The organism is Phormidium sp. FACHB-592, assembly GCF_014695795.1.
Lineage (GTDB): Bacteria > Cyanobacteriota > Cyanobacteriia > Leptolyngbyales > Leptolyngbyaceae > Stenomitos.
This window is the reverse complement of sequence record NZ_JACJOZ010000023.1, coordinates 57,672-114,427: the sequence shown is the minus strand read 5'-3', so window position 1 is coordinate 114,427 and position 56,756 is coordinate 57,672. Positions and strand designations below refer to the sequence as shown.

Genomic DNA, 56,756 nt, shown 5'->3' with positions numbered 1-56,756 from the left:
TCGTCATCAAGCGCGGTATGAGCAACGGCTTTGCCGGAGTTGAAAATGAACTGTTCTACAAGGACAAAACCATGATGCTGTTCGGCAGCGCTAAAGACATGGTGACGCAGCTTGTGTCCTCAGTAAAAGAGCTGTAGAACGATCGTTCAAACAATTGCCTGAATCTACGTGAGGTGCGGAGAGTCTTTAACAAGCCTCCTGCACCTTACGGTTTTTAGGGACTGGCGGCGATGCGTTCAGTTAAGACGCTTCATTCAGTTAAAGCAGGCTTGGATCAAAGGCAAAACCCAAAATTTGGCAGGCTTTGTGCGTTGCAAAGCTCTGTCCACAATCTAAAATCGAGACTTTAGTGGTCGTGCGTCGTTAGTTGTGTAAAGAGGAAGCACTGACATGAAGTTGCGAGAGTTGCTGGCAAGCATTCCAAATATGGCGCCGTTGTCAGAGCGTCCGGCACTAGAGGCAGACGTTAAGGGCTTGTCAACCAATTCCCATACATGTCAGCCAGGAGACGTGTTCATTGGCATGCCAGGAACGCGCGTTGATGGTGGAGACTTTTGGGCAAGCGCGATCGCGGCAGGGGCGATCGCTGCGGTTGTTTCACCTCAAGCAGCAGCGAAGGCGAGGCAAGAGCAAGGTGCTGCCATGCCTTACATTATTGCTGCGAACGATATGGTGCAGGTTTCAGCCCAATTGGCAGCAGCGTTTTATGGCAATCCAGCACAGCAGCTTAAGTTAGTCGGTGTGACCGGAACCAACGGCAAAACGACGACCACTCATCTCATTGAGTTTCTACTACAACAGGCGCATAAGCCTACAGCCCTCTTAGGGACGCTTTATACGCGCTGGCAGGGCTTTCAGCAGACCGCGTTGCACACCACACCCTTTGCAGTTGAGCTACAGCGGCAGTTGGCAGAGGCACTGACCGCAGGCTGTGAGTTTGGTGTCATGGAAGTAAGTTCTCATGCGCTGGCTCAGGGGAGGGTATTGGGCTGTACGTTTGAGGTGGCAGTCTTTACAAACCTGACGCAAGACCATCTGGACTTCCACCAGGATATGGATGACTATTTTGCAGCGAAAGCGTTGCTGTTTAGTCCTAGCTACCGCAAAGGGCGAGCGGTCGTTAATTTAGACGATCCCTATGGACAACAGTTGTTGCAGCATTTAGACAACGCTTGGAGCTACAGCACCGACGACACGACAGCCGATTTGTATACCAGCAATTTGTCCTACGGCTCGGATGGCGTGAGTGGAATGCTGCACACGCCACTGGGCGAGATGGCTTTTCGATCGCCCCTAGTTGGTCAATTTAATCTTGCCAATCTGTTAGCAGCAGTGGGCGCGGTGCTGCATCTAGGGCTGGATTTGTCTGACATTGTGACGGCACTGCCTCAATTTAGCGGCGTACCGGGACGAATGGAACAAGTGCAGATTGTGCCTAACCAGGATATCAGTGTGATTGTAGATTATGCTCACACGCCCGATAGTTTGGAGAATTTGCTCCGGGCAGCGCGACCGTTTATTCAGGGCAACATGATTTGTGTGTTTGGCTGTGGGGGCGATCGCGATCGGGGTAAGCGTCCTCAAATGGGTCGCATTGCTGCCGATCTCGCCGATCGCGTCATTGTCACCTCAGATAATCCTCGTACTGAAGATCCACAACGCATTTTGCAGGATGTGGTGGCAGGTTTTCCTGCATCTGTAGAACCTGTGGTAATGGGCGATCGTGCGGCTGCCATTCATACCGCCATTCTGGAGGCACAGCCAGGTGATGGGGTTCTGATTGCAGGAAAGGGGCATGAAGACTATCAAATCCTGGGTACTGAGAAGATTCATTTTGACGATCGAGAACAGGCACAAGATGCCCTGAAGCAGCGCTTAGGCATTGTTAAGCCATAGTCGAGCCATTAGTTTTTGGCATCGTGGTCCGAAGGATTTGTTTAACCAAGCGTGCCATCTGCTTCTAGCTATTGATCTAGCTGCTGGTATGGAGCGCCTGAATAATCGTGCGTTTAATTTGAATAAACTCAGGATCGAGCTTCATCTCTAAATCTCGATGCTCTGGGAGCGAAACGCGAACATCATGCTTGATTTTTCCTGGATGGGCACTCATCACATAGATTCGCTGCGAGAGAAAAACAGCTTCTTCCAAATCATGAGTAATCATCAGAATTGTGGTGTGGGTTTGCTCCCATAACTCCAGCAAAAACTTCTGCATTTGCTCTTTGGTTTGGGCATCTAGTGCGCCAAAGGGTTCATCCATTAGCAGCACATCTGGTTCATTTGCTAGCGCACGGGCGATCGCCACACGTTGCTTCATCCCACCCGACAGCTCTTTCGGATAAGCTCTGGCAAATTTAGTCAAGCCCACTACATCAAGGTAATAGGATACCCGTTGCTTAATATCTCCTTTGGGCAGGCGACGCAGCTTTAGCCCAAACGCAATATTGCCTGCCACGGTGAGCCAGGGATAAAGCGTGTAGCTCTGAAAAATCATCCCCCGATCAGCTCCGGGACCGGGCACTGCTGCACCATCAACCAATACTTTGCCCGAAGAGGGCAGAATCAGACCAGCAATAATGTTAAGTAAGGTCGATTTACCACAGCCTGAGGCACCAACAATGCAAACCAACTCTCGCGGCTGCAAGTAAAGATCGATAGTGTCCAGCACTGTGAAAGCGCTGCCTGCATGCGAAAAGCATTTAGACACGCCTTGCACTTCAAGTTTAGGAAGCTGGGATGATTGAACAGATGGCAGGCTTGTGCTGGTAAGAGTCAAAGCAGTACTTGCATCGTTAAGGGTTGGGCGCGATCGCGGAAAAGGCGCTGGGGTCATGCTGCTTCATTCAAACATTTGTAAGCAGGGCACGGCAACGGTACATTTAGTCCATCAACGTTAAGTCTATTAAACGAATGTCCGTCGCCTAAAATTGTTGCAGTTGCTACGGTTAAACTGACTGACCCTGATAATCTGTGACTGCTTAATTAATTCTTTACTCGCCTTGACACTGCCGTGCTTAAAGCTCCTTCCACGTCACGCAAGCGCTATCTCATGCCGTCTAGATTCTGGGGCATTCGTCAGAACTTGCCTCGCTGGCTAAAAATAGTTATTTCCACTACGGCTTTGCTCGTGCCGCTTGCTGTTTGGTCGCTCCTAAGTTACCGCGCTTGGGTGACACCTATCTTTCTACCAACACCAACAGCCGTACTGCAAGCTGGCAGACAGATGTTTATTGAAGAAAATCTGCTGCTAGACGTAGCTGCCAGTTCTTACCGTGTCTTTCTGGGTTTTATGGTTGCAGCAGCCGTTGGCGTACCGAGCGGCATTGCTATGGGCACCTTTCAAAGCATGGAAAGCCTGTTTAGCCCGATCGTTGGCACCGTGCGCTATATGCCTGTCGCCGCTTTTGTACCGCTCATTGTGCTCTGGCTGGGACTGGAGGAACAGACCCGCGTCACCATTATTTTTCTCGGCATCGTCTTTTACAACGCCATCATGGTGGCAGATGCCGTTAAATTCATTCCAAATGAACTTTTGAGCGTGGCGTATACGTTAGGCGCAAATCGGCTGAATGTGCTGATGCGAGTGATTGTGCCAGCCATCATACCGAGCATTATTGATACTCTGCGGGTCAATGTGGCTGGAGCATGGAATTACCTGGTGATCTCAGAACTGATTGCCTCTGAAAACGGCTTGGGCTTCCGCGTGGTGCAGTCGCAACGCTATCTCCAAACCGATAAAGTGCTGTTTACGATCGCCCTGATTGGTCTGATTGGGCTGCTTACAGACTTAGCCTTTAAGCTACTGTTTAACCTTGTTACGCCGTGGGCAGAGCGATCGACCACTTAAGGAGTTTGCATCGCTGAGTCAGTTTGAGATTGTTATAACGACTTATGCCAGCAAAATGCGATCGATAAACTTTTTCACCAACTGGTTCGCGATCGGGGTCTCTTGCAAATCTTGCAGCATAGTGGCAAGCGTAGCAGTACTGTCAAAATAACGGCTCTGATACCGTGTAAGGCGAACTCTTAAATCGGGTGGATCGATTTCTGGATGGAACTGAAACGCATAAAAAGGTTTGCCAGCGACCCGAAACGCTTGATAGGGACAAAGTGCTGAAGATGCTAGCAAAACTGCTTCCTCTGGCAGCGAAACCGCCCGCTCTTTATGTCCCAACACTGCCCAAAAACCGTTGGGAACGTCATAAAACAGCTCATCCGTCAGCGCTGCCTCCGTTAGCTGAAGCGGATACGTACCCATTTCCATGCTGGCAACATCAACAATCACCTGACCACCCAACGCCTCGATCGCCGCTTGGAACCCAAAGCAAGAGGCAAAAACAGGTATGCTTTCGTGCAAGCAGTGTTTCAGCAACCGTTTTAGATGCTCTACAAAGGGATATTGTTCTGGTTGTGTCACAGACGCATCGCTGGAACCCCCTACCAACAGAGCGTCAAAGCCCTCCATACATGTTGCATTAAACACAGGAGTCTCAAACACGTTTAGCACTGTAAACTGTGCAGCCTCCAGATGACTGTAGCGAATAAATTCGTTTAATTCTTCCTCGCAAGTAATGGCGTCATCCCGAATTTGCAGCAAGAGAAGTCTAAGCTGAGAGCGTTGCTTTGTCATGCGATCAACTAGAGAAACCCTATGTGCAAAAGATAGCGTTAATGCATCTCAGTAATAATGCAGAAGTCTCCGTAAAATCTACACTAACGCAAAGCTTTTGGGAATGCCTTCGCTCCCGTTCGTTTAACTATTTCATCCTGAGGCGTTAATAACCGTGGCGATAAGTCGAGCCGTCTCAAAACTCGAATGCCGTTATACCATCTATAGCAGCCTGTACGCCGTTGATCTAACTGAAGTATAAAGCCCCAAGCGATGCTTTTGTAGAACGTCTCTTAGGGCTAAGTGCTAAATTAATTGAGCTAAAACAAATAGCTAGCGTACTGAAAAAGCTTCACTAAAGCGGCGAGTAATTGGTTCAATCATGAAGTCTAGAACCGACTTCTTACGAGTCACAATCTCGGCAGTCGCTTGCATACCAGGAGTGAAGTTGACTGACTGCCCCCGGACATCAACAGCACGTTTGTTTAACCGAATCCTGGTTGGAAAGACAAGACCAACATCTTTTTCAACGATCGCATTAGGGCTTACTCCAATGACTTTTCCTTCTACAATGCCAAATTCCTGGTAGGAGAAGGTTGCTAACTTGACTTTAGCTCTCATCCCTTCTTTGATAAACCCGATGTCTCGGTTGAGAATCTTGACCTCTAACACGATATTTTCATCTTTTGGCACTATCGATACTAGCTCTTCGCCAGTCTGCACAGGACCTCTAGTTGCTTTTACGTTGTAAACGGTGCCATCAAAGGGTGCAGCGATCGTTTCACGCTCTTGCTGTTTTTTAGCTTGTGCTAGCTGCCCCTCAACCGATGCCTGCTCTTCCTGCCGTTTAGTAAATTGCGTAAGGATTTCGCTTTGTCGCTGAGAGACTAGACCTGTGGCTGTGTTTTGAGCTGACGAGTAAGCCGATTCCGCCTGACGAATCTTTTCCCGCTGGACGTTGATTTCTTTTTCATAAGAAACAACGCGGTCTTTCGCCTGCGTCACTTCATCCTGTGCCCGAATGTAGTCAAGTTGAGGGACGGCTCCACTGCCTTTGAGCGAGGATAATGCCTGTTCGCGTATGTTGGCGTTTGCGAGACCATCTTTGGCATTAACTAAGTTCGCTTGTAGGCGTGATAGAGTAGCCAGGGCTTCATCACGAGCCGATAGTTGACGCTGCGCTTCGTCAATGGCGGCAGCTCTCTTGCGATCGAATTCGCCAAGACGGGCTTGCAGCAATTGATCTTGTACTTGAGTACCAGCGTTGGCGCTACCCGTTCGTTCTGCTTGCAGACGGGCAATGTCTTCACGAATTAGTTTAGAGGCTTGGGTGAGACGAGCAACCTCCGCCTGGGGCAAGGCAGAATCCATGATCACCATGACTTGCCCCTTGCGAATCTGATCACCCTCTTTAACATTGATTTGCTGAATGCTGCCAACCGAGCCAGCACGGATAGGTCGTACTTCAGTGCTTGGAATCAGTTGCCCTTGAGCGATCGCGACTTCATCAATTTTGCTGAAGTGTGCCCAGGCGATCGTGCCAAACACAAGTGCGCTAATGCCGCCTGCCAGCAAGCGTGTATATAGCGGCGGCAATTCTTGTACAGCTTTGCCTAGCTCATAGGAGAGAGACTCCTTAGGGTTCGCTAGCTGCTGTTTGATCTGCCTGGACTGTGCCGGTGTGGAAGAGATGGAGACTTTCATCGAGGTTATGGTCTCTGCTAAACGCAAGAGGTTTACGGGTACTGACAGCGTAAACGCCTAGATTTAAGGTGCCTACTTTACAAAGAATTCCGACTTTTGTTACGAAAACTTAATACTTCTTTAAGGTTTCAAACCGAAACTTAGGTCACAATCGCGACCTAAGCTTCACACTAGAGATCTAGCTCCTTATTTATCACACTAATCTACTGCCGTGTTTCAACTTCTGCAACCGCTTGTACATGCCATACAGCCCCTGCTGGTGCCGCTCTGCTTTCTTTCTGCCTGGTTTATTGTGGTGCTTGTGGGCTGGAGTGCCTGGACAGCAACCCGTGATACCGTGGCTCGCGGTCGGCAAATGCATCGTATTCCCTGTGCTAACTGTCAGTTTTTTACCCGTGATTATCACCTTAAATGCACGGTACGACCGTCTACAGCGTTGACAGAAGAAGCCATTGGTTGCCCAGACTATGAGCCAGTGACGAGTGCTTACACATCAAAGCCTCAAACTTATAGCAGAATGCAGTAAGGGGCGCTAAAACAGCATAGAGCGGTAGCTTTGAGACTGAAAGGCGTAGTAATTCGGTTCGGAATCCAACGCTGGCGACATCCTTACGTTGGAGGCGCATCGGCTTGCTGCATGAACCGTTCAGACTGAGGGCGATCGCGTTTCATAGCTTGCTGTTTGAAACTAGATGAAAATGACAGCAGGAAAGAGCTAAAGGAAGTCAGATTTATGTTGATTCAAAAGTTGAGTGAGTGCCCAGAGTTTACGGCAGGTGACGGTACCTTACTGCGTGAGTTGCTTCACCCAGACAAACAAGCGATCGCGCTGCGCTACAGCCTGGCACACGCGATCGTCCCTGTTGGTCAAACGTCGTTACCTCATGCGCTGACAACATCTGAGGTCTACTACATTCTTAGTGGTCAGGGTGAGATGCATATCAATGACGAACATCAGGCTGTAGAACCTGGAGACACTGTGTACATCCCACCCAATGCCAAACAGTTTATTCACAACAACGGCATAGAGCCATTGGTGTTCATCTGCCTAGTTGATCCGGCATGGCGTAAAGAGGATGAAATGATTTACCCATCTGACGACTAGTCGGGGTTTGAATCTGGAAAACGATTGTTGGGAATTTGCTCAGCTTCGGGGCAATCATCAGAGACAGCAGGCTCGACATTGCCTTTTGGAACAGCGGCTAGCTTCTGGGTGACAGCCCCTATGCTTTCTAGACGAACCATTTCTTCCCACGAACAGTTTTCGTCTTCTTCTTCAGTTTCGTAACGCAGGGTCACTAGGTCTCCTTCGATGTCGAGGATACGTGCCCGCTCAATCCAACGTTGCTGGTCCCGCAAGAAGATCCAGACTTCGCGACCGTCGCAACACAGTTGATAGATCTTGCGGTGTAACATGTTGCTTCTCCTGAGCAGTGAATGTGTCAAATACTTCGTGCAATGTCTCTATTGCAGGCATGGCTTTCACCGTCGTTGGGGCTTGCGTGCCTTGCTCCTTTAAGAAGCAAAAACAGGGGGAAAGGCGTGTTGCCCTTATCCCACCCAGCGATCGAAGTATACCCAGCGGAGCGGCACTTGAAAAAACTTGAGCAGCTTTCATTGGATAGACCAATGTTAACTGAAAGGTGAAAAACAGCTTTAGGTTGCGCTTGAAGCGGAAAAATGTTTTTCGAGGTCATTATTCAAGCAAGGTTCAGTAGTTTCAGTAGGTTCTGCGTCGGCTAAGGACATCAGCACAGACCCTTACAGAGAAGAAAAACTTGGCGTATGGAGCAGTACAGATAAAGAGGCGCTGACAAAGAGAAACCCGTCACGAGCGTCTGTAGATCTAGCCATTTGCCTTAGCATTCTCCTTCACTAAACGTACAACAGACAATGTTGATTGAAGCCTCTTCAACTTAGACGATCGGTTTAAATCTCTTAAGTATCGGATTGTACCAACTATTCTAGCGATTGTTAAGCACGATGCGAGTGATTGGTGCCTAACTGAGGACAAAGTGCAGATTGGACCGGCGCTTACGCAACGAAAGTTTATTTTTGGTAGGGTAGCTGCAAGATCTTAGGACAGTGGAGGTGATTAAAATGTTGCTGCAATTGAGTACCTGGCTTGAAGTAGAGGCATATTTGGAGCGATCGCAGGGTATTATCGTGCCGATCGGTTCCACTGAGCAACATGGTCCAACGGGGTTGATTGGCACTGATGCGATTTGTGCAGAAGCGATCGCGCGTGGAGTGGGTGAGGCGACACAAGCGCTCATTGCGCCGACGATCAACGTAGGCATGGCACTCCACCACACTGCGTTTCCGGGAAGTATGAGTCTGCGACCCAGTACGCTCATCTTGGTGATTCGTGATTACATCACCTGCCTGGCACGAGAAGGGTTTACACGCTTTTTCTTTATCAACGGGCATGGGGGCAATGTGGCGACGCTAAAGGCAGCGTTTTCTGAGGTCTACGCCACTTTGGTTGATTTGCACGTGCCTCAGGCAGAGCAAGTTCAGTGCCAGGTAAGCAATTGGTATCTGTGCAGCCCTGTTTACAAGCTAGCGAAGGAGCTTTACGGCGACCAAGAAGGCTCTCATGCAACGCCTAGCGAGGTTGCCCTGACGCAATACGTTTACCCAGAAGCAATCAAACATGCCCCTTTAAGTGAACCCGTGGCGAAAGGACATCGGATTTATGGTGCGGCTGATTTTCGACGACACTACCCTGATGGGCGCATGGGGTCAAATCCGGCGTTAGCAACGCCTGATCACGGCAAACAGTTTTACGAACTAGCCGTCAAAGATCTAAGTAATGCGTATTTGGAGTTTCTCGCCGCAGTATAAAATAGCGCAAGTGGTAGAAAAATATGAGGATTAGCCATTGGTTTCTGGCAAGGCGTGAAGGGGTGAGGGGTGAAGAGGGGAAAGAGTGAAGGCGTGAAGAGGGGAAAGAGTATGGCGTATTCTAATCGGAAGTGGCTGTAGATTGCTTTTGCCCTTCTCGCTGGGCTTGACCAGTTATCGTGGTTTTCCGTAGTGTCACTAGCTAAGGCGATCGCGTTTAAGCAGATGCATAGTCCTGATAACAAAGAGGGCATTCTCAGTCATGTAGCCGTTTGCGCTAAGACACAATTATTTAGCGTCACCGGAATGCCAGTAAGCCATGATGTGGCTGTAATACAGTGGCGCAACGATTGCCGCGATCGTGCAAAGCTCGGAGAATAGGATGTTAGAAACCGATTCATCGCCTTCTTCAATGGATGCTATCTCACAGCAGCAATGCCTACAGCAGTTGGCACAGCAGTTACAGGCGTTGCTGCGATCGCACCCCCATGCGTTTCTAATGCAGATCCAATGTGTTGTGAAGCAAGGGCACTTGATGGTTCTTGGTCAGCATCCATCTGAGGACACGCCCGATTCGCAGGCAATCTTTGGCACGTTGGAGCAAGCGATTCCCACTATGTTGCCCACGTTTCAAGAGTATCTAGGGCTAAGTACAGACGCTCCACCGCAAGCAAAACTTTATCTAAGAGCGCTAGGACAACGGCAACCCTATGCTGCTCACACCTTTCCCTTGCCGTCGATCGCGAAGCCGTTTGAGCCTTTGACCGAGACGACGAACGCTGATTGGATGCTGGACAGGGACGAGTCTACTGCCAACAAAAATGAGTTGCACGATCGTGAGGTGAGTCATGATCATGATGGAGGTAGCAGTGATGATATTCACGCTGCAACACCGCTGGAGACGGAAACCGCTGATCTGGCTCACTTGAACCCTGACTTGACACCGATCGCCCATCCAACACAGGCTGAGCGATCGTCCCTTTTGCCGTGGATCATTGCTGGTATTGGAGTCAGCATTATCGGCTTTGCAGGCGGGTTGTGGTTCATGTCGCGCCCCTGTATGGCTGGAGCTTGTGAACCATTGCAAACTGCGCAAACGCTCAATCAGCAGTCTTTACAAACGCTGCAAACGGCAAAAACACAGCAAGATTTGCAGCGGGCACAGCAACAGCTTGCAGACTCAAAGCGGCAGCTACAAGGCATTCCTAAATGGTCACGCTATTACAATGAGGCGCAGGCATTGCAGCAAGCTGCCCAAACGCAAGCACAGACGCTCGATCTAGCGTTGGGTGCTGAGAGCAAAGCCAACACAGCCATCCAGAAAAGCCAGGCGCTACCGCAGTCAACGGCTGATCTACGAGCAACGCAGGGACTCTGGCGCGAGGCGATTGCTCAATTGCAAACAATTCCCCAGTCAAACCCTCTCTATACCTATGCCCAGGCGCGATCGACTGCGTATGCTGCGAACTTAGCAGCGATCGGCAAACTCTCGATCACGGAACAACAGGCACAGAAAAAATTGGAAGCAGCGAAAGAAACCGCCAAAATTGCGGCAGCTAGACAGGGTATTGCCCAAACCTCAGAAAACTGGCAGTTAGCGCAAGTAACGTGGCAAGTAGCCATCAATACCCTACGGCAGATTTCTAGCAGCACCACGAGCTATGCCGAAGCGCAGCGGCTCTTGTCAGACTACCAACCCAAGCTAGCGGCAGCCCGCGATCGCGCAACCCGAGAACAACTTGCCCAAAAAGCTTTCAATCAGGCGATCGGGCTGGCGCAGAGAGCCGAAGCTGCACAAACTAGAAACCAATGGTCACAGGCAGTCGCTAATTGGAGAGACGCACTCACCAATATCAAGCAAGTGCCTGACAACACTGCCTATGCTGAACTAGCACAACCTCTGGTCGCCTCCTACAGCACCGCAGCGCAGCAAGCAGAAGCCCAACTTCAAGTTGCGGCTGCCAGACAACGAACGCGGGATGACCTGAACCGCATTTGCACTGGGTCGCCCAGGATGTGTACCTACGCGATCGACAACGATGTCATTCGCGTGCAGTTTACCAGCGCTTACGAGCGGAAGCTCCGAACCGCATTCATCATTGGTCAATCCGGCGATCGAGGCACTTTGGGTGGAGCCGTCAACCACATCGAGACGCTACAAACTGCTCTGCAAGCGATTACTGACAACGCAGGCTTGCCACTCGAAGTTTATAGCGCCGACGGTAGCGAATTAATTGGGTCGTTTAATCCAAAAGGGTGAGGGGCGAGAAGGAAAGGATGAAGAGAGAAAGGAGGCATAAGGAGCGTTTTAAGTTTGCTGCTTCCTGTTTGAGACTGTCTCCGCCCCCTGTTTGCGAGTCTCTCAAAAGAGATTTGAGAATAATTGCCACAATCTCGCTATTTATCGTTATACTGAACAAGTTGACGCGGGGTAGAGCAGTCTGGTAGCTCGTCGGGCTCATAACCCGAAGGTCCATGGTTCAAATCCATGCCCCGCCACCAAAGATTAAATTCACAGAGCCTTGTTAGTTGAAAAGCTGACAAGGCTCTGTTTTAGCTATTTAAATTGCAAACATGGTGTGAACTGCTGCGAACGATCGCCTGCCTCAGCGGATGTCTTCATAAAAGCGCTTGAGGGTTGTGGCAGATGCGCCCATGCCCCAAAGAAAGCCCACAGAAAGATAGATCGCCGTTGCTTTGAGTGCCCCCCATTTAGCGACTCGTCGATCGGACGATTGTACGACTCGGTTCACCTGGCGAATGCGTCCATGCGGCAATAGCTTAAGGCACAAATCAGCCTCTTCCATGATGGGTAGCGCTGGATCAAAACCTCCACATGCCCAAAAAGCTTCACGACGACAAAACATTACCTGGTCGCCAAACAGGAGCCGCAACCCTTTGAAGGTAAAGAGATACGGGTGAAAGAGCAGAGGAGCGTAATAGGTCTTCAAATAGTTGTGCAAGGAAACGCCCCAGCGCGTGGTTTCAGTGCCAGTCATGAGTGAAATAAAGCCACCGCAGGCGATCGCAGGGTTCCCCAACGTCCGTTCAATTACTGTGACCAAATCATCAGGCACCAATGTATCCGCATGGAGAAAGCAAAGAATTTCTCCTGTTGCCGCCTCTGCACCTCGATTCATTTGAATCGAGCGTCCAGCCTGCTCGGAGTGAATGACGGTTGCAGATATGGAGGCAGCGATCGCAGTAGTTTCGTCTCGACTACCACCATCCACTACCAAAATTTCCCACGCAGGCGGGTCAAGCACACTCAAGCAGCGCAGCGTCCGTCCCAGTGCCGCCGCCTCATTTAGGGTAGGGATAATGATGGAAACGCGGGGCATAGAATAGATTTCACATAGTAGATTCCAATGAGTGACTGAGTGAGCGGCCAGCTAACCCTACGGGAAGCAAGCTACAGCTATCAGCAGTCAGCCCTTTAACCTTCTGCCCTCTGCCTCCTGCCTTCTCTAAATGATCGCCCCACTACACGAACTTCCTGCGCCAGCCGTACAGCCAAAGCAATGGTGCCCGGTTACAATCTCACGTTGGGCAAGGAGGGCTGCATTGAAGTCGCGAATGTGGGGGCGTTGTCCATGAGGCTGCTGTGCTTCGAGATCCAGCATTTGATTGAAATCGCAGTCAAAAATGCGCCCATCCCAAGAAATTGACAATGTGTTGCGGCACATTAAGCCTGCGATCGTGCCAGGGTTAAACGCATTCACCAGCCGTTCCATATACGCTTGCAGGCTGCCAGATGCCTCCAGCCATTCCAGGTAGCGCGAAATCGGCATATTGTTGAGGGCTATGAGGCGATCAAACGTAATCCCATAGTTTTCCTGCAACCCGTTTTTCCATTCTTTTTCAATGCAAGGGTTATTTTTAGCGAGGCAAGTACCCACTGGATTAGTTACTAACACTAATTGCCGCTGCGGATCGCCCTGTCCGTAGCCTGCGGCATTCAGCCGTTGGAGAGCCTGAATGGATTTCTCGAACGTACCATCGCCACGTTGGGTATCCGTTCCTTCCTGCCGGTAGTGCGGTAGCGAGCAGACAATCTCTACGCCTCTTGCTGCTAGCCATTCAGGGAGATCCTGCATTCGTGGTAGCAGTAGTACGGTTAAGTTGCAGCGATCGATGACATGTTTGCCACGCGCCACACATTGATCCACCAGATAGCGAAAATGGGGATTCATTTCTGGTGCGCCGCCCGTGATATCAACTGTGTGAGCCTCTGTTTGATCCAGCGCTTGCAGACAGGCATCGATCGTTGATCGATCCATATTTTCAACCGTGCGTGTGGGACCTGCATCCACATGGCAATGGCTGCACGTCATATTGCATAGCTTACCGAGGTTGATTTGAAAGATCTCCAGTTTGCCTGGTTGCAGGGTTTGCCATTGGTGCGCTGCCAGAGTTTGAGCAAAATTACCCTGCTGTGGCGTTTGGGATAAATCAACGGCTGCTAGATCTGCAAGCTGTTGGTGTGGGTCAGCCAACCGCGATCGACCATATAGCAATGTAGGTTTAGCTGTAACCACTGCCTGATCCGGTTCGAGATCAGGCTTACTGCTCAACGTAGCGGTCTGTAGCGTCTCAGACATGGAGCAATTCTTTACCTTTTGCGTGTGTCTTCTACTAAAAGCTTATCGTTTACAAATGGCTGCTGACCGCTTCACATTGAAATCGCTTTTGAAGGTGCCGGATGGAACTTGAACGCTATGAAAAATGGGAACCCGTAGAAGGGATTAAAACCCCTGTGTATTGTGCCTTTATCAACGAAGATTATGACGGGCTAACGGTCACACTAATTTTCTCTGACATATTAGATGGACTGGATAAAGACCTCCGTATACACTTTGGTCGCGTGCCAGCCTACACTGTTCATGAAGAATTCGTTCATCCCTGGAATACGTATACTGCTGAGCCTGCCCCAACGCTTGAAGGACGGTGGGACAACTTCAATTTTCCGCTTCTCGTCGTCGAGAATTCTGTGTGGCTACGGTCATTCTCAGAGATGCAGCTGCTCCCGTATCCAGATAGTATTCACTACCATCTCGTGACGTTAGACCAGACGGTTGATGTCCTCTGTAACAATGTGCCTGAAGCATCCTGGGTAGAACCTTTAGGCTAACACTGCGGCGCATGATCAGCTGTGCGGACTCGCTCCCAAACAGGTAAATCATCGGGTCGATCTACGTCTGTCAGCATCGGCAGAGTGGTCAGAGACAGATTCAAATTGTTGGCAATGTCTACCGTTTGTTGAAACACGCGATCAGTGCTCCAGGTAATTGTCTTAAATAAATCAGGCACTAGTCGTCGTAATCCAATCAGGTAATAACCACCATCCGCTGCGGGTCCCAACACTAAATCGGTTTGCTGTAATGCCTGAAATGCCTCTACCAGCAGAGCGGTAGTCAATTCTGGGCAATCGGTGCCAATGATGACCGCAGCCTTCATGCCACTATCAAACGCGGTTTGGAATGCCTGCGCCATACGATCGCCTAAATCCCCTTCGGGTTGTGGTTGGCAAACAAGATCTGTTCCTAACCAGGTCTGCATTTGGGCGCGATCGCCGCCTGCAAACCAGCATTCCACTGTTAAGGAACGGCTTTGCTGTAAGGGTTTGACCTGAGCCAGCGTATGTTCTGTCATCTGACGGTGAAGCTCTGCGGCAGCTTCAGCGCCCAATGCCGGAATCAGCCGAGTCTTTGCCTTTCCTGGTTCTGGGTAGCGTGTGAAAAAAATGAGGCGTTCGCTCATGATCGTCCCTTGATGGTTAACGTCTTATGATTGACGTTGCCAGCATACCTGTAACCGCAACGGAAGCGAAGCATGATCGAAACAACGGTGCGCGACCAGTACAACCAGATGGCAGAGCGGTACGATCGCCGCTGGAGCCGCTATCTTTCCAATACACTGTCGTTTCTTAAAGACTGGGCAGCGATCGTGCCAGAAAGCACTGTGCTCGATATTGGCTGTGGCACGGGAGAGTTTGAACGTCTGGTACTGCTGGAGCAACCGTCACAACACATAATCGGTGTCGATCTTTCAGAAGGAATGCTAGAACTAGCTCAACAAAAATGCCGCGGCTATCCTCATGTGTCCTTTCAAAAAGCGTCTGTTGTTGCGTTACCGTTTGTCGATCGCAGCTTTGATATCATTGTCTCTGCCAGCGCCTTTCATTACTTTGCTGACCCGATCGCCGCACTGAAAGAAATGCAGCGAGTGCTCAAGCCCAATGGTGAAATCGTGATTTTGGATTGGTGCAAAGATTACATCATGTGCCAGCTGTATGACGTTGTGCTGAAGCGGGTTGATCCGGCTTATCGGCAGAGCTACACGCAGGCTGAGTTTCACCGCTTACTAGCCCAAGCTGGTTTAGTCGTCGATCGTGCCCAAAAAGTCCGCTTCGGTCTTGCCTGGGAATTGATGATTGCCACAGCTAGGACAGACACTCCTCTGTAGCTTCCTAAGAACGAAAGAGCAGCCACTACCAAAGCTCAAAGGTGACTTCTCGGTGCGACAGGTTGGGATTGTAGTACGGGTCGCCATTGAGTTTGGCGAAGTAGTGGCTCCACTTTTGGTTCAAGGTTTCCCACTCGTTAGGTTGTAGCCCTGGTTTGCGGCTGAGTGATTCGTAGTGGATCAACTGAGCATAAGGCGTGACAACGTTGCGGTAGCCTGCCTCATGCACCTTCAAGCAAAAGTCTACATCGTTATAGTTGAGTGGAAAAATTTCATCCATGCCACCCACTTGATGGAACACTTCCGTGCGGATCATCAAGCAAGCCGCTGTTACCGCCAAGTAGTTGCGATTGACCAGATTGGAGCAAAAGTAGCCGGGATGATCACCATCAAAACCGTGAAACGCATGACCTGGATTGCCACCCAGCACCATCACCCCACCATGTTGAATTTTGCCATCAGGATAGAGCAATTTTGCCCCCACTGCGCCGATCGCCTCTTGCTGGGCAAACTCCACCATCGACTCTAGCCAGGCAGGTGTTGTGACTTCTGTATCATCATTCAGCAGCAAGAGAAACTCTCCCCTCGCGTTAGCAGCACCCTGATTAATGCGGTGAGCAAAGTTAAACGGCTCCTCACAGCGCACGAGGCGAACATTTGCTACCGGAGAACCATTGGCAGACTGCATGACGGCTGCTAGCGTACTGTCTGGGATATCATACCCATCCACCAGCACCAGCTCAAACTTGCGGTAGGTACTGCGTTCTTGAATGCTACGGATGCAGTTCTCCAACGCGACTAGAGAACCTTCTGACGTATGCAAGGCTTTGCCAGCACTGGGGATAATAATGCTAATTAAGGGTTCGCCCAGAATGTGACGGCGTACGCGCCAAAAGCCAGGGCGATCGGGTGCTGCCTCAACCCAACCGGGATAGGGGCTGCGTGCCACCATTGCTTCCAACGCCTGACGCGCTGCAATATATGCCCACGGCTTTGCTTGCTCGCCTCCGGCTGTCACCGATGCAGGAATAATGCGCCAGTGATACAACACTTTCGGGATGTGGTAGATCTGCTTGGTTCGCTCGACCACACGCAGCACTAGATCATAATCTTGAGAGCCATCGTAGCCTGCGCGAAAGCCATTAATCTCGCGGATAAGGCTCGTGCGGTAGACACCTAAATGGCAGGTGTACATGCAGGCGTGAAAGTAGTCAGGCGACCAGTCAGGCTTGAAGAATGGATCGAGCCGTTTCCCAGCCGTATCCATTTTGTCTTCATCGCTGTAGATAAAGTCAGCTTCTGGATGCTCGTTGATGAGTTTGGCGTTCTCAAACAGTGCATTGACGGCAAGCTCGTCATCGTGATCGAGCAACGCAATATAGTCGCCTGTTGCTAGCGCCAGTGCATCATTGCTGGCAGCCACAATCTGACCATTTTCTGAACGAAAGACGACCTTAATGCGAGGGTCAAGCTTGCTGTAGCGGGTCAGAATTTGCTTGATATGGGGCTTGGGAGAGGCATCATCAGCGATGCAAAGTTCCCAATGGGGGTAAATCTGGTTTTGTACTGATCGAATGGCTTTTTCTAGCCAAACTGCCTCAACGTTGTAAACGGGCATGATCACTGAGAAGGTTGGTCTATACGCCCAACCTTCGATCGCGCGTTGGGCAGCCAGCAGATCGGCGCGAGTAAGGCACTCACGCGCTACCCATTTTTGATAGTTCGCCTGACCGTGAAACTTTTCTAAGCTACGTCTGTAGAGAAACTTTAGCAGACCGATCGTATTGCGCTCGCGCCAGACCCGCCATAGCTTGACAAGTTTACGGCTGATAGAAACGAGAGGGTTGGCGCTCATGGCATCGGTTGCATTGGGGGCACTGTCAATTCTTGCCTATTCTCCAACGTTTGGTTGCTAAAGTTATGCCAAAAGCTCTGTTGGTTTCAGTTCTAGTGTGATTACAGTTCTCATCAAGTTCTCATCAATAGTCGTCACAGTTCTGATGGCGAATCAGGCGCAACGATCTCTCCTTCACCAATGGTCAGCATTTTCTGCTGATCGGTAATCAAATCGGTTAATTCATTGAACTGCACCCCCATCGACTGACAGGCTTGCTGTAGCTCGTGCTTGAACGTGTTGAGATCAGCACCATAACCGCAAAGATTGGCAGCCGTCTCTGTTCCCTGCTTTGCATTTGCGCGCGCACAATCAACGAGTTCTAAACCTTTCAGCGGTGCGGTTGCTGCCATGTTGGTTTCACTAACGCTACGCCTATCACTATCTTATGGACAGCGCTGCTAGCTATCCACCAACAGGCGGATTATTCACTACGACTGGTGGGAGACTGCCAATACTGACAGGCAGCATACGCCATTGTGACGACACCTGTGATGATTGCCGTTTCATCGATCGCAAACTGTGGATGATGCAGCGGATAGTTCTGCCGATCCTTAAACCCAACGCCAAGCCGAAACATGCTGCCTGGAGCGTGTTGCAGGTAAACCGAAAAGTCCTCGGCACCCAGTGATGGTTCATGCAGCATCTGAATGCCTTGAGAACCCCAGGCATCAACAGCGGCACTTTCTAGAAGCTGAGTCATCACGGTATCATTTTGCACGGACGGTGTACCGTGTCGGTAATGCAGTTCGTAACGCGCACCGTATGTCTGGCAAAGGTTCGCCACGATCTGCTCAATCCAACCAGGTAGAGCAGCACTGGTTTCGGGGTGGAGCGATCGCACTGTGCCCAAAAGCTGCACTCGATCAGCAATTACATTGGGGGCACGTCCACCGTTAATTTGCCCGATCGTCAGCACGACAGGACGTAGCGGATTTTGCGTCCGGCTGATGGCTTGCTGGAGGGTAGTGATCACCTGAGACGCAATCCAGATCGCATCGATCGCCTCATGGGGTCGTGCCCCATGCCCCGACTCTCCCAGAATCGTGATCTCCAAATCATCGGCAGCAGCGGTCAGTGCGCCGTAGCGAATGCCAATGACCCCTGCTGGAATGGATGGAAACACGTGCAGCGACAAAATGCCCGCCACATCTTCCATCACGCCATCTTCCACCATCCACTTGGCACCCTGAGCAATCTCTTCTGCCGATTGAAACAGAAAGCGAATGTTACCTGGTAGAGCTAACCCCAGTTGCGACAGCACCATCGCGGTACCCAAACCGACGGTTGTGTGAACATCGTGCCCACAGGCGTGCATGAGCCCAGCCTGCCGTGACGCAAAGACTAGCTCAGTTTTTTCATGAATGGGCAGCGCATCCATATCAGTGCGAATTGCCAAGCGGCGGTCATCTGTGCCTTGACCCAGTAGTTCGCCAACGACACCAACTTTGCCAATCCCTTCTTGTACGTGCAGCCCGCAGGACGACAATACCCCTGCCACGTATGCTGCTGTCTTGTGCTCTTGCCCGCTTAGTTCGGGGTGGCTATGCAGGTGGCGACGAATTTCGATCAGTCGGGGAGCCAGTTTAGCAGTGATGTCTTTAATTTGGGCAAGCATGAATCAAGTGTAGTGTGCGTTACTCCCATAGTAAAAGAGTAAAAGTTTTTACATGAATCTTGGCAGGGCGCGATCGCCGGATCGAAATGAGCTAATCTCGTACCCTCCCAAGCAAGAGTTGCTGTTCTGCCTGCGCGATCGCCCAATAGGTTGCTTCTACAGCCCCTGGATCAACCGATATCGACGTAATACCCCAGTGCACCAGATCTGCAACGAGTTCAGGGTCTTGAGAGGGTGCTTGTCCACAAATGGAACAGGGAATACCAAGCTGGATTGCCTGTTCGATCAAGCGAGCGATCGCTGCCTTCACTGCAGGATGTCGTGCCTTAAAGCTGCTTGCCAGTAGAGCGTGATCACGATCGACCCCCAGCAATAGCTGCGTCAGATCATTAGTGCCAATGGCAATCCCTTGCACGCCTGCGCTGACATAGTCTGGCAGCAAGAACAACACTGAGGGCACCTCTGCCATAATCCAAAGCTGAAACTGGGAGTGGCGCATTAGTCCTGCCGCCTGCACCCGCTCACGACAAAAGGCAAATTCTTCTACTGTGCGAACAAACGGCAGCAGCAGGTGGATGTTGGTATACGTCGCCTGTACCTGTGCCAGAGCCGCCAGCTCCAGATCAAACAGCGTGGGATCAAGGCAATAGCTGAAGGTGCCGTGTAAACCAAGCGTTGGATTCACCTCGATCGGTACCACTTCACCGCCTATTAACCCTCTTGCTTCGTGCGATCTTAAATCAAGCGAACGATAGAACACAGGACGTGGTGCTAAAGCGGCTGCAAATTGGCTGATACGTATTGCCAGACGCTCAACCAGTGCTGCGCTACGTCCGCTATGTACCCATTGGAGTGGATGCTGGTAATCCAACGCCGCAATGGCTAGCAGCTCACCGCGCAACAAACCAATGCCATCGATCGGTAAGGCAGCAATCATCTCAAGGGTTTGGGGCTGGCTCAGGTTCACCATTAGCTTGGTGAGCAAGGGAGGGCGGTTGGCAGATCTAGGTGTCTCAGTGGGTAGGGTCATTGGAAGCGTTGCTTCTGCCTCCTCAGCCTGGAGTTGGTCGACAAGGCGATAGACGTTGCCACGATCGCCATCGACCAGAATCAACTCACCTGTTTGAATCTGCTGTGTCGCATGAGTGGCTGCCAGCACAGCGGGAACGCCAACTTCTCTCGCAATAATGGCGCTGTGCGAGGTCATGCTGCCTTGCTCTAGCACAAGACCAGCCGCCTGCTTGATCGACAGTAACCAGTGCGGCGGCAGCATCTCAGCAATCAAGATTGTTCCAGGCATCAGTGTGTCGATCGCCTCACCCAGCGCAATGACTCTTGCCTTGCCGATCACCTGCCCCGGCGCAGCGGCTAGCCCAGCCAACAGCAGCACTCGATCGGCAACCGCAACGGGTGGCTCTGCAACCAATGGTTCTGAGTCTGGAGGCACAGCACGATCAGGTCTCACCATGACTTGAGCCGATGAGTCCAGCAAGGGATACGGCTGGCGCGTTGCTGGTGTAATCAGTTGAGTCAGGTAAAACTGGGGTGAACAACCCTGCTCCTCACAGAACGTCCATTCCAACACCGTCGCCTGATTGAAAGTAGCTACGACAGCGCGCACAAGCTGCACCAAAGCACCAAGCTGCGCCTCATTGAGGGCGAACTCTACTTGCTGTGTTTCGTTGAGTAAATAGGCTTGCAGCAGCGGTAAGTGAGCATGAGGCAACAACGGTGTCATGTAAGACGATCGCACAGCTTCATCGCTAGCGGCTCCAACATTAACGGTTGCAGTCTCCGCTACCTGATAGACGATCGTTCGTTTCCCAAGTTGCTGCGCTTGCACTATGCCGCTACTGGCATGAACCTTATAGACATCTGGCGACACTTCACCCCAGTCGATCGCCATGCCCAGCCCAGCCGTTGCCTGTACTTGCAACGTATTGCCCAGTCGTTGCACCGTGCCAGAGGCGATCGCTGATCGTAGTGGCTGCACCAGCACTGCCAGCTTGACCTGCTGCAACTGAATGCCCAAACGCTGCCAATAGAATAAACTCTTAGCACGAAAAAGTTGTGCCCAAAGACGCTTTAGTCCTTGAGCCAGCTCGGCTTCCGTTGCCCGACAGACTTGAATGTCAAAGAGTGCTGAACTTCTACCGTTTGCGATCGCCTCTGTTGCTGTGGTTCTAGAGGTCGTCTTTACAAACAGAGAAGGGCGCAGCACTATCACAGGCGTTTGTAACTGCTGCATTGCATCTGTGATCTCTGCTAGACAATCGGTTGGTAAGGTTGGTGCTTCGATGGACTGCCGCAGTCGTTGGGCGATCGCCTGAAGCTGCCGTGGATTCTCGATGTCTAGCCGCAGCGACGAGTGCGGTAAATCAGCAAAGAGGGGTTCTGACCAGTCGATCGTTTCCAGAAACTGCTGCAAAACGCGGGCAGAAACAACAAACCCTGGTACAACAGGAAAGCCCTTTTGCAGCACCTGGCTCAGGTACAGCGCTTTGTTACCGACTAAACTTCGATCGTGCGGTTGAATCTGGTTGAGCCAGTAAAGATTAGCCACAGCAGCCACACGTAGCGAACAGTCTTCAATCTTAGAATTTTCGCTGCCGATATGATAGCCATTTGATGGTTGGCGTTGCTGTGGGGTAGGAACGGATGCTTTTGCTTCCTGGTTGCAGTGCTATAGCAAAAGGATGACGAGGGAGGAAGGATAAGGGATAAATAAAAGCCCTTGCTTAAAGGAAGTTTCAAAGTTTAGGTTTGTCCCAACGTTCTCTTCGACTGCTATGGCAAAAGGCTAAAGGATTAAGTAAAACCCTTACCAGAAGCAGAACTAGGAACCCCAATCTGTCCTAACGTTCTCTTCGATTGCTACGTACGTCCCTACAAAATTTGCACCATCAAGCAGCCTCTACTGGCTTCCTAACTAATTAGTCGTGAGGATAAAGGATACCTTGCCGTCACTACGTTGCTGTGCGATTAACCAACGCTAAAACAGCTTGCGCGATCGCGGCGGGGTCGATCGGTTTTGCAAGGTGCATTTGAAAGCCACTGGTTAAGGCTTGCTGGCGATCGTCATCCGTCGCATATGCAGTCAGCGCCAGTGCTGGTAAAAAGGTGCCTTGCGCCGCGTCTAATGACCTGACTTTGCGGATGAACGTGTAGCCGTCTTCATCAGGCATCCCAATATCACTCACCAGTGCATCGGGTTTCCAGCTTGCTGGGGCAGCATCCAATGGCTGAGTGAGCAGACTTAAGGCTTCTGCTGCCGACGCTGCTATAGTCACGATCGCGCCATAGTGTGACATGGCTGCTTGTAAAAAATCTCGGGTATCCGGTTCGTCATCCACTACAAGGATGTGTAGCCCTGAGAGTAAGTCTAACGAGTCGCTGCCCGATGCCGCCCTGGGCAGAGCAAGACCGGAGTTCTTAGCCTGCGGTGTCGGTTGGGCTGAAGAAGGCACAGCGCGATCGCTGCTGGAAGGAGCTCCATCATCATTTCCGCTGTCTATGGCTGGGCTGTCTAGTCGTGCTTGGGGGCTGACCGTTTCCGTCGCTACACTCATCAAGGGCAAGGTAATCATAAGTTTGGCTCCCTGTCCCAGCCCCAAACTGTCAGCTTGCACGGTGCCGCCATGCAGCTCTACCAGGTGCCGGACGATCGCCAACCCCAGTCCTAACCCTCCTTCTGCCCGTGTTGACGATGAATCTGCCTGCCGAAAGCGATCGAACACAAAGGGAAGAAACGCCTCGCTGATACCCTTACCTGTATCTGTGACGCTAATGTGGGCATGGGAAAGGTGAGGCGTGGATCTTGCAGCCTGTAGTTTTACATCCACACGCCCACCCTCAGGTGTAAATTTAATGGCGTTAGCAAGCAGGTTCCAGACTGCCTGCTGCAAGCGATCGGGATCACCCAGCACCATTAACGGCATAGTCTCTAGTGGGGCATCTTGCAACCATGTCACAGTAATCGACTTTGCAACGGCAGCCGGACGCATTGTGTCGATCGCGGCTGTTACGACCGTCGCCAGATCAACGGGTTGCGGTTGCAGGCGCAGTCTGCCCTGCGTAATGGTTGAGACGTCCAGAATATCGTTGATGAGCTGGTTTTGTAACCGGGCATTGCGTTCGATTGTTTCTAAGGTGCGTGCGGTGGTGGCTGGGTCAAACTGGCGTGTCCGCAGCAACCGTGCCCAGCCCAGAATTGAGTTGAGCGGTGTACGCAACTCATGCGAAAGGACAGCGAGGAACTCATCTTTCATCCGGTTTGCCTGAGCAAGTTCTTCCGTTTGGGTACGGAGGGTTTGCTCTAACTGCTTGCGCTCAGTCAGGTCGAGAATGAAGGCGATCGTCTGCTGTTTCGCCTCGCCCAAAAGCCCAAAACCTATAAGAACAGGCACCCGGCTACCATCTTTGCGGATGTACTCTTTTTCGTAAGGAACGCAGTGTTCTCCTGCTTGTACCGTCAGAATGCTTTGCTCATCCAAGGGTAAATATTCGGCTGGAGTTATCTCAGTCCAGCGGAGCTTGCCTGTCTGCAGGTCGTCACGCGAATACCCAACCATGCGAAGAAATTCATCATTGGCTTCGTTAATATCTCCGTTAATTTGACCAAAAAGAATGCCGATGACATTCGCTTCGACCAGACTGTTTAGCCGTTCCTGGCTCAGTTTTAGCGCTACTTCTGCCTGCTTACGGGCGCTCAAATCAGCCGTGATCGAGAGAATGCAATCCTCCTCAGCTGTCAACCCTCGCAGCACTGCCGTCCAAATGCCTACATAGATAAACGCACCATCTTTACGCTGGCGGTACGTTTCCATGCCGTGTAGCAAGGTGCCACTCAGTGTAGCGGCAATCTTCGCGGCAAATTCTGTCTGTTTCTCCTCTGGCACCGTTGGCATTACACAATCGATAGTCTCGTCTGCCCGCCAGCCAAAAATTTGCTCGGCAGCTGGGTTCCACCGCTTGACGATGCCCTGTCGATCGAGCACTGTGATGGCAACAGGCGATGCCTGAATCAACGCTTGAAGTTCCTGGTTGGTTTCTTGCAGCGATCGCTCTACCTGCTTGCGTTCAGTAATATCAATACCGGTGCTAATGACATGGCTAACGGCACCCCACTCATCTAGCAAGACATTGCTCGACCAGGTAATTAAACGCCGCCTGCCGTCTCTGGCAAGCCAGTAGTTCTCATACTCACTGGGTACAGCATTGACGCATAGATTTCGGAAGACCTGCTTCACGGGTTCGATATCTTCTACCAGCAAAAACAGATCCCAAACGTATTTGCCTCGCACTTCTGCAAAGGTATAGCCTGTGAGCTGTTCACAGGCCCGGTTGAACTGAATAATCCTGCCCCAATGATCGAGCACAACGATAAAGCTACCCGCTGTACTGACGATCGCTGTAATTAAATCTCGCTCATGCTGCAGCGCTCTCACCAATTCCCGCCGCGTTGAACTAAGTGAAACTAACAACAGTGAGGTCAGTACAAAGATGCCTAATCTCACCAGGTCACCCGGAGCGCTAACTCTCAAGACGTAGATTGGCGGCAAGAAAAAGTAGGTCGCTGCCAACGCTGCGATCGCTGTAGCACAGAGTCCGGCACCCAACCCGCCATACCAGGCACTCACCATGACAGCCGCAAAAAATACTAAGAATGGTGAGCTACCTATAGGCATCCAGGAGCCTAACCCTAGCATTAGCACCAGCGCCAATAGAACACAAAAAAGGGCGACACCATACCGTAGCCACCGAGGGCGTTCTGGCTTAAGCGTCGGTTGCGTTACTAAGGGCGCAAGTGGTGGTGGAGAGGGAGCGTGAGACTGACGGGACAGCAATGCTTACTCCTTTGTGGGTATAGCAGTAGCCATATTTGGGCATACTCAAGCGGGTATGTCATATTTCCATCGGTACAAGTTGATACCATAACCTGCCGTAAATTGCCAACAGAGACGCCATAGTGGCTTGTCTGTAAGCCAAGCGGTGAAAGGTAAAGAGGGGACAGTTGCAAAGAGTATGGCTTCTTTACTTAGAAATGGCTGTAAGCGAATACAAGGGCTGGGGCATCCATATTCATTCTGACTCCTGACTCATACTTTCCGTTCTACCAGACCAAAAGAATGCTTTTTTTGAGGTTCCCCCTTCATGAGTGGCTTTAGCGATCGATTCTATGGGCTAGTCAATCTGCTGCTACAGGCTCAATGCCCGCTTTGTCAGCGTACAACCGCAGATACCTTCTGCCAGGATTGCCAACGTCAAGTCCAACGGTGTCAATTTCCCAGTCCTGGGTGGATACAGCAAGAGCAACTACCTGTATTCGCGTGGGGACGCTATAACGGCGTACTGCGACGTACGATCGCTGCCTTCAAGTACGAAAAGAAGCCCCACCTGTCGCAACCGCTAGCGCAGTGGTTGGCTCATGCTTGGTTAAACGCTACAGACCGTACCGCAACCTTTACTGTTGTGCCGATTCCGATGCACCCTAGTAAGCAACGGCAGCGTGGTTTTAACCAGGCGGAGCTATTGGCAACGCATTTCTGTGACCAAACTCGACTGTCGCCTCAAGCACAGGGGTTAGCTCGGTCGCGCGAAACCACGGCTCAGTTTGAGCTTTCAGCCAACGATCGTGAACAAAACCTGGCAGATGCCTTCAGCCTCGGTGCTGCCTTTCAGAAGCGATCGCCTACTGGCTCTGTTCTGCTCCTGGACGACATTTACACCACTGGCGCAACCGCTCGCTCCGCTGCCCAAACCCTTCGCCGCCACGGCATTCAAGTACAAGGGCTAATCGTTCTAGCACGAGCGGAGCAAGAGCGTCAGGAGAATTCGCCACCAGTATTATTTGACCAAAAGTACCGCTGAAACGTTTTCGCTTAAACTAAGCCATACTCTTTATCCTTTCACCGCTTCACTCTTCTACCTCCTCACCCTCCACTTCTTCACTACCTAGCATGGAACTAATTCGCGCACACGTATGGGTTTCGGGACGGGTACAGGGTGTTGCCTATCGCATTTCGGCTGCCAAAATTGCAACGCACCTGGGGTTAATGGGCTGGGTACGCAACTTGCCCGATGGTGGCGTGGAAGCGGTCTTTGAGGGCGAGGAAGCGGCGATCGAATCGATGCTACGCTGGTGTCATGAAGGACCACCAGAGGCGATCGTGGAACAGGTAAGAGCCTCGTATGAAACGCCAGAGGGTTTACGGTCGTTTAATATTCGGCGCTAGTGCAGAGCTATCTCAGAGGTCGCGTACGTGCATAGCTACACGGCTTAACGACCTATAGTACTACCCTGTCACCTCTTTACCTCTTCACCCCATTACCCTTCCACTCCATTACCTCTTCACCTTCCCAAGGTTCACCGTTACGCACTTGCTAATGCGCCAGTTGCAGCGGTGTTGCAGCCTGCTGGAGGTCGCGCAGTTTTTGCAGCACCAGCCCTTCTGTCAATAGCCGCTTGGCTTCCTGGATGCCTGCTTCTAGCGATCGACAACTGCCGCAGCGCCACAGATAAAACCCACCGTTCCAGAGGGTTGACTGCATCAACTCAGAGGGCTGCCCTGCCAGCACAGTTAGCATTGCCTCAACAAACGTCGGTGTTGCTTCCAAGGCGACATTCTTACCCTCAAAGCCATAGTCACGCGGATGTAAGGTCAGGCGCTCAAAACCGATCGTCGGTGCACCCAAGCCAATAATCGCGGTACGCTCCCTGGGTAGATCGCAACTGCCCTCCAAGCCTTTCACGCTGGTGAAGTGGGTGATGCCTCGCAGCGCGATCGCCTCCTGAAACATCAACTCCGTCGGCGGATGCACGAAACCAGAGACCAGGTGAGTTTCTCCGGCATAGGGCGACCAGAGAAGTTCCATCGTTGCCAGGGGCGGACGCTTGCCAATCTGCTCCCGGTACGGCACCAAGCCATGTGCCAGCGGAAAGTGGGACGGTAAGTAAAGAAACCCAATGCCCGTGCTTTCTAAGACGTGTTGTACCTGTGCCAGGCTTAGCTGGCTCCAGTCAATGCCCAAGCCCCGCCAATAGTCAATGAGTGGTTCGCCCTCTTTCGTCGGCATCCGATCGCCCCCATGCGAAACCACCGGACAATTTGCGGTTGCTAACAGCAGCGCAAGTAACGGACTGAGGGGCGCCGTGCGCGATCGCCCGTCGTAGGGCACAGACAGCACCGTCACCGGATGCGCTGCCGCGATCGACTGCAGACGCGGACCGAGTGTCTCATACGCATCCAGCATTCCAGCCAGTTCAGTGCCAGTCGGTCGCCGAATCCGATGGGCAATCATGAAGGCACCAATTTGAGCGGGCGTTGCTTCCTGTAACAACATCATGCGGGTGGCAGCAGCAGCCTCCTCACGCGTAAGGGGTTCGCTGGTGTGGGTGCCGCTACCGACTTTGCGAAGCAGTTCTCTAAAGGCGTGACTCATGACATTTGCTGAATGGATGCGATAAACGGGTGAGGCAATAGGGCAAGGCGATCGGGCGATACATTGCTGCTGACCAGAGCACTAGCAAACCGACGGCTTAACAGTTAACTAACAACCGTCACCTCATATTCGCCTCACTTGACGCTGACCGCTAGAGGCAACTCAAATTTGGGCGGCAGTAAGGCTGCAACAAGGTTGAAGAAGTGCTGAATCGGTGGAATTTGCAGGCGATCGCGCGTTGTCACCAGTACGACCTGACGGGTGAAGGGCAGATCTACCATTGGTGGAGCGCTCGTGCCATTGGTAGAAGGCAAGCTGGGAGACAGCGATCGTACTGCTAACGTTGAGTCAGTATATGCCTCTGCTAGTGCCGTTTCGGGCAGTAGTGCTACCAGTTCACCCTGGCGTACTACGCCTCGGAAGGCATCTGGCGTATTCAGTTCCAGCGCCGCTCGTAGCGTGATCCCTCGCCGCTCAAATTGCTCTTGCACCAGCCGCTGCATACCATACCCATCCTTAAAGACGACCTGCGGATAGTTTGCCAGTTCGTCCCAGGGAATCGTTTCAAACGCAGCTAGGGGATGGTTTGCGGCAAGCAATACCTTAATTGGCTCATCGTATAGCACCTGCACGACCATCTCTGGGCTAGTCGTCAAAAAGCGGTTGTGCATGACGATCGCCACATCTACCAACCCATCCCGCAGGACCTTGAGCGATCGATCGCTGCCCAACGCTGTCACCCGCAACTGCACATTAGGGTAATCGTGACAGAACTGTTGCAGGACAGGCGGCAAGTGGTACGCGCAAATCGAATGAATGGCAGCAACGCAAAGCTCTGGCTGCTTGCCAGCAATTAAATCATCCAGATCTTGAACCGCATTCAGCCATTCTTGACAAATCTTTTTGGCGCGAGGCAACAGGCGATCACCTGCGACCGTTAGCTTCGCCTGCGTTGTGCGATGAAACAACGATATCCTCAGTGCTGTTTCCAGGCTTTGAATCTGACGACTAATAGCGGATTGGGTTACACCACAGCGTTGAGCAGCTTGCTGAAAGCTACCCGTCTCTGCCACTGCCAAAAACGCTTGCAATTGCTCTAGGCGCATGAAAGGAGAAAAATGTAGTGAAGATCACAGCAATCGCTAAAAGTGACCTTAACGGATTTGTCCCTCTCGTTCGGTAGAGCTTGATACAGCCAATCGGCTCAATCGCCCCTGTTAAACAAAAAGCCCTGCGAGGGCAGGGCTAACGAATCATCAAAGCGCTCAGTCTAACAATTGCTCCAGTAACGTCAAGGCACTACTGAAACCTCAGATCGTTAGCGGAAGTTACCAGGATTCAGCCGTCTAGGAGCAGACGGAGTTGCTGCGCCACTGCGAAGCAGTTCTCCTGTGCCGCCATCACGTCGATCGAGGAACGGACGCAGGTTAATGCTATCGGAACCGCGAGTGGATTGCTGGGTATTCGCCAACCCACCGATCGCGCGTCCAATTTGGTCAAGAATGCCGTTGCCACCGCCACCCGTATAGGTATTTACACCCTGAGTTTGCTGACCACTATCGGCGATCGTCAGGTTTTGAAAAACACGATCGCGAGTAGATGTAGGGTCTTGACCATTCGGCACTGTTAACACAATGCGGCAGCTTGAAACCTTTTCAGTCGTGACGCAGACAGTGTTATAGCCATTCTCGACACCCGTCTTCATTTCTAGCAGCCCATCGGGACGGTACGACTCTAAGCGGCGGCTAATTTCAGCACAGCGACGATTGGCATCCCAGCCACCGCCCATGTTGCTGGGCACTGCCCAAGGATACGCCTGTGATGCTTGGCTTTCGGGACGATACATCACCGTAGGCTGACCATTGGTTGTCTCACAGGTAAAGCGCGTGCCAGCAACGGTTGTCGTTGATCCGCTTGATGGGCTGGTTGTTGTACCGGGACGCTGTGGTTCTGTATCAACAATGACATCACCCGAATTAGTTGGTGTGGTCGTACTTTGAGCAATTTGAAGCGTCTGTGCAGATGGAACGAAGGTTGGTGCCGCGATCGCAGCACTGCTTCCTAATAGTAATAAGGTAGCTAGCGAGGCTCCAACGCCGCTAGAACGCAAAACTGATCGCCCCAAACCGTTTCCTAACCCCTGTGACAACATAGCAAAGACCTCAAAAATACAGTGGTGACTAAAGCGACGACAAAGAAAGCAAAAAACTAATCAAGCGGCTACTGGCAATAGCGAAACCTCAGCATCAAAGCAGTATGGGCAGCGTTTGACACAGACCAGAGGGGGCAGGCGGCTTTGTAACTTAGGCACAGCTATTACTGTCTCGAACGACTTATCCGCATCACTTAAAGTTCCTGCAATCAGGAATGTTGAACGCTTTATCAACATTTCTTTGTATAGACAAGGTAAAAAGGTTTGTTCGTTAGTCTTTAGGCGTTAGCCTATGCGGGCTTTAAAGCTGAAAACTGATGCTAATGAGGGCTAAAGAGGCACTATCATACTTAGCGCGATCGCCTGCACAAACGCTTGGTGAGAAGTGGTGAGGAGAGAGTTGGCGCGATCGTTAGGTAAGGTCTATGACTTGTGCTGCTGCCTCACGTACACAGGTAGCTGACTCAAACAACTGAGTTTCTTTCACAAAACTTTATTTCCAATCGTCAGGTATCGTATACTACGCCTTGGTGATTAGAAGGAGCAGAACTGTAAATGTCGGAGGCAGTGAAGCCCCTGACGGTGCCTAAGGAGTTGCTGGGTCCCCCTAGCAATTTCAATCCAACCCTGCTGATGTTTCTGGTATCAGTAGTGCTGGCAGCGGTATCTACTCTGGGTTACTTTTGTTGGCACTGGTCTCACTGGTGCAGTTTCTTGCTCAATTTTGTGGCACTGCACATGGTTGGCACAGTGATTCATGATGCTTGCCATAACGTTGCACACCGAAACAAAACACTCAACGCTGTCTTGGGTCACGTTAGCGCGCTGATGCTCTGCTTTTCGTTTCCAGTGTTTACACGGGTACATATGAAGCATCACGCTCATGTGAATGATCCTCATAACGATCCGGATCATGTTGTGTCTACGGCTGGACCGTTGTGGATTATTAACGCCCGCTTTATGTACCACGAGTTCTACTTCTTCCAGCGCAAGCTATGGCGGAAGTATGAGCTGTGGGAGTGGCTCGTGGCTCGGTTAATCTTAGGGACGATCGTTTGGTCGTCGTTCCGGTTTGGCTTTACAGACTACGTGTTTAACTATTGGTTTGTGCCGCTTGCCCTAGTGGGACTGGCGTTAGGGCTGTTCTTTGACTACTTGCCGCATCGCCCCTTTGATGAGCGCGATCGCTGGAAGAACGCAAGGGTCTACCCAAATAAAGCGCTCAACCTGCTAATCATGGGGCAGAACTACCACTTAGTCCATCACCTTTGGCCCTCTGTTCCCTGGTACCACTATCAAACTGCCTACTTTGCAACGAAGCCGCTGCTAGATGCCAAAGGTTCGCACCAATCGCTCGGCATCTGCCAAACGCCGAAGGACTTTTTTGGGTTTCTTTACGACGTTGCTGTAGGTATCCGCTTCCATAAAACACAACCGCCTGTAGTAAGCTTGCCCAACGAAAATGTTGTCGTTTTACAGACCGTTCAACCGGAAGCGGAGGCTGCCTCTAACCTATAAAAGCGCTATTCAGAAACCGCAAATATCGCTATCCTGCTTTACAGATTAGTTACTTCTGTAGAGCGATGGCGATCGTGCTACAAAATCTATCCAGGTAGAGAGACCTTCGACCGGGCGTTTCCTCAATAATAGGGGCATAACAAGAACTCTAAATCTTGAGTCAATTTGAGGAAAAAACTATGGTTGGAAGTCTCTTAACCGTGTTGGCTACAGCACTCAGTCTGCTTGTAGTCGATCTAGCTGTCCCTGGCGTTGATCTTGCTACCTTTCCAGCAGCGTTGATTGCAGCCGTTTCAATCGGGCTAGTGAACGCGTTTGTGAAGCCCGTTCTATCCACCCTGTCTCTGCCACTTAACTTCCTCACGCTAGGCACTTTTTCTCTAGTCGTAAACGGTCTTTGCTTCTGGCTCGCATCAGTGCTGGTATCTGGCTTTAGAGTTGATGGGTTGCTTGCATTCATTCTTGGTCCAGTTGTGCTGTCTCTAGCTAGCACATTCTTGAACCGCTACTTTGCTGAACGTAACGTTGGCGTACTGCCAGAAGCAAAGCCTGAGGTTTAATATCTGACAACGTTTGGCGCTTACGATAGAGAGCGCTAAAGCGTGTTGTTAAAATTTGGAGTCAGCAAAAAGGGGCATCATAATCAACTGTGATGTCCCTTTTTATCGCTCGCTTGAGAGCATTCCGCAGCAAGCAGGCGTACAAGTTTTAAACTGAATCTACAAAGTCGATTTTGCAATCAAATTAGCCTGAGCGATCGTCCAATCAGGGCGCAAACTTCTAGCATGACGCAGATACGGATGGTAGATCTCCAGGTCTGGGTTGGGCGTATTGAAATGGATCAAGAAGCGGATACAACGCTCCATGCTTCCTTCGACGTGCATTTGCTGTACATCTAGCAAAGGAACATTTGACCAATGTGGTCGTTCGCGAGCGATCGAAGCTGGAAATGTGGCATCCAGATCGCGGGTAGCCGAAAAAGTGGCACTCACAATTTCATTAGGATCGAGTTGATTATGGTTCTCCAACTCATCTAGCAGTTCATGCACTGCTTCTCGAATTGCCTCAATGGAATTTTCCGAGACGGTTGTTGCCCCGCGCACTGCTCGCACTTTCCAACCCACGCTTAATCCTCCGCACTCAACTAAGGTTTTAATCATATCCAGAACTGAATAATGCTTCCCTGGCTCTGCAAGAACCTGAGTTCAATCATGGCTGATCTTTATTGTGGCTGCCAATGCTTTGGTCAAGATTTCACAGCGCCAGCAGGAACAGCGATCGAAATAAAGAACTGCTGCAGATACGAAAGCATCTGCTTAAAGTGCACTCAAGGGCGATACAACCAAAGCGGTAGACCACTCGTTGCCAATTCAAACTCTAACCATTCCATGCCAACTGATAATCCTGGTATTGCAGCAAGCTGACCAACGCTACTGGCGTCCCGCGAAAATAAGCGATTGAGTAGCGGTTTACGCTCTTCTAGCGTGAAACAACGAGTCTTCTCAGGATCTAGCCCTACAAGTTCTGCTGCCCAACAACGGGCATCCTCTTCAGTACCCAGCCGATCGACCAATCCAAGTGCCAACGCTTGCTGTCCTGTGAACACACGCCCATCCGCGAAGCTTCGTACTGTTTCTGCAGCTAATTTGCGCCCATCCGCTACTGTTTGGACAAACTGCTGGTAGCTGACATCAATCAGCTCTTGCAAAATTGTTTTTTCAGATTCAGTGATTTCGCGATCAAACGCGAGAATGTCCTTATAGGGACCCGACTTCACAACTTTGAAGGAGACACCAACCTTTTCTAGCAGTCGTTCCAGGTTATTGCCCCGCAAAATCACCCCAATACTGCCTGTGATCGTGCCAGGGTTTGCCACAATATATTCAGCACCCATACCGATGTAAACGCCGCCCGATGCTGAGATGTTGCCAAAGCTCGCCACAATTTTGGTTTTGCGTTGCAGTTTCTTCAGCGCTTCGTAAATTTCCTGCGAATCGCCGACAGTACCGCCAGGGCTGTCAATTCGCAGCAGTAGGGCAGGAAACCGTCGCTCTTCAACGGTCTTGAGTGCTTCTAAAACGCGCTTTCGGGTTGCACCCGCGATCGCGCCATTAATTTCAATGCGAGCAATTTGTTTTTGAAAGCGGGGCTTAAAGGGCCAGATCATAATGAGTTCGTGCAGATTAGTTTCGATGTCGTTGAGCGGTCAGCCTTTGCTTTGGAGCTATAGCCTACATCTGGGAGCATAGCCGGAGCTTAAAAGCTGAAAACCAACATTGGAAGCAGTTTGCGCTGCTAAGAGAGTGACTATAGCTTGACATTGTGTAGCTGCGATCGCCATCGCCAGATGCAGAACAGCGGCATCGACACATGACACTTAACTAGCACTTAACCTTTAGTGTGCCTTATTCTCAGACTTTAAACTAATGAATGGGTAATCAACCACTGGGCAAAGAAGCTGCCAACTCTTACTCTGGTTGGTATAGCTTCAGCCTTAGAGAGCTAGTGAAACAACGTTGCCGCAGTAAGCATTAAATCACGCTCTAATTTACTTAACATAACTACAAGTTTAGCTACAATTACTGAAAAGCTGCGCGATCGCTGTATAACATGAGCGATCGCGCGTCCAAAAGGATACGTTCTGAGCGATTCGCTCCTGCAATACTTACGGTACGCCTTGCTGACCTATGGATTCAACGCCAACCCCATCACCACAAAAATCCTCGTTTGGAGCGTCCTTCATAACACCACTCTTATTGATCGCGCCCTTTTTCTTTTGGGGTACGGCAATGGTGGCGATGAAGGGCGTCATTCCCAATACAACGCCACTCTTCATGGCGGGGGTGCGTTTGGTGCCAGCGGGTGCCATGGTGTTAGGCACCGGTATGCTTATGGGCAGACCGCAACCTAAAGGCTGGGCGGCATGGCTTTGGATTGCCCTCTTCGCACTGGTTGACGGCACCTTATTTCAAGGCTTTTTGGCAGAAGGGCTGGTCAGAACTGGTGCCGGCTTAGGTTCAGTCATGATTGATTCACAACCGCTGGCAGTAGCGCTCCTAGCGTTATGGCTCTTTGGTGAACGGATTGGGCTTTGGGGTTGGTTAGGGTTGTTGTTAGGTGTCGTCGGCATTAGTTTGCTAGGCTTGCCAGAGGCTTGGTTAGTGGGTCTTTGGCAGCAGCGATCGCTACCTGATGGGTTACAGCTTGGTGAGAATTTGATTCACGACCTGTTCCAAAATGGTCAATGGCTGATGCTGTTAGCAGCGTTGTCAATGGCTCTGGGCACAGTGCTGATGCGCTACGTCAGTCGCCATGCTGACCCTATTACAGCAACAGGCTGGCATATGATTTTGGGCGGTTTGCCTTTGTTTGCGCTGTCGTCTCAGATTGAAGTTGAGCAGTGGGTACACCTAGATCTGTCAAGCTGGGTGGCAATGGGTTACTCCACCGTCTTTGGTAGCGCGATCGCCTATGGGCTCTTTTTTTACTTTGCCTCTAGCGGCAGCCTTACTAGCCTCAGTTCGCTGACGTTTTTGACACCCATCTTTGCGCTGCTGTTTGGTAACCTTTTTTTGTCAGAAATGCTGACTTCGCTGCAATGGTTTGGAGTGAGTCTCACGCTCGTTAGCATTTACCTCATCAATCAGCGGGACGTTTTGGCAGCAAAATTCCGTCGTTCGCCCCTTCCTGCTGCTGCTACGTTTGATCAAGCAGACGCGGCTTCTTTGGAGCTGACAACAGGCAACTTGGCAAAAATAGCTGTGCAGACGACAGAGACGGTGCAAGTGACCAAACCAGAATGATACCCCCGTTGGATCGCCCGTTGCGTGTACTGTTCCTCTCTACATCGGTCGGGGCACTTGGCTCGGGTCTGGGTGGCGGTGTCGAGCTGACGTTGCATAATATGGCTCAGGCATTGAGCGAGCGACAGCACACGATCGTCATTGTGGCTCCGACTGGCTCAGTCTGTGCGCCTTTTTCGGTGGTCGGAATTGCGGGTGCGCTGCAAACAACTGCCCAAAGTGAAGGTCGTGATGCCGCGATTATAATGCCTGCCAACGCTGTACTGGCAAGAATGTGGGACTATGCACGGCAGGTACAAGATCAGTACGATTTGGTGGTAAATTTTGCCTACGATTGGCTACCCTTTTATCTGACACCATTTTTTGATTGCCCGATCGCCCACTTAGTTAGTATGGGTTCGCTGACCGACGCAATGGATGGCATCATCGAGCAGACGATCGTGCAGTTTCCCGGTAGCATTGGTGTTCACAGTCGGGCACAGGCAGACACCTTCTCGTTTGGCGATCGATGCCACGTGCTGGGCAACGGGTTTGACCTGTCGCTCTACGAATTTTGCTCTGCACCAGAACAGAGCCTTGCTTGGGTGGGTCGCCTTGCACCAGAAAAAGGGTTGGAGGATGCCGTTGCAGCCGCTCAAGTGACGCAAACGCCGCTCAGAATCTGGGGCGCAATGCAAGACCCTACCTACTGGCAGCAGATTCAGCAGCAATACCCAACGGCACCCATTACATATGAGGGCTTTTTGCCAACCGCTGCACTTCAAAAAGCACTAGGCAAGTGTCGGGCACTGATCATGACACCGCGCTGGGTAGAAGCGTTTGGCAACGTGGCGATCGAAGCGCTTGCCTGTGGTGTACCCGTTATTGCTTACCGTCGTGGTGGTCCTACAGAAATTGTTCAGGATGGCAAGACAGGATGGCTGGTAGAACCCGACAGCGTTGCAGGTTTAGTTGAAGCGATCGCTCAAATCGACTTAATTGATCGCCGTCTCTGCCGACAGCAAGCAGAGGCTGAGTATTCCCTCACTGCAATGGGCGATCGACTAGAGCAATGGTTTGCTGCCCTGCTGACCCAAGCTAGAACGTGATGGAAGCTCTTGATGTACTCGATGGCACCGTTACTTAAAGCCAAGTACTACCAGCTAAAGGCTCCAGTTAAGCGCTTAGGCAGTTTGCTGGGTAGATCGATGTGATCAAAATCACTCACACGAATGATCTCGATCGCGTTAACTACCTAGCTCTGAAGACATACTCTAAAGGACTCAACTTTAGCCGAGTCATCAACAGGGAACACACGACTGACCGACGGTCTCTTTCGAGAGCTGTCGGTTTTTTTGTACGGTACTTTATTGTGTGACGAAGATCACGCTAATCACTGATCTCGATCGCCTCTGCTGCAAGGTTAGAAGAAGATACTTTAAGAGACTCAACTTTAGCCGAGTCATCAACAGGGAACACACGACTGACCGACAGGTTTCTTACGAAGGCTGTCGGTTTTTATTTGACTTCATCTTTCCCTCGATTGCATGGATAGCAAGCATGACTGTAGTGAGTAGTTTACAGACTCCAAGCTTTAACGCAAGAGGGTTCTGACCCTCAATTTGCCATAGTGCCTATCGCATTGCACCCATCGTTTCCTTCCACGATAACTCTTTGCAGAGAATATTCAGCGCTCGCTGCTCCTCTCCCTTAAAGAGGTGGCTGTCGATCAGCTCAAGCAATACCTGTCGCGTGAGTTGAGCCGCAAATGTGCCGCCGCAACGTAGTAAATGGCTGTAATAGCAAAACTGAGATTGCCCCTCTCGATTGCGATGAAAGCGATGAATCTCATCCTCCGTCATCGTTTCGACAGGCGTGTTGATTGGCACAACCACTCTAGGAATGCCGTGTAAACCGTAGGAAATGCCGTTTTCTGCTTCGAGTGTACCGATCAGCACCGTCCATAATAACGTCCGGGTTTCGCTGATTAAATCGGGTGCAAACACTGGATCAGGTTCGCTTGATAGCCGGGGACCCATGTTTAAAAACATTGGGTTAAATAACTGAGTGTTATAGACGAGTCCGACAGCCCAATGGCGATCGCTGTCATTAAGCCGCACAAAACAACCAAAGCCATAGTCATCTGGTGTCGGTGAATTGGCTCGACTCCGTTCATCGTCCAATTCCACAATGTAGTCGCAGTGCGAGTTTGATTTAACAACTTTGCCTAGACGCATAGTGAGCGGTTCTTTAGCAACAACTTAGAGCCTTTTACTAAGCATACGCATGAATCGCTGATAAGAACAGTTGTACGGGGAGTTGCAGAAAGTCCCGAGGGGAAGCTGTGGTTGGTGAAGAGTGAAAGGTGAAAAGGATGAAGGGGATAGTTGATTTAATTGAAAGGGCGTAAGTCTATAGCAGGCAAGGCTTCTAGTGTGGGGGCGCGAAACCCATAATTATGGGAGTGCTGTTTTGTTAATGTGAACGCAATCAAGCTAGAGCAATCGAGGCTGGGTTTACTCGTGACAGTTCAACTTCTGTCCACTGTAAAGCAAGATTTCGTTAGGGTAATCTGGTCTCTAGGGAACACTAGCGAAACTTAACCGTCGTCACTCACCGTTTAAAAAGCACGCATGAACCCGAAACTTAGCTCATTTGAACCGCAAAAGCAGCAAGCTGACTCGCACTCCATAGCAGCTCAGGTTTCTCCTTCAGTGACTCAGGCGGAATATGCTGATGTGTTTGCCGAGGGTGATGAGGCTTCGTTTGCTAAAGCTGCCACTCTGATGATGGATTTGCCAGTCAGCCAGCCCGAGGCAGTTCCAACTGAAACACTTTCTGAACCGCAGAAATACATCCAGGGTGTGGTGCAGGGAAAGCAGGCGTTTATTATTACCAATTTGCCTGATGAATCTCAAACGTTGGCTCAACCACAGATGGTTTGGACGATCGGGCGTAACCGCGAAGCTGCAATTCCCCTGAAAGATCGTGCGATGTCTCGTCGTCATGCAGTAATTTTATATATTCAGGATGTGGGCTTTCAGTTGATTGACCTGAATAGTATGAACGGCTCTTTTGTGAATGGTGAGCGGCTTCAGCAGCGTCATATATTGAAGGATGGCGATCGCATTCGCGTTGGCAGTATTAACTTCACCTTCTACGTTAGCCATCGATCGCGTGCCCTTACTGCAATTCATCCCGAAGTACTCGCTCGCTTTAATACGGCTGAACCCCACGCAGGCTCGTTTGTTGACTATGCTGAACTTGAAGATCCTGAAGTGTTGTTTAAGACGCGGCAATAGCGATTGAGCAATCAGCGGTCAGCAGTCAGAACTGAATTCACACCGCGCTGACAACTCTGAACTTAAACTTTTAAGCTCAGAGATCCACTGTCTTTACGCCTCTCCCTCCCTGGCGCCCACTGCCGCCTTAAAAAATCCTGCCTCAGAAGGCTGAAGCAGGAGATTGATGTTTGCCTTCGTCAGGCTATAAGACTTCTTCCGCGTTCGCTTTTGTTGCGATTAGGTACCCGATGTCCAGGAGTTGGCGTATTCTACTTGCTCTGGAGTGAGGGAATCGATCGCAACGCCCATTGCTTGTAGCTTTAAGCGAGCGATTTCCTTATCTGCTTCGACCGGAATTGAGTGAATGCCTGGTTCCAGTTTGCCTTTGTTGGTTACGAGATATTCGCAAGCCAGCGCCTGGTTAGCAAAGCTCATATCCATTACAGCGCTAGGGTGCCCTTCGGCAGCAGCCAAATTGATCAGGCGACCTTCACCTAACACAACAACTGATTTGCCGCTCTTGAGGCGATATTCTTGCGTAAAGTTGCGCACGTCTTTAACATCCGTTGCCTGTGCGCCTAATGCCTTAAGGTCAATTTCAATGTCGAAGTGACCAGAGTTGCAGACGATCGCGCCATCTTTCATTGACTCAAAGTGCTCACCCCGAATGACGTGCTTGTTGCCCGTCACGGTAATGAAGATGTCGCCATATTTTGCAGCTTCTGCCATCGGCACCACGCGGAAGCCATCCATGACTGCTTCGATCGCCCGTACTGGGTCAATCTCAGTCACAATGACGTTGCCACCCATACCGCGTGCACGTAGGGCGGTACCCTTACCGCACCAGCCGTAACCTGCTACGACGATCGTCTTTCCTGCTAAAAGAATGTTCGTTGCCCGGATGATGCCGTCCAGGGTAGATTGTCCGGTGCCGTAGCGGTTATCGAAGAAATGCTTGGTATCGGCATCGTTGACGTTGACGGCTGGAAAGGTGAGCACGCCAGCGTTGAACATGGCACGGAGACGCACAATCCCAGTAGTCGTTTCTTCGGTTGTGCCGATCAATTCAGACAACTGCTGCTGACGTTCTTGCACCATTGTTGCCACGACATCACAACCATCATCCACGATGATATTGGGTCGGTGATCCAGGGCAATTTGCACGTGGCGCAGGTAAGTCTCGCTATCTTCGCCACGTTGGGCAAACACAGGAATACCGTAGTCTGCTACCAAACTTGCCGCGACATCATCTTGAGTCGAGAGCGGGTTGCTAGCAATTAAGACGGCATCAGCACCGCCGCTTTTGAGGGCGATCGCTAGGTGTGCTGTTTCAGTAGTGATGTGGCAGCAAGCGACCAGCCGAATACCCGCCAAAGGCTTTTCTTTTTCAAACCGTTCTTGAATTTGCCGCAGCACTGGCATTTCTCGTCCTGCCCATTCAATCCGCTGCCGTCCTAAAGGGGCGAGGGACAAATCTTTAACTTCATGTTTTTGCTCTGTTGGGCGAACAGGGGTAGCGGTCATAAATGAATTTCCTTGAGATTGAATACGGCTGAACTGAGTCGTTTCGTCACGTTTTTTCTGAAGCGATCGCACAGTACAGCAACTTGCGGCGGCGATCGAAAGACGTTGCAGAAATTTTTAGAGAAGTACCACTCTAACCTTAAGCGATGATCCGAATTTCATCAATTCGTGAGCAATGATGCCTGAGCAAGCGCGATCGACTCCCTATGCCTCGCTTCATTCTAAGAACTCACAAATAGTGAGCGATCGTGTGACAAGGCTTTGGTATGATAGTCTGGCTAGATAAGCGGATGTGGCGGAATTGGTAGACGCGCTAGATTTAGGTTCTAGTTTCGTAAGAAGTGAAGGTTCAAGTCCTTTCATCCGCATAGCTCAAAAACATAGAGGGCTTATCTCTGATATAAGCCAATTGCTTGCAAGATTTCTGCTAACGAATCAGCTTCGGCGGGTTTGAGCAGGTAAAAATTAATGCCTAGCTCATAGGCGCGGGGTAGGTCACGGTTGCCGTAAGCGGTTAAGGTAATAATCGGCAAGTCTTTGAACTGGGATTGCTCGCGTATCCATTTAAGTAGATCTAAACCCGACATACCTGGCAACCGCAGGTCAAGCACAATCAAGGCGGGTAAGGGAAATTGAGAGCGATCGCTATAAGGTGCCTTTCCCTCAAGGTAGGCAACCGCTGCTTGTCCTGTTTCAACCACTTGAAGCGAAAATTCTGGACCCAGTTGGTGGAAGGCTCTTTCTAGGGGGAAACGATCGGATGCCTCATCTTCTATGACCAAAACTGTCTGCTGCTGTCGTGCTTGTAGTTGCGTCATCTTGATTTTTCTCTAGAAATTCAAACTGTCTTAGCTGAGCCTGGCTTTTGGTAAACGATTAAAAAGAAGCCAATAAAGACCAATAGCTCGCGCCATTTCTAGTAATTCAGTTGGACTCGGCGGCTTGGCTAAGTAAGAGTTGGCTCCTGCGGCATAGGCTTGATCAATATCACTTTGTTGCTCAGACGAGGTCAAAACCACTACAGGCAGGAGTTTTGTATCAGACTCGTTTCTCAGCCAGTTAAGGACATCGAAGCCGGAGCGTCGGGGGAGTTTAAGGTCAAGTAAGACAAGCACTGGTAACGGATAGCAATCCCGATTGTGATAGGCTGCTTGCCCGCTTAAGTAATAAATAGCTTTTTCGCCATCGTCTACCACCTGCATCGGGTTAGTAATGTCCGCTTTGCGGAAGGCTCGCTGAATTCTAAAGACATCCGCTGGATCGTCTTCTACAAGCAAAATTGTAGAACTGTGCAGGCTATTCACGGCTTCACTCCTTGTAACTCCACCCAGAAGTGGCTTCCTTTACCAAACGTGGATTCTACGCCCGATCGCCCACCTAGACGTTCTACACCTTTACGAACAATGGCTAGACCAATGCCAGTACCAGGGTAAGCATCTCTAGCGTGTAACCGCTCGAAAACTCCAAAGATCTGCTGTTGATACTGTGGTTCAATGCCAATGCCGTTGTCTTCGACCCAAAGACGCACCTGGTTCTGCTTTGCTTCAGCCCAGATGTAAATTTGTGGCTTACTTGCCATGGTTGTAAATTTAGCGGCGTTAGACAGCAAGTTAACAACGACTTGCACGAGGGTAGAGTGATGTCCCAGCACTTTAGGTAAGGGTTCGGCTACAGTGATTTCAGCTCGTCGTTCTTTTAAGGCTGACTCTAGTTGCGCTTGAGCCTCTGCTATCACCTGTGTCAAAGAAACGGGGACAAGCTCAATCTCTTCCCGACTCAGGTGACTATACGCCAGCAAGTCTTGGACAAGGTTATTCATACGGTGAATGCTTGCAATGACCTGATGAATGTAATCTTGCGCGACTTCATCTAATTGCGCTCCATAATCTTCAATCAGCGCTGACGCATAGCCTTCAACGCCTCTCAGCGGTGCTCTCAGATCATGAGCCACTGTGTAAGAGAACGCTTCTAACTCGTCATTGGCTGCTTGCAAACGCATAGTACGTTCTGCCACTCGCTGCTCCAATTCAGCTGCATATTGTTGCAGTTGCGATCGCAACCTCGACTGTTGAATTGCGATCGCTAACTGAGCCGCTACTTCACGGAAGACTTCCTGCTTCTGAGCATCGAAAGCATCTACTGGGGTAGCAAACCAATGAAGATCACCGATCGAGTTCCCTTCTACGCGCAGAGGCACCGTTAGGAGACTGTGATAACCCTTGGCTAATAATGCTTCTAGAGCCGATGAACGATGAGGCAGGGTAGAGATGTCTTGGACGTAGCAGAGAGAGTCACTGCATTCAAGCGAGTTTAGTGCCTCTTGCTCGGTCATGAGTACGATCATGCCAGCTAATTCTTGATCAACATCCTCCGCTAAAACCTGGGTTTCGTTGAGGTCAGAACTAGACTTGAGCAGAATAACTGCCCCTTCTTTGTAGGCAGAAATGCCTTTCAGCTTGGATAGCGTTTCATGGGCTAACAACTCAACCGATTGCGCGGCTAAAATTGCCTGGTCAATCTCATGCAGAATTTTGAGGCGCTCAGCCGATCGTTGTACCGATTGAGTTTGTTCATGAGCTACCTTCAAGGCGTCTTCGTAAAGACGAGAAACTGAGTGAATTTGACGCCAGATAAAATAGGCAAGTATGGCTCCAAGTACACCAGCCAGCACAAGACTACTGCCAATCACCGTTTGGGTCGTACGTTGCACCATTGCAGAGCGGGTCGTTCGCAGTTGCTCCTCTGTTTGAATAAACTGGCTCATCTCTTGCCGAATTGCAACCATGACCTGATTGCGCTTCTTTAAGACTGCTCGTGGTTGCGCTACGTTATTTTGTTTGCCAGCGATCAACGAAGGAATATAGCTGCTCCACTGTTGATATTGCGTTTCAACCTGAATTAAACGCTGACCCTGGGACGGGTTGTCTGAAACCAGATCGACTAGGTTCTTGAATGAAGGTTCTACCAGTACCTCTGCTTGTTTATACGGCTCAAGCAGTTCGGCTTCCCCCGTGAGTAAATAGCCTCGCAGCCCAGACTCTACCTCCGAAAATAGTCTTTCCACGCGGTTTGCTTGAGCAATGACCTGATCGGTATGCTCAACCCACCGCATCACGAATAGAAGACGACTGATCTGCCAAATAGATACGCCTGCCAAGAACAGCATGAGCGAGACTGGCAGCGCGATCGTGCGGATGAGGCGACGTCTGAATGATAGTTGGGGCGTCAGAGTACTCGACATACTGTCATCTTACTGATTCAGCTCAATCGAACCCTACTGAAAAAGACAGTAATCTACTCAATGCATTGGATCGCTGGATCGCCAGGGCGCTTTAGCATTTGATCGTAAGTATGCGTTTGTAACGCTATCCTCAGCAGTAGGAAACAGGCGTAAGCTAGATGATTCATTGAGGAGACAGTTGCTCACTTCGCTTAGAATTGGTGCTACCAAACGTCGAGTGTGATGGAAGACCGTTCATGAAAAGCGGTAAGCAGCGTCGTCAAGAAATTAAAGCCAGACGAAAGAAAGCAGCAGCCCAAACAGTTGCTCAACAAGTGGCTGAACAAGCAAAATTGGAAGTAGCACTGGGTGGAGTCTTAGTTGATGGAGCTGCCCTTGCTCCAGATAACAGCTATGGTGCACCAGACTTTGTTCAACGTGGCTATTACCTCGATCGCCCATTCGTGTGCCAAGACTGTGGCGTGAGGGCGATTTGGACAGCAAGCCAACAAAAATGGTGGTACGAAGTCGCTAAAGGCGGCGTATGGACAACAGCCATTCGGTGCCGACCCTGCCGGGTACAAGAACGAGAGCGTCGTCAGACAGCACGTCGGCTTCATCTGGAAGGACTTGCCCGTAAAAAAGGTATAATGCCTAATCCTGAGTCAGACTGTCAGGAGTGAAAGATCTAACCCTCAGGATATCAGCCCGCTTTGGCTAACCAACTCTTCAAGAGCATCCCGGAATTTTATCTCTGTGCAGTGTAGAACTGGTTAAGCAACTGAGTGTAATTACTGAAGCTGCTTTTAGAGAAAGAATTTAGTTTGATCGTGCAACAGCTAGAACTAGCATTTGCAACAGTTTGATCACCAGACTTTGCTCCCCATTCACCAATCAAAAAGCATATCAGTCTGATTAAATGGGCTTGGAAAAGTGAGCAAGTTGAATTAAATATAAAAGACTTTTAGCTGGCTGATATTTCTTAATAGAAGCCGGAGCAATTATAAATTTTTTTATTGAAAAATCAAGGAAAAGCTTGCTTCTTCTTTTGCTATAAAAGATGGAATCAAGCAATAGATGAATTGGAAATATCTGAAAAAGATTAAGACAGTTACTATTACGAAGAATTAGAGCTTTAACAGCCTTAATCAAGATGAACGATTATGCCAAACAGAGTGAAAACGCTTCTCTGCTTGACTTTTGGCTTTGTGTGGGAAGCTGATGAAAAGCAGTGTCAAAGTATCTTCTAAGTTTATTTTTGTTCGCAGAAATCACCCCGACGGGTAGCAGACTTTCAGATTATTTCAGCCAGAATTGATTTGTAAAGGCATTGAGCCTGGAGTCAAACCCCACACTCGGAGATTGCAAAATATGGAACTTTCAACGTTTGAACTGTTAGTAAAACCGATCGCACCACGTTTTCCTGCTACCGTTCCTGGCAGTGGTGCTATTACGGCTGTTGCTCGACGTGCTGTGCAAGGTTACTTCCTCACTATTAGCAATTTAGAAACCAAAGATCTCACGTTTCGATTGGAATTTGTCATCAGCAAACCTAATCCGGCTGACCCCGATCGCACGTTGTTCAATAATGCTGATTTGCTGGTTGATATTGCTGGAGCTAACACATCGATCGCCCTTTCTGGTGGCGTGACGGCTACTAGCTTTAGCGGTTTCTTCCGCTTACCAGCAGGACAAACTGCCTCGGTACAGCTTTTGCCCAAGTTGTCTTTGGGTCTGTTATCTGACCCAAACCCCGATTTGGAAATTCGTGGTTATGTCAAACTGACCCTACCTGCTCTGTTCAAGAATATTAGGGAAGGCTTTGTGTCTCAGAGTGCTACGCCTGCCAAAGTGCTGCTCAACCCAGAGATTCGTGGCACGTTTTTGCCTAACAACTATCCCGCCACCCTGACTGGGGACTTTGACCAGATCAACTATGCGTTGGCGATCGCGTCTGGCAAAGCACTTAATGAAGTTGCACCAGAGCCAAGTCGCCCGATCCTCATCGGTCCCATTCTGACGGATGTGCTGGCAGAAATGACGACTGAGGTTCCCCCTCAATTTATTGAAGGCACACCGCTAGAGCAAGCACAGTCATTGGTTGGCTTGATGGCTCAATTAGATTTCAGCCCTGAAAACCTCCAGAGTTTCAGCGATCTGCTGTCCAAGCTAGAAATTCCCATTCAAGTCAGCCGGAAGTAGCTTCAAACTGATCGCGCTACGGTCAACGGGGTCATAGACATTGCTATTCAATCTCTGTGCCCCCATTCTCTAGAAGAAAACTTATGCAGCCCTCTTTTCGCTTTCAACCACTTTTGTTTAGCTGGGTTGCCTTACATCCCAAGCCCAAAGGTGTCATTCAGTTCATCGGCGGCGCTTTCTTTGGCTCTTTTCCTACGCTGTTTTATCGCTATTTCCTGAGCCAATTGTTTGAGGCAGGTTACACGATCGTTGCCTTGCCGTTTCGGTTTACCTTTCGGCACTGGTCAGTAGCGCTATCACTGCTGGACGAACAGCAGCGTCTTCAACCAGAAATTATTGCTCTGGCAGCGCGATCGGGCTATGAGACTGACATATATCAGCATCCCGAAAACTACACCTGGATTGGACACAGCCTGGGTTGTAAATATATTGCCTTGCTGGAACTGTTAAGCGGCGACCAGTGGCAAGCCAATCTGCAAGCCTGCACCTCGCCTCGGCAAGCGCAGGTACAAAGACAGCAAATCAACAATCGCCTTGGTAGCCGGAGCGCCATTCGCAATCAGCGATCGCTGCTACTGGCTCCTGATATCAGTGACACTAAAAGCGCCATTCCGATCAAACCTTTGGCAAAGCTATTGGATCGTCTGGGCTTGGGAGTGTTGCCCGATCGTCAGCAGACCTTATGCCTGATCGATCGCAGCCGCCTCTTTAACCTGACTGGTCTCATTTCGTTTGATCACGACACTATCGCGGGCAGTATTAACGATCAAGACGAGGCAACCAGTGATGTGCTGTGGTTGGTCAAGCACTTAGAATGTCAGCACTTGATACAGACTGAACTAGTTGGAAAACATCTGGAGCCGATCGGGGTGCGAATTAGTCAATGGATTGTTGATCTCAATCCTCTAGACAAGTTCATTAAACCCCTATGGCTACGGGATCTTGAGCCGGTAACGTTGGATATTCTTAAGACGTTGGAGGAACGTAGTAGGGCGTTGAGTGGAAGGGTGAAGGTGAAGGCGTGAAGGCGTGGAAGGGGCAGTTAAATGCTGGGCTGGAAACTGTCCCAAAACTTTGCTGCTCTACTACGGGCAGCTTGTTTAGGGGTGAGCGATCGCGCTTAAATGACACATAGCACCTCAAGCTTCAAGATTATCTATTTAGTCTGATGCTACGTGACTGAGCTGCCAGCGCTTAGTTAGAGATAGGCAAGTTTCCAGGGCAGCAATAACGTCGATCGGCCTAATGACGACCCGTACAAGGGCAAGGCTCCTGGTGTTCAGTTTGACGCCTCGAAACTTTCCAGCACTTTCTTTGTCCGGCGAGCCATCGGTAAAGCAAATGGAAAACTGTCTAATTGAGATAAAATTTGTATGAGAAAGATATTAGGAAATATATGACATCCCGTCCTAAACTTGCTAAATCGCGATATGTAATTATTGTGTCAGTTGCAGCTACGTTTATCTTCTTTGCTAGTTATATGCTGTGGGGGAAAGTTTCAGGTTCGCTTCTGCAAGTTTTTACAGATTTATCGCGAAACAATGGAATTGGTGCAAGTTCTGGAATGTTGGACTTTCAAGTGGTTACAGCTATTACAGGTTGGAACGGCAGGCTTTCTTTTTGGAAACTGGAGTTACCAAACTGGCTGGTTCCTCTATCAGCGATAGGAGCTGCAACAGTATGCTGGCTAAAAGAATTAGACCTATGGGATGCCCCTGCCATCATTCCTATTGGGCTAGCAGCATATGGTTTTTTGCATTCTAGTTTTTTCTTACATACACTTCTGACGGCTAATGGTAATGAAGGGATTATTGGAGTAGGCAGTTTATTAACATTTTTCTCCTGTATTGTGATGCTTGTTGTTCTAATAAAGCAATTTGGTCGTCAAAAGATTCTTTAAAGTTTTGAGTAACCGATATGTGCCAGAGAGTAATTGTTATTCTTGTCTAATTAAGTAGAACACTGCATAACCCAGCGCAGTCTTGGCAGCGATTTACTCCTTAAGCCTAAACTGGGAGGATGCTAAGTCGTAGCAAGGCGTAAGTTGATAGCACTTTGACAGTCTTGCTAAACAAGGATAGTTTTGCCTATCGTGATGAAGTTTATCCATCTCAGATTTAGCCGATAGATTGCAGCAAACAATCATGTCAAAATCATTGCGTTACCAGTGGAGCTTTTGAAGGTCTGGGCGATCGCCTTCGCCTCTAAACTGATCGCTGACTACCAACTATACAAATGCCTAACCTTCCACCCCTAACTACCGAAACCCTTTGGGCGATCCTTCACGACACGCTGGATGACGCGACGGTGAATCAATTGGTGTGGCATTATTTGGGCTATCGTCGGGATGATGCAAGCGCTCGCTGGGACACCACTGCTGTTGCGCCTGATTGGCAAGAAGCGTATCCTGAACCGCCAGACTTTATTGAGAACCGTCCGCCAACGGTGAAGCTAACACGATCGATTCCTGCTGAAAACAAGCAACTGCTGAAGGACAAGCTGGGGTTTCAGGGCTACAAGGTGAATGAGTTGGTGCCACGGAAGACGAGACGGGCGACGATCGCCAACTGGCTGCTCAGCTATATGCACCAAACGGGTATTGATGCTTAACCTTACGTGGTCATGACTGCCAATCCGTATGCCTGGCTTGAGTCTGCTCTCACGACGATTCATCGAGCGGACTGGTATCGCTCTGTGCAGGCGATCGAGGGGCGTTCTGGCGCAGTTGTGCAGATAGCAGGGCAACCTGTACTTAACTTTGGCAGTAATGACTATCTGGGCTTGGCAGGGGACGATCGTCTGATACAAGCCGCGCTCGCTGCCACGCAAGCGTACGGCACAGGTAGCACTGGTTCTCGTCTAGTCAGTGGGCAGCGAGCACTGCATGAGCAGTTGGAACAGGCGATCGCCAGTCTCAAGCAAACCGAAGCCGCCCTGGTTTTTAGCTCTGGCTACCTGGCGAATCTGGGAACCGTAAGCGCACTAGTAGGCAAACGCGATCTGATCCTGTCAGACCAGTACAATCATTCCAGCCTCAAGCAGGGTGCTGTTCTCAGCGGTGCCACTGTGCTGAACTATGCCCACTGTGATGTTGTTCAACTACAGCAGTTGTTGGAGCAACATCGCGAACGTCACCGTCGTTGTCTGTTGCTGACTGACAGCGTGTTTAGTATGGATGGCGACCTGTGCCCATTACCAGAGCTTTTGGCATTAGCAGAAACGTTTGATGCCATGCTGTTGGTGGATGAAGCCCACGCTACAGGTGTATTGGGCACAACGGGCGCGGGCTGTGTCGAGCATTTTGGGTGTACGGGTCGGGCGATCGTGCAGGTCGGCACCCTTAGCAAAGCGCTGGGTAGTTTGGGCGGTTATGTCGCTGGTTCAGCCACGTTGATCGACTACTTGCGGAACCGTGCGGCTGGCTTCATTTACACTACAGGGCTGTCTCCAGCCGATACCGCCGCCGCACTGGCAGCCGTAACGATTGTCCAGCAAGACCCCGATCGCCGTGCCCAGCTCTGGCAAAACGTAACGCAGCTCAAGCAGGCGCTCCAGCCATTGAGTCAACAACTTACAGCCACGACTGATACAGCAATCACACTTCTACCGTCTGAATCACCCATTTTATGTTTGCAAGTTGGCAGTCCAGCGATCGTGCTGCACCTCGGAACCTTGCTGCGGCAAGCAGGCATCTTTGCACCCGCTATCCGCCCACCGACTGTGCCGACCAGCCGTCTGCGTCTCACGCTCATGGCTACCCATGAGTGTAAGCATTTACAGCAGTTCACGACGGCTCTAAGCCAGGCAATGCAGGTACGATGGGACGGATAGCCAACCCTACTTATCGCTGACTGCTCTGATCTTGCTAGAATCGCCAGTGCCGTCCTCAACGCTTTGTTGCATCGCTGTTCAAGCCAATGACTCAATCTATTGCTGACCTTCGTCAAAATTACACATTGCAAGCGCTGAACGAGGCAGATGTTGACCCTGATCCCATCCAGCAATTTCAACGCTGGTTGGATCAGGCGATCGCCGCCGAGTTACCAGAGCCAAACGCCATGACCCTTGCGACCGCTACTCGTGATGGCATTCCTTCTGCTCGTATTGTGCTGCTCAAAGGCTTAGATGCGCGTGGCTTTGCCTTTTACACCAACTACGAAAGCCGCAAAGGGCGGGAACTGGCGGACAATCCACAGGCAGCGCTAGTTTTCTTATGGACAGTGCTGGAGCGCCAGGTGCGGATTGAAGGACAGGTAGAAAAGGTGACAGCAGCAGAAACAGATGCCTATTTTCAAAGCCGACCTTTAGCCAGCCGATTGGGTGCCTGGGCTTCTGAGCAGAGCCGTGTGATTCGCGATCGCGAGGTGCTGGAAAAACGGTTTGCTGAGTTGAAGGCGACTTATGCCGATGAAACAGTTCCCCGTCCGCCGCATTGGGGTGGCTATCGAGTCATTCCTCATCAAATCGAGTTTTGGCAGGGACGCACCAGCCGTTTGCACGATCGTCTCCGCTACCGTTTGGAAGAAGGCAATTGGCACCTGGAACGACTGGCACCTTGAGGGCTTTTCAATATATTTTTTGCTAAAGAAACCTGCTGCTCAGGGTGCTTAAGCCTACCGTGCTTGTCCTGGTGTATTGCCTGACTGCCCTGGCGTCGTACCTGCCTGCCCTGGAGGTAAACCACCACCTTGTCCTGGTGTATTGCCTGACTGCCCTGGCGTCGTACCTGCCTGCCCTGGAGGTAAACCGCGTCCTGGTGTGTCGCCTGCTTGTCCTGGTGTATTGCCGACCTGCCCTGGTGGTGGACCGCCGCCTTGCCCCGGTGTATTGCCGACCTGCCCTGGTGGTGGACCGCCGCCTTGCCCCGGTGTATTGCCGACTTGCCCTGGTGGTGGACCGCCTTGTCCTGGTATGTTGCCGGTTGGCACTGTGCCAGTACCAACTGACCCTGGAATTGGAGCCGTCCCTGCTGCTGAGTTAGGCGGTGTTGGAATCGCTACTGTTGGGGGAAAGGCAGTTGGTAAGGCAAATGTTGGGGATACGAATAAGTAATTGTTTGGCAAGGCGCTCGGGCTAGCAGGTGCAGTTAGCTGATCTAAAGGTCTGATAGACGTTGTTTGGTTTCCCTGGGAGGCATTGGCGTTGGGAGCTAGCGGTTGCCCATCTGCTGCTGTTGCTCCGTTAAAAATTCCAAGACTGGCTTGTGTTTTTACAGCCTCAGAGGTTTCTGTACGGACTGCCGCGATCGCCTGATCAACTAGTGTGCCAGTACCATTGCTAGGTGCAGAGCGCTGCAAATCCAGCCCGTTTACCAAGTCGCTACTGTCATAGAACGTCTTTAGGTCAAAGCGATAAACCTGCTCAATTCGATCCTTAACGACAACTGCAATCTGCCCTGCTTCTAGCGGTTGCGTTTGAGTGCGATCGCGGTTGGTAATTTCAATGCCACTGTCGGTGAGTGCCCCAATCAGGGTTACGTCTGTATCGGGAAGGTAGCGCACAAACAGCGCCGACCCACGAATGCCAGCGGCGGCATTGGGTGTTTGAATACGAGTTTGCCCACGACCCGGCGGCACTAAGAGTAGCAACGTCCCGTTCGAGAGGTTAAAGGTGCGAGTCTTTGGCAGAAAACGAAACAGCGCTTGCCCACCGATCCTTGCTAAAGAGCCATCATTGAAGCGAAGTTCTGCAAGTGCAGCACGAGCGGTCGAAAGCGCATCACCAGGAACCAACGTATCGCGAACTTTTGCCGATCGCCGTGCTTGATTTTTTAACAGTAGCTCTACCTTATTGCGCAATGAAGCAATGACTGCGCGATTAAGCGGCACTTCGGCGTGTGCCACGGATGGCAGCAACACTGCTGCACCCCAAATGCTAAGGGCTATGCATGGCGCAAAATGGCTAAACATAGATCTTTTAACCATGAGTTCCAACCCGCTAAGAAGGCATTAACTTTGAGTTGACTGATGAAGCTGACTGTAGTGCTAGCAACCCTATAGGCTTTCGATCGTAGTCTAGTGATGGGTTATATAGGTCATATCTTCAACAAGTCTTTTTCATAACCTCACATTCGGGCTAACGCTCTAACGTCCTGCTTTTCTTACGGTAAAGGCAATCGCAGTGTAGTAATGATTCAAGTAACTTGCTATAACAACCAATCAGCTCCCTCAACAGGTAGCCCTAAGTCTTTGTACGAGGGAGATTTAGGGCTTCGTGCTCAGACAGTAAGTTTTACATCTAGCTGAGTACTGACGTCGAAGCCTGTCTATCTCTAAAACATTCTCAGTTTAATGACGCAACTGGCTCTTTCTCGGCTGCTGTTGCAATAAGCGCTACGTCCACCTTCTGATCACCCGCTTGGCTAACGGTTGCTTTCACGCCGGGTCCAAAAAAGCCTGCAATTTTGTCCTGCTTTTCTTGCCAAACCTCAAGGGGAATTAAGGGCGACTCAAACTCCAACACCAGTGTATAAGCCCCCTCTGTTTCAACCTCTTGTACCCCTACTAAAACAGGACATTCTTCATCGGTAGGGCTTAACCCAAGGTGAGTCAGGGAACTGTCGAGGTGTGCCCGTTGACCGTAGCGATAGCGGGTTACGTCTTTACGAATCTGATTTTGGGTTGCGGTTGCCTGTTGCTCTCGTAAGGTCAGCACGCTGGCAGGGGTCGGTTCTCTAAGCGGTACTGGGTGCAATTCAGACGCTTTTAGCGCTAGCCCTCCCAGTAGGAGCGGAATGCCATAGAAAAAGCCAACCAGGTTGAGTGTTGCATTATCGACAACAAAATATGCCCAAAAACCAACGACGGTTAAAATGCCACCAATGCTTAGACCCAGCGTACCCAAAGAAGTTCGACGTAGCATAGAGTTAAAGATCTAGCAGGTGAGTCAATATTTATTCTAAGTTTATTATCCGTCTCTTAGGGCAAAACGACCGCGCGATCATGCGAATGCGTCCCTGCTCTGCACGTCTCTTGCGATCGTGGGGCTGTCACAAAGATAGCGGCAGCGTTTTGCTAAAGCCGGGATAGTGGGTTAACGCGAATGCTAGACGGATGACGATGGCAGCCTTAGACTCGTGTCATAAGGGTACATAGACAGATGCGACCCGCGATCGTTGGCTTTAATTTCCTCACTTTGGGCGCTTCTATGTTTAAGAATGAAAAACGTGCCGCTGAAAAAGATTCGCTGCTAGAACAGATCAATGCCCTCAAGCGCGAAGATGAAAAGCTTTACAACATCCTTGCTGTGGATATCTGGGCACTTGCCAAGACAATGGATGAATTTCAGCCAGGCTTTTGGGCGGCGTTTATGAAAAATCGCGATCGAGCGCTCAAGCGGTTTATTGAGGAAGTGGTGAAAAGCAAGCCAGCGGATGTCAAACGTCCACCTTATCTACATTAGGAAAAGATACCTTTGGAAAAGGCAATCGGTCTCTTAAAAGACTTCTGAGAAAGAATGTACCGCTTGTAAGGGGCAGGTTTTACCAGAAGCTTTGCTCATAGCCAACCACGTTGGTAGCAAACCTGCCCCTACGGGTATTTTGTTCACTAGAAATCTCCTTGGAGGCAGCTTACTAACCGCTTACTGTCTTTACAGTCGATTGTGAATAGAGGCTTTACAATAGGGACGTATTAGCTGCCTCATAAGCCACCATCAAGAAAGGACGTGCCAATGATTAATTCTGAAACTCTCCGAGAACGCATTGATCTGATTCAAGGTAAGCGCGAAGCCTTAGTGCGCTTGCTGGAACAACCAGATCTTGGCACCCTCAGAATTGATGTTAATCAGGCAATTGAAGAAATTGATGATTTGTTGGATGAATTTCAGCAAACGTTTCCCGAGGCGCGATTAGGTTAGCGTTGACTCCACTGCTAGCTAATTGCGTGAAAGCGTTTAATTAGCAGGACGCGATCGCCCCACCTCATTCACTGCGGCGATCGCTACATCTTTGCAGCCCGTTGGCTAAGTTGTCTGACTGTTGCAATCAGTTCTTCTGTGGTAGTGTCTTTCTTCCGAAAGGCATCAATCTTTGCGGTCTGCAACATGACCTCGGTTTGGGGGTCATCTAGAGAGGAGTAGGCAAGAATCTGCACAGTTGGGTTGGCGCTTTTGATATGAGTAGAAGCACTCAAGCCATCCATTACGGGCATCTGGAGATCTAAAACAATGACATCAGGATGATGTTGTCTCACCAGGTCGATCGCTTCTTGCCCATTACTTGCTACCCCTACTAGCTCCATATCTTGCTGATTCTGAAATGCCAAACTCAAGCTGAGTCGGGTCAGTTCATGGTCATCAACAATCAGAACACGGATAGCGGAAAGGTCACAGGTCGTCATTCTAGCCCTGCTAAATTACTAAACATCAAGGGGATTTAGTTTAGAGTTTAATCTGCGATCGTCTTAATCGCCTCTGTCATCCGAGCGAACCCCGCTGATCAGCTGACGTTTGCATAAAAGAAGGGTTGGGATCAACAGCATATCAAGTTTCAGGTCAACGCTTTCTAATCAGGTTGTGCCTCAAAGCGGTCTCTAAGCGTAATTCTGACTCAATTTAAGCTCATACCAATTTAAATTGAGCAAATATCGCTTTTATAGGGGCGATCAACGGTTTGCTTCGATAAATGATTGGTTAACGGGCAAAATTAAATTGTTTGAAGAACCTGTAAACCTTGTTGAGGCAATGAGCGTAGCCATCTTTAACCCAGCAGTTTTACCACTTGCAGCAGCCACACGTATCGTCCCTCCCGCATCTGGGTGGCTATCATAACTAGCGTGTGGCGATCGCCCAGTGATGAACCGCGTTAGCGAATCCAGTCTTTAAGCAACGCTTGACGACGTGGGTGCCGTAGCTTACGCATGGCTTTTGCTTGAATTTGACGTACCCGTTCTCGCGAAAGTTGATAGAGTTCACCGATTTCAGTGAGGGTGTAGTGCTGTCCATCTTCAAGCCCAAAGCGCAGTTTGATGATGTCACGTTCGCGATCGCTAAGATGATCCAAAACAGAATTGAGGCGATCGCACAGCAATTTATGATCCAGGCAATCGTTCGGCGCAATATTATCTGCGTCTTCAATTAATTGCATGAGTTCTGTATCTTCTTCGCGCCCGACCCAGGCGTGCAGTGAGAGTGTGCCCTGGCTCACGTCCAACACTTGCTCTAGCTTGTCTTCATCAATTTCCAACGCTGCTGCTAGTTCAGCTTTGGTAGGCTTGCGTCCGAGTGCTTGTGAGAGTGTTTGACGGGCTTTGCGAACCTGGTTCAGCTTCTCGACCATGTGGACGGGCAGCCGCACGGTGCGCGACTGAGAGGCGATCGCACGGGTAATACCTTGACGAATCCACCAGTACGCATAGGTTGAAAACTTGTAGCCACGCTCGTAGTCAAATTTTTCGGCTGCTCGCATCAATCCCATTGCACCTTCCTGGATCAGATCCAAAAACGGTACGCCACGATTGAGGTATTTTTTGGCGATCGAAACAACGAGGCGTAAATTCGCTCGCACCAATTTCCGCTTTGCTTGTTCGCCTCGATCGCCGCCCTTCACAATTTCTCGTGCTAGCTCGATTTCCTGTGCTTGAGTCAGCAGAGGATAGCGTGCCATTTCACGTAAGAATAACCCGACTGAATCATCGGTCAGACCCAGACGTTCAGCTTTGGTTGGTTTATAGGGAACCTTGTCTGGAACTGGATCGTCGGGATCTAGCTCTTCAATTTCGGTTAGATCGATCGCAAAATCAAGTTCAGCAACTTCTGATTCAGCAGAATCAGTTTCAGGGAGATCAGAAGACAATTTAGCAGTCATACACGCTCAAATAAAACTCTCGGAAAGGATGTAAAATTGCCTCCAACTTTAACAAAGAATCTCGAAAATGCTCACTTTTTTTGAAAAAACTTTCTAAACTTTTGTGTTGAGATTGAAGCAATCAATAATGGACGATAGCAACTCCTTAAATTTTTGTCCATTTTATTTTTGACGTTGTACAATCTTTTGTTCCCTACTACCCAGTGAAACTATCTTGCGATCAGCTTTTTTTACGTACCTAACGTGTGGTTTAGTAGCTGGCTGATCAACAATGCAGTTGCGTTCAAGAGTGAGCAGAACCGTGTTGATCGGTTTTGCTCTGTGCAAGTTGTCTCCACAGCGTTAGCTGCTGGAGGCTGATTGCCGCTATTTCATTCGTTAGTTCGCCTCGGATTCCTCTCTGCCTTGAGGAAAAATTCTGCCACCATCAAAACGACTCAAAAATCTCATGCTGCTTTTGCACTTTAGACATTCCTGGTTTTTTAAAAAACGTCTTGTGCTGTTAGTTAGCATGAGCTTTATTGCGCCGATGGGTTACATCATTCGCTTCGCTCCAACACCAACATTCGTATGGTTGAATGATGCACTTGGCAGCATTGCTTACGAAGTTTTCTGGATTTTGCTTGTTGCTTTTCTCTTGCCGCGCATTTCTTTGCGAGCAATCGCCATTGGCGTTTGTCTCACCACTTGCGGCTTAGAGGGGCTTCAGCTCTGGCATCCACCATTTTTAGAGGCGGCTCGCGCCACTGTAGCAGGACGGCTCGTTTTAGGCAATACCTTTAGCTGGATTGATTTTCCTTCCTACATAATTGGCAGTTGGCTTGGCTGGCTCTGGGCGCGATCGATGCAATGGTTGCAAGTGTAGGGAGAGAGGGAAGAGTAAGGGAGTGGAAGAGTGGAAGAGTAAGGGGGTGGAAGGGTGAAGGGATGGTTGTAGGTGAGGCAAACTACTTTAGACTGTGGGTTGTAGGCTGGTGGGGTGTGGGTTTTTGAAGCCTAAACTCAAAGCTGCACTTGCAAAGCTGCAATTTAAATTGGACGCTGGAGCAGAGTTATGGATGTCAAAGCCGCTGTTGCGCTAGAAGCAGGCAAGTCACTAAGCATTGAAACGGTGCAGCTTGAAGGACCTAAAGCTGGCGAAGTGCTGGTCGAAATCAAAGCTACAGGCGTTTGCCATACTGATGCTTATACCTTGTCTGGTAAAGATCCTGAAGGGCTGTTTCCTGCCATCCTGGGGCATGAGGGTGCAGGCATTGTGGTCGAAGTGGGTGCAGGCGTGACATCACTGAAACCGGGAGATCATGTCATTCCTCTGTACACACCGGAATGTCGCAACTGTGAGTATTGTTTGAGCCAAAAGACTAATCTCTGTCAGGCAATTCGATCAACCCAAGGACGTGGTGTAATGCCTGATGGTAGCAGTCGGTTTTCGATCGATGGTCAGCCGCTCTATCACTATATGGGCACGTCCACTTTTGCAAACTACACGGTGTTGCCTGAAATTGCACTCGCTAAGATTCGGGAAGATGCCCCCTTTGAAAAAGTTTGCTACATCGGTTGCGGTGTTACGACAGGTATTGGCGCAGTCGTTAACACCGCCAAAGTAGAATACGGCTCTACTGTCGTTGTGTTTGGTTTGGGTGGCATTGGGCTAAACGTGATTCAAGGTGCCCGCATGGTTGGCGCAAAG

The 56,756-nt window shown here is 50.3% G+C and carries 54 protein-coding genes and 2 tRNA genes (2 of these 56 cut by a window edge); 30 read left to right on the top strand and 26 right to left on the bottom strand.

Annotated elements, in window-relative coordinates:
* Both H6F86_RS05060 and H6F86_RS05055 read left to right on the top strand, forming a co-directional pair.
* Positions 1-137, top strand: the 3' end of a protein-coding gene (locus tag H6F86_RS05060) for an NAD(P)(+) transhydrogenase (Re/Si-specific) subunit beta (protein WP_190447014.1). Its footprint begins 1,267 nt before the window's first position; the window shows 137 of its 1,404 coding nt (coding positions 1,268-1,404); its start codon lies beyond the left edge, outside the window; its stop codon occupies positions 135-137.
* A 253-nt stretch (positions 138-390) separates the two neighbouring features.
* Entirely contained in the window at positions 391-1,896 is a 1,506-nt protein-coding gene (locus H6F86_RS05055) for a UDP-N-acetylmuramoyl-L-alanyl-D-glutamate--2,6-diaminopimelate ligase (protein ID WP_190447013.1), read from the top strand.
* 76 nt (positions 1,897-1,972) lie between these two features.
* Here H6F86_RS05055 and H6F86_RS05050 read toward each other — a convergent pair whose 3' ends face one another.
* The gene (locus tag H6F86_RS05050) at positions 1,973-2,833 is read right to left on the bottom strand and encodes an ABC transporter ATP-binding protein (protein WP_190447012.1); all 861 of its coding nucleotides are present in this window, start codon (positions 2,831-2,833) and stop codon (positions 1,973-1,975) included.
* A gap of 216 nt (positions 2,834-3,049) precedes the next feature.
* Here H6F86_RS05050 and H6F86_RS05045 point away from each other — a divergent pair, with 216 nt between their 5' ends.
* Entirely contained in the window at positions 3,050-3,847 is a 798-nt protein-coding gene (locus H6F86_RS05045) for an ABC transporter permease (RefSeq protein WP_190447011.1), read from the top strand.
* A gap of 42 nt (positions 3,848-3,889) precedes the next feature.
* Here the strand turns inward: H6F86_RS05045 and H6F86_RS05040 are convergent, their stop codons facing one another.
* Positions 3,890-4,630: a type 1 glutamine amidotransferase gene (locus H6F86_RS05040; protein ID WP_190447010.1), complete on the bottom strand. Its 741-nt coding sequence runs from the start codon at positions 4,628-4,630 to the stop codon at positions 3,890-3,892.
* A gap of 312 nt (positions 4,631-4,942) precedes the next feature.
* Positions 4,943-6,313, bottom strand: a complete 1,371-nt coding sequence (locus H6F86_RS05035; protein ID WP_190447009.1) for an HlyD family type I secretion periplasmic adaptor subunit — start codon at positions 6,311-6,313, stop codon at positions 4,943-4,945.
* A gap of 211 nt (positions 6,314-6,524) precedes the next feature.
* Between H6F86_RS05035 and H6F86_RS05030 the strand changes: the two genes are divergently transcribed.
* Together H6F86_RS05030 and H6F86_RS05025 are read left to right on the top strand one after the other, a co-directional pair.
* Positions 6,525-6,839 carry a hypothetical protein gene (locus tag H6F86_RS05030; RefSeq protein ID WP_190447008.1) on the top strand — a complete coding sequence of 105 codons (315 nt, stop codon included), beginning with the start codon at positions 6,525-6,527 and terminating at the stop codon, positions 6,837-6,839.
* Between the two features lie 207 nt (positions 6,840-7,046).
* A complete protein-coding gene (locus tag H6F86_RS05025; RefSeq protein WP_190447007.1) occupies positions 7,047-7,418 on the top strand; it encodes a cupin domain-containing protein in 372 nt (123 codons plus the stop codon).
* Here H6F86_RS05025 and H6F86_RS05020 read toward each other — a convergent pair.
* Complete coding sequence (locus H6F86_RS05020; protein ID WP_190447006.1) at positions 7,415-7,729, bottom strand: DUF6679 family protein; 315 nt, start codon at positions 7,727-7,729, stop codon at positions 7,415-7,417. The genes H6F86_RS05025 and H6F86_RS05020 overlap by 4 nt on opposite strands.
* A 684-nt stretch (positions 7,730-8,413) precedes the next feature.
* Between H6F86_RS05020 and H6F86_RS05015 the strand changes: the two genes are divergently transcribed.
* From H6F86_RS05015 to H6F86_RS05000, 4 genes are all read left to right on the top strand, one after another.
* Entirely contained in the window at positions 8,414-9,160 is a 747-nt protein-coding gene (locus H6F86_RS05015; protein ID WP_190447005.1) for a creatininase family protein, read from the top strand.
* Between the two features lie 192 nt (positions 9,161-9,352).
* Positions 9,353-9,541, top strand: a complete 189-nt coding sequence (locus H6F86_RS05010; RefSeq protein WP_190447004.1) for a hypothetical protein — start codon at positions 9,353-9,355, stop codon at positions 9,539-9,541.
* A gap of 1 nt (position 9,542) precedes the next feature.
* Positions 9,543-11,420 (top strand): hypothetical protein, encoded by a 1,878-nt coding sequence (locus tag H6F86_RS05005; protein WP_190447003.1) that lies wholly within the window; start codon positions 9,543-9,545, stop codon positions 11,418-11,420.
* Positions 11,421-11,585: 165 nt separating this feature from the next.
* Positions 11,586-11,662 (top strand) — tRNA-Met (locus H6F86_RS05000).
* Between the two features lie 104 nt (positions 11,663-11,766).
* Here H6F86_RS05000 and H6F86_RS04995 read toward each other — a convergent pair.
* Together H6F86_RS04995 and arsS are read right to left on the bottom strand one after the other, a co-directional pair.
* Positions 11,767-12,501 (bottom strand): TIGR04283 family arsenosugar biosynthesis glycosyltransferase, encoded by a 735-nt coding sequence (locus H6F86_RS04995; RefSeq protein ID WP_190447002.1) that lies wholly within the window; start codon positions 12,499-12,501, stop codon positions 11,767-11,769.
* 126 nt (positions 12,502-12,627) lie between these two features.
* The gene (arsS, locus tag H6F86_RS04990; protein WP_190447001.1) at positions 12,628-13,761 is read right to left on the bottom strand and encodes an arsenosugar biosynthesis radical SAM (seleno)protein ArsS; all 1,134 of its coding nucleotides are present in this window, start codon (positions 13,759-13,761) and stop codon (positions 12,628-12,630) included.
* Between the two features lie 101 nt (positions 13,762-13,862).
* Here arsS and H6F86_RS04985 point away from each other — a divergent pair, with 101 nt between their 5' ends.
* Positions 13,863-14,291, top strand: a complete 429-nt coding sequence (locus H6F86_RS04985; RefSeq protein WP_190447000.1) for a hypothetical protein — start codon at positions 13,863-13,865, stop codon at positions 14,289-14,291.
* On the opposite strand, the gene H6F86_RS04980 is transcribed toward H6F86_RS04985, so the two are convergent.
* On the bottom strand, positions 14,288-14,920 hold the full coding sequence (locus H6F86_RS04980) for a TIGR04282 family arsenosugar biosynthesis glycosyltransferase (RefSeq protein ID WP_190446999.1): 633 nt from the start codon (positions 14,918-14,920) through the stop codon (positions 14,288-14,290). The two genes, H6F86_RS04985 and H6F86_RS04980, sit on opposite strands and share 4 nt — an antisense overlap.
* Positions 14,921-14,992: 72 nt before the next feature.
* Here H6F86_RS04980 and H6F86_RS04975 point away from each other — a divergent pair, with 72 nt between their 5' ends.
* On the top strand, positions 14,993-15,625 hold the full coding sequence (locus tag H6F86_RS04975) for a class I SAM-dependent methyltransferase (RefSeq protein ID WP_190446998.1): 633 nt from the start codon (positions 14,993-14,995) through the stop codon (positions 15,623-15,625).
* Between the two features lie 25 nt (positions 15,626-15,650).
* Here the strand turns inward: H6F86_RS04975 and H6F86_RS04970 are convergent, their stop codons facing one another.
* From H6F86_RS04970 to H6F86_RS04950, 5 genes are all read right to left on the bottom strand, one after another.
* A complete protein-coding gene (locus tag H6F86_RS04970) occupies positions 15,651-17,480 on the bottom strand; it encodes a glycosyltransferase family 2 protein (RefSeq protein WP_190446997.1) in 1,830 nt (609 codons plus the stop codon).
* 134 nt (positions 17,481-17,614) lie between these two features.
* Entirely contained in the window at positions 17,615-17,872 is a 258-nt protein-coding gene (locus H6F86_RS04965; RefSeq protein WP_190446996.1) for a hypothetical protein, read from the bottom strand.
* A 71-nt stretch (positions 17,873-17,943) separates the two neighbouring features.
* Positions 17,944-19,137, bottom strand: a complete 1,194-nt coding sequence (locus tag H6F86_RS04960; protein WP_190446995.1) for a M20 family metallopeptidase — start codon at positions 19,135-19,137, stop codon at positions 17,944-17,946.
* A gap of 91 nt (positions 19,138-19,228) precedes the next feature.
* A complete protein-coding gene (locus H6F86_RS33080) occupies positions 19,229-21,700 on the bottom strand; it encodes a putative PEP-binding protein (protein WP_190446994.1) in 2,472 nt (823 codons plus the stop codon).
* Between the two features lie 403 nt (positions 21,701-22,103).
* Positions 22,104-24,983, bottom strand: coding sequence for a PAS domain S-box protein (locus H6F86_RS04950; protein ID WP_190446993.1), 2,880 nt, complete (start codon positions 24,981-24,983; stop codon positions 22,104-22,106).
* A gap of 307 nt (positions 24,984-25,290) precedes the next feature.
* On the opposite strand from H6F86_RS04950, the gene H6F86_RS04945 reads away from it, so the two are divergent.
* Complete coding sequence (locus tag H6F86_RS04945; RefSeq protein WP_190446992.1) at positions 25,291-26,007, top strand: ComF family protein; 717 nt, start codon at positions 25,291-25,293, stop codon at positions 26,005-26,007.
* 89 nt (positions 26,008-26,096) lie between these two features.
* Positions 26,097-26,372: an acylphosphatase gene (locus tag H6F86_RS04940; protein WP_190446991.1), complete on the top strand. Its 276-nt coding sequence runs from the start codon at positions 26,097-26,099 to the stop codon at positions 26,370-26,372.
* A gap of 148 nt (positions 26,373-26,520) precedes the next feature.
* On the opposite strand, the gene H6F86_RS04935 is transcribed toward H6F86_RS04940, so the two are convergent.
* The 3 genes from H6F86_RS04935 to H6F86_RS04925 all read right to left on the bottom strand — a co-directional run bounded on the left by H6F86_RS04935 (position 26,521) and on the right by H6F86_RS04925 (position 29,731).
* Positions 26,521-27,579 carry an anthranilate phosphoribosyltransferase family protein gene (locus tag H6F86_RS04935; RefSeq protein WP_190446990.1) on the bottom strand — a complete coding sequence of 353 codons (1,059 nt, stop codon included), beginning with the start codon at positions 27,577-27,579 and terminating at the stop codon, positions 26,521-26,523.
* A 134-nt stretch (positions 27,580-27,713) separates the two neighbouring features.
* The gene (locus H6F86_RS04930) at positions 27,714-28,685 is read right to left on the bottom strand and encodes a LysR family transcriptional regulator (protein WP_190446989.1); all 972 of its coding nucleotides are present in this window, start codon (positions 28,683-28,685) and stop codon (positions 27,714-27,716) included.
* A gap of 212 nt (positions 28,686-28,897) precedes the next feature.
* Entirely contained in the window at positions 28,898-29,731 is an 834-nt protein-coding gene (locus H6F86_RS04925) for a COP23 domain-containing protein (protein ID WP_190446988.1), read from the bottom strand.
* Positions 29,732-30,286: 555 nt separating this feature from the next.
* On the opposite strand from H6F86_RS04925, the gene crtR reads away from it, so the two are divergent.
* Both crtR and H6F86_RS04915 read left to right on the top strand, forming a co-directional pair.
* Positions 30,287-31,249 (top strand): beta-carotene hydroxylase, encoded by a 963-nt coding sequence (gene crtR / locus H6F86_RS04920; protein WP_190446987.1) that lies wholly within the window; start codon positions 30,287-30,289, stop codon positions 31,247-31,249.
* 179 nt (positions 31,250-31,428) lie between these two features.
* Entirely contained in the window at positions 31,429-31,809 is a 381-nt protein-coding gene (locus tag H6F86_RS04915) for a phage holin family protein (protein ID WP_190446986.1), read from the top strand.
* A 159-nt stretch (positions 31,810-31,968) separates the two neighbouring features.
* On the opposite strand, the gene aroH is transcribed toward H6F86_RS04915, so the two are convergent.
* The gene (aroH, locus tag H6F86_RS04910) at positions 31,969-32,373 is read right to left on the bottom strand and encodes a chorismate mutase (protein ID WP_190447065.1); all 405 of its coding nucleotides are present in this window, start codon (positions 32,371-32,373) and stop codon (positions 31,969-31,971) included.
* A 203-nt stretch (positions 32,374-32,576) separates the two neighbouring features.
* Entirely contained in the window at positions 32,577-33,416 is an 840-nt protein-coding gene (gene sppA, locus H6F86_RS04905; RefSeq protein WP_190446985.1) for a signal peptide peptidase SppA, read from the bottom strand.
* A gap of 520 nt (positions 33,417-33,936) precedes the next feature.
* Here sppA and H6F86_RS04900 point away from each other — a divergent pair.
* Together H6F86_RS04900 and H6F86_RS04895 are read left to right on the top strand one after the other, a co-directional pair.
* Positions 33,937-35,052: a DMT family transporter gene (locus H6F86_RS04900; protein ID WP_190446984.1), complete on the top strand. Its 1,116-nt coding sequence runs from the start codon at positions 33,937-33,939 to the stop codon at positions 35,050-35,052.
* Entirely contained in the window at positions 35,049-36,140 is a 1,092-nt protein-coding gene (locus tag H6F86_RS04895) for a glycosyltransferase family 4 protein (RefSeq protein WP_190446983.1), read from the top strand. Before H6F86_RS04900 ends, H6F86_RS04895 begins: the two co-directional genes overlap by 4 nt.
* Before the next feature lie 525 nt (positions 36,141-36,665).
* Here the strand turns inward: H6F86_RS04895 and H6F86_RS04890 are convergent.
* Positions 36,666-37,268, bottom strand: coding sequence for a hypothetical protein (locus H6F86_RS04890; protein ID WP_190446982.1), 603 nt, complete (start codon positions 37,266-37,268; stop codon positions 36,666-36,668).
* 396 nt (positions 37,269-37,664) lie between these two features.
* Between H6F86_RS04890 and H6F86_RS04885 the strand changes: the two genes are divergently transcribed.
* On the top strand, positions 37,665-38,333 hold the full coding sequence (locus tag H6F86_RS04885) for an FHA domain-containing protein (RefSeq protein WP_190446981.1): 669 nt from the start codon (positions 37,665-37,667) through the stop codon (positions 38,331-38,333).
* A gap of 219 nt (positions 38,334-38,552) precedes the next feature.
* On the opposite strand, the gene ahcY is transcribed toward H6F86_RS04885, so the two are convergent.
* Positions 38,553-39,839: an adenosylhomocysteinase gene (gene ahcY / locus H6F86_RS04880; RefSeq protein WP_190446980.1), complete on the bottom strand. Its 1,287-nt coding sequence runs from the start codon at positions 39,837-39,839 to the stop codon at positions 38,553-38,555.
* A gap of 286 nt (positions 39,840-40,125) precedes the next feature.
* On the opposite strand from ahcY, the gene H6F86_RS04875 reads away from it, so the two are divergent.
* Positions 40,126-40,207, top strand: a tRNA-Leu gene (locus tag H6F86_RS04875).
* A gap of 21 nt (positions 40,208-40,228) precedes the next feature.
* On the opposite strand, the gene H6F86_RS04870 is transcribed toward H6F86_RS04875, so the two are convergent.
* From H6F86_RS04870 to H6F86_RS04860, 3 genes are read right to left on the bottom strand one after another with little or no spacing between them, the layout of a single operon-like run.
* Positions 40,229-40,657, bottom strand: coding sequence for a response regulator (locus H6F86_RS04870; RefSeq protein WP_190446979.1), 429 nt, complete (start codon positions 40,655-40,657; stop codon positions 40,229-40,231).
* 30 nt (positions 40,658-40,687) lie between these two features.
* Positions 40,688-41,143: a response regulator gene (locus H6F86_RS04865; RefSeq protein ID WP_190446978.1), complete on the bottom strand. Its 456-nt coding sequence runs from the start codon at positions 41,141-41,143 to the stop codon at positions 40,688-40,690.
* On the bottom strand, positions 41,140-43,080 hold the full coding sequence (locus tag H6F86_RS04860; protein WP_199305068.1) for a CHASE3 domain-containing protein: 1,941 nt from the start codon (positions 43,078-43,080) through the stop codon (positions 41,140-41,142). The genes H6F86_RS04865 and H6F86_RS04860 overlap by 4 nt, the downstream gene beginning before the upstream one ends.
* A gap of 236 nt (positions 43,081-43,316) precedes the next feature.
* Between H6F86_RS04860 and H6F86_RS04855 the strand changes: the two genes are divergently transcribed.
* The 7 genes from H6F86_RS04855 (at position 43,317) to pdxH (ending at position 49,820) form a co-directional block, all read left to right on the top strand.
* Positions 43,317-43,742, top strand: coding sequence for a zinc-ribbon domain containing protein (locus tag H6F86_RS04855; RefSeq protein WP_190446977.1), 426 nt, complete (start codon positions 43,317-43,319; stop codon positions 43,740-43,742).
* Between the two features lie 688 nt (positions 43,743-44,430).
* Positions 44,431-45,261, top strand: a complete 831-nt coding sequence (locus H6F86_RS04850) for a hypothetical protein (RefSeq protein ID WP_190446976.1) — start codon at positions 44,431-44,433, stop codon at positions 45,259-45,261.
* A gap of 83 nt (positions 45,262-45,344) precedes the next feature.
* On the top strand, positions 45,345-46,286 hold the full coding sequence (locus tag H6F86_RS04845; RefSeq protein ID WP_190446975.1) for a DUF1350 family protein: 942 nt from the start codon (positions 45,345-45,347) through the stop codon (positions 46,284-46,286).
* Between the two features lie 371 nt (positions 46,287-46,657).
* Positions 46,658-47,161, top strand: a complete 504-nt coding sequence (locus H6F86_RS04840; RefSeq protein WP_190446974.1) for a hypothetical protein — start codon at positions 46,658-46,660, stop codon at positions 47,159-47,161.
* A gap of 335 nt (positions 47,162-47,496) precedes the next feature.
* A complete protein-coding gene (locus H6F86_RS04835) occupies positions 47,497-47,871 on the top strand; it encodes a DUF1823 family protein (RefSeq protein ID WP_190446973.1) in 375 nt (124 codons plus the stop codon).
* Positions 47,872-47,883: 12 nt separating this feature from the next.
* A complete protein-coding gene (gene bioF, locus H6F86_RS04830; RefSeq protein WP_190446972.1) occupies positions 47,884-49,092 on the top strand; it encodes an 8-amino-7-oxononanoate synthase in 1,209 nt (402 codons plus the stop codon).
* A gap of 86 nt (positions 49,093-49,178) precedes the next feature.
* Entirely contained in the window at positions 49,179-49,820 is a 642-nt protein-coding gene (pdxH, locus tag H6F86_RS04825) for a pyridoxamine 5'-phosphate oxidase (protein WP_190446971.1), read from the top strand.
* 54 nt (positions 49,821-49,874) lie between these two features.
* Here pdxH and H6F86_RS31465 read toward each other — a convergent pair whose 3' ends face one another.
* Positions 49,875-51,185: a FecR family protein gene (locus tag H6F86_RS31465; RefSeq protein WP_206756005.1), complete on the bottom strand. Its 1,311-nt coding sequence runs from the start codon at positions 51,183-51,185 to the stop codon at positions 49,875-49,877.
* Between the two features lie 358 nt (positions 51,186-51,543).
* Entirely contained in the window at positions 51,544-52,122 is a 579-nt protein-coding gene (locus H6F86_RS04815) for a DUF2854 domain-containing protein (protein ID WP_190446970.1), read from the bottom strand.
* A gap of 285 nt (positions 52,123-52,407) precedes the next feature.
* Between H6F86_RS04815 and H6F86_RS04810 the strand changes: the two genes are divergently transcribed.
* Together H6F86_RS04810 and H6F86_RS04805 are read left to right on the top strand one after the other, a co-directional pair.
* Positions 52,408-52,662: a hypothetical protein gene (locus H6F86_RS04810; RefSeq protein ID WP_190446969.1), complete on the top strand. Its 255-nt coding sequence runs from the start codon at positions 52,408-52,410 to the stop codon at positions 52,660-52,662.
* 273 nt (positions 52,663-52,935) lie between these two features.
* Positions 52,936-53,118, top strand: coding sequence for a hypothetical protein (locus H6F86_RS04805; RefSeq protein ID WP_190447063.1), 183 nt, complete (start codon positions 52,936-52,938; stop codon positions 53,116-53,118).
* 83 nt (positions 53,119-53,201) lie between these two features.
* Here the strand turns inward: H6F86_RS04805 and H6F86_RS04800 are convergent, their stop codons facing one another.
* Both H6F86_RS04800 and H6F86_RS04795 read right to left on the bottom strand, forming a co-directional pair.
* Entirely contained in the window at positions 53,202-53,600 is a 399-nt protein-coding gene (locus H6F86_RS04800; protein WP_190446968.1) for a response regulator transcription factor, read from the bottom strand.
* Between the two features lie 464 nt (positions 53,601-54,064).
* Positions 54,065-55,066, bottom strand: coding sequence for a sigma-70 family RNA polymerase sigma factor (locus tag H6F86_RS04795; protein ID WP_190446967.1), 1,002 nt, complete (start codon positions 55,064-55,066; stop codon positions 54,065-54,067).
* Between the two features lie 496 nt (positions 55,067-55,562).
* Between H6F86_RS04795 and H6F86_RS04790 the strand changes: the two genes are divergently transcribed.
* Both H6F86_RS04790 and H6F86_RS04785 read left to right on the top strand, forming a co-directional pair.
* Positions 55,563-55,931 (top strand): DUF2809 domain-containing protein, encoded by a 369-nt coding sequence (locus H6F86_RS04790; RefSeq protein WP_347240085.1) that lies wholly within the window; start codon positions 55,563-55,565, stop codon positions 55,929-55,931.
* A 189-nt stretch (positions 55,932-56,120) separates the two neighbouring features.
* Positions 56,121-56,756: the 5' portion of an S-(hydroxymethyl)glutathione dehydrogenase/class III alcohol dehydrogenase gene (locus tag H6F86_RS04785; protein ID WP_190446965.1), read on the top strand. Its footprint extends 474 nt past the window's final position; 636 of the gene's 1,110 nt are visible here — the first part of the coding sequence; the start codon lies at positions 56,121-56,123; its stop codon lies beyond the right edge, outside the window.

What these genes read in the sequence shown, in the direction of transcription:
- H6F86_RS05055 (WP_190447013.1), top strand. Translation starts at nt 391, where the DNA reads ATGAAGTTGCGAGAGTTGCTGGCAAGCATTCCAAATATGGCGCCGTTG.
- H6F86_RS05050 (WP_190447012.1), bottom strand. Translation starts at nt 2,833, where the DNA reads ATGACCCCAGCGCCTTTTCCGCGATCGCGCCCAACCCTTAACGATGCA.
- H6F86_RS05045 (WP_190447011.1), top strand. Translation starts at nt 3,050, where the DNA reads ATGCCGTCTAGATTCTGGGGCATTCGTCAGAACTTGCCTCGCTGGCTA.
- H6F86_RS05040 (WP_190447010.1), bottom strand. Translation starts at nt 4,630, where the DNA reads ATGACAAAGCAACGCTCTCAGCTTAGACTTCTCTTGCTGCAAATTCGG.
- H6F86_RS05035 (WP_190447009.1), bottom strand. Translation starts at nt 6,313, where the DNA reads ATGAAAGTCTCCATCTCTTCCACACCGGCACAGTCCAGGCAGATCAAA.
- H6F86_RS05025 (WP_190447007.1), top strand. Translation starts at nt 7,047, where the DNA reads ATGTTGATTCAAAAGTTGAGTGAGTGCCCAGAGTTTACGGCAGGTGAC.
- H6F86_RS05020 (WP_190447006.1), bottom strand. Translation starts at nt 7,729, where the DNA reads ATGTTACACCGCAAGATCTATCAACTGTGTTGCGACGGTCGCGAAGTC.
- H6F86_RS05015 (WP_190447005.1), top strand. Translation starts at nt 8,414, where the DNA reads ATGTTGCTGCAATTGAGTACCTGGCTTGAAGTAGAGGCATATTTGGAG.
- H6F86_RS05005 (WP_190447003.1), top strand. Translation starts at nt 9,543, where the DNA reads ATGTTAGAAACCGATTCATCGCCTTCTTCAATGGATGCTATCTCACAG.
- H6F86_RS04995 (WP_190447002.1), bottom strand. Translation starts at nt 12,501, where the DNA reads ATGCCCCGCGTTTCCATCATTATCCCTACCCTAAATGAGGCGGCGGCA.
- arsS (WP_190447001.1), bottom strand. Translation starts at nt 13,761, where the DNA reads ATGTCTGAGACGCTACAGACCGCTACGTTGAGCAGTAAGCCTGATCTC.
- H6F86_RS04985 (WP_190447000.1), top strand. Translation starts at nt 13,863, where the DNA reads ATGGAACTTGAACGCTATGAAAAATGGGAACCCGTAGAAGGGATTAAA.
- H6F86_RS04980 (WP_190446999.1), bottom strand. Translation starts at nt 14,920, where the DNA reads ATGAGCGAACGCCTCATTTTTTTCACACGCTACCCAGAACCAGGAAAG.
- H6F86_RS04975 (WP_190446998.1), top strand. Translation starts at nt 14,993, where the DNA reads ATGATCGAAACAACGGTGCGCGACCAGTACAACCAGATGGCAGAGCGG.
- H6F86_RS04970 (WP_190446997.1), bottom strand. Translation starts at nt 17,480, where the DNA reads ATGAGCGCCAACCCTCTCGTTTCTATCAGCCGTAAACTTGTCAAGCTA.
- H6F86_RS04965 (WP_190446996.1), bottom strand. Translation starts at nt 17,872, where the DNA reads ATGGCAGCAACCGCACCGCTGAAAGGTTTAGAACTCGTTGATTGTGCG.
- H6F86_RS04960 (WP_190446995.1), bottom strand. Translation starts at nt 19,137, where the DNA reads ATGCTTGCCCAAATTAAAGACATCACTGCTAAACTGGCTCCCCGACTG.
- H6F86_RS04945 (WP_190446992.1), top strand. Translation starts at nt 25,291, where the DNA reads ATGAGTGGCTTTAGCGATCGATTCTATGGGCTAGTCAATCTGCTGCTA.
- H6F86_RS04940 (WP_190446991.1), top strand. Translation starts at nt 26,097, where the DNA reads ATGGAACTAATTCGCGCACACGTATGGGTTTCGGGACGGGTACAGGGT.
- H6F86_RS04935 (WP_190446990.1), bottom strand. Translation starts at nt 27,579, where the DNA reads ATGAGTCACGCCTTTAGAGAACTGCTTCGCAAAGTCGGTAGCGGCACC.
- H6F86_RS04930 (WP_190446989.1), bottom strand. Translation starts at nt 28,685, where the DNA reads ATGCGCCTAGAGCAATTGCAAGCGTTTTTGGCAGTGGCAGAGACGGGT.
- H6F86_RS04925 (WP_190446988.1), bottom strand. Translation starts at nt 29,731, where the DNA reads ATGTTGTCACAGGGGTTAGGAAACGGTTTGGGGCGATCAGTTTTGCGT.
- crtR (WP_190446987.1), top strand. Translation starts at nt 30,287, where the DNA reads ATGTCGGAGGCAGTGAAGCCCCTGACGGTGCCTAAGGAGTTGCTGGGT.
- H6F86_RS04915 (WP_190446986.1), top strand. Translation starts at nt 31,429, where the DNA reads ATGGTTGGAAGTCTCTTAACCGTGTTGGCTACAGCACTCAGTCTGCTT.
- sppA (WP_190446985.1), bottom strand. Translation starts at nt 33,416, where the DNA reads ATGATCTGGCCCTTTAAGCCCCGCTTTCAAAAACAAATTGCTCGCATT.
- H6F86_RS04900 (WP_190446984.1), top strand. Translation starts at nt 33,937, where the DNA reads ATGGATTCAACGCCAACCCCATCACCACAAAAATCCTCGTTTGGAGCG.
- H6F86_RS04895 (WP_190446983.1), top strand. Translation starts at nt 35,049, where the DNA reads ATGATACCCCCGTTGGATCGCCCGTTGCGTGTACTGTTCCTCTCTACA.
- H6F86_RS04890 (WP_190446982.1), bottom strand. Translation starts at nt 37,268, where the DNA reads ATGCGTCTAGGCAAAGTTGTTAAATCAAACTCGCACTGCGACTACATT.
- H6F86_RS04885 (WP_190446981.1), top strand. Translation starts at nt 37,665, where the DNA reads ATGAACCCGAAACTTAGCTCATTTGAACCGCAAAAGCAGCAAGCTGAC.
- ahcY (WP_190446980.1), bottom strand. Translation starts at nt 39,839, where the DNA reads ATGACCGCTACCCCTGTTCGCCCAACAGAGCAAAAACATGAAGTTAAA.
- H6F86_RS04870 (WP_190446979.1), bottom strand. Translation starts at nt 40,657, where the DNA reads ATGACGCAACTACAAGCACGACAGCAGCAGACAGTTTTGGTCATAGAA.
- H6F86_RS04860 (WP_199305068.1), bottom strand. Translation starts at nt 43,080, where the DNA reads ATGTCGAGTACTCTGACGCCCCAACTATCATTCAGACGTCGCCTCATC.
- H6F86_RS04855 (WP_190446977.1), top strand. Translation starts at nt 43,317, where the DNA reads ATGAAAAGCGGTAAGCAGCGTCGTCAAGAAATTAAAGCCAGACGAAAG.
- H6F86_RS04850 (WP_190446976.1), top strand. Translation starts at nt 44,431, where the DNA reads ATGGAACTTTCAACGTTTGAACTGTTAGTAAAACCGATCGCACCACGT.
- H6F86_RS04845 (WP_190446975.1), top strand. Translation starts at nt 45,345, where the DNA reads ATGCAGCCCTCTTTTCGCTTTCAACCACTTTTGTTTAGCTGGGTTGCC.
- H6F86_RS04840 (WP_190446974.1), top strand. Translation starts at nt 46,658, where the DNA reads ATGACATCCCGTCCTAAACTTGCTAAATCGCGATATGTAATTATTGTG.
- H6F86_RS04835 (WP_190446973.1), top strand. Translation starts at nt 47,497, where the DNA reads ATGCCTAACCTTCCACCCCTAACTACCGAAACCCTTTGGGCGATCCTT.
- bioF (WP_190446972.1), top strand. Translation starts at nt 47,884, where the DNA reads ATGACTGCCAATCCGTATGCCTGGCTTGAGTCTGCTCTCACGACGATT.
- pdxH (WP_190446971.1), top strand. Translation starts at nt 49,179, where the DNA reads ATGACTCAATCTATTGCTGACCTTCGTCAAAATTACACATTGCAAGCG.
- H6F86_RS31465 (WP_206756005.1), bottom strand. Translation starts at nt 51,185, where the DNA reads ATGGTTAAAAGATCTATGTTTAGCCATTTTGCGCCATGCATAGCCCTT.
- H6F86_RS04815 (WP_190446970.1), bottom strand. Translation starts at nt 52,122, where the DNA reads ATGCTACGTCGAACTTCTTTGGGTACGCTGGGTCTAAGCATTGGTGGC.
- H6F86_RS04810 (WP_190446969.1), top strand. Translation starts at nt 52,408, where the DNA reads ATGTTTAAGAATGAAAAACGTGCCGCTGAAAAAGATTCGCTGCTAGAA.
- H6F86_RS04800 (WP_190446968.1), bottom strand. Translation starts at nt 53,600, where the DNA reads ATGACGACCTGTGACCTTTCCGCTATCCGTGTTCTGATTGTTGATGAC.
- H6F86_RS04795 (WP_190446967.1), bottom strand. Translation starts at nt 55,066, where the DNA reads ATGACTGCTAAATTGTCTTCTGATCTCCCTGAAACTGATTCTGCTGAA.